Origin of the sequence: Micromonospora sp. NPDC049230 (assembly GCF_040647875.1) — a bacterium.
GTDB lineage: Bacteria > Actinomycetota > Actinomycetes > Mycobacteriales > Micromonosporaceae > Micromonospora.
The window spans coordinates 1-57,144 of the sequence record NZ_JBEZCZ010000015.1 but is presented as its reverse complement, the minus strand read 5'-3'; the positions used below and the strand labels follow the sequence as shown (position 1 = coordinate 57,144).

The window sequence follows — 57,144 nt, the reverse complement described above, 5'->3', positions numbered from 1 at the left end:
CCGGGTCGGCGTGCCATCTTGAGGCCGACGATGCCGAGGATGATCCCGATGATGCCGAGGACCAGCCCCAGCCAGGCGAGGATCGCCGTCAACACACTGAAGAACCCGGCCACTCCGAACACCAGGGCGAAGGTGGCGGCGGCGCTCGTCTTGGCGCGGACGTCCCCCCGATGGCTCCGGGATCCGGCCGGTGCGCCGGCACCCCGGACCGGCTCGCTTGCGGCAGTCATGAGAGTCCCTTCCGTACGCGCGGTGCGCGCACTCGCGCGTGCCGCTTTCCCCCGACGACAGCCCTTACGCCTCCCGTCGCGGACGTGTCGGTGGCCCGCTCTAGGCTGGCTGTCCAGCCAGCGGCTCTAGGCTGTCCGTCCAGCTTGGGAAGGGACCGCCCGATGCCTGCCGACCTCAGCGCGGCCGACGCGCTGGCCCTGCGGATGACAAGCCTCCTGCTGCGCCCGCACCCGAGCACCCGACCCGCCGGCGTCGCCGAGGTGGTCGAGTGGTTCGGCGCGATGCAGGCACAGGATCTGGCCAGCGGCCTGTGGTCACTGGGCGCGCGGCTGCCCGGCCAGGCTCTCCCGGACGTGCGGGCGGCGTTGGAGCGACGCGAGGCGCTGCGCACCTGGCCGATGCGCGGCACCGTGCACCTCGTCCCACCCGCCGACGCCCGCTGGATGCTGGAGCTGACCGGCGTTCGCTCGCTTGCCGGCGCGGCGACCCGCCGGGCGCAGCTCGGGCTGACCGAGGCCGACGCCGACCGGGCGGTCGACGTCCTCGGCGCCGCGTTGGCCGGCGGCGGCCGACTCACCCGGGCGGAGTGCCTGGCGACCCTGCGCGACGCCGGCCTGGGCACCGACGGTCAACGCGGCTACCACCTGCTCTGGTATGCGAGTGTGCGCGGGGTGACCTGTGTGGCACCGAACGTCGGCACCGACCAGACCTTCGCCCTGCTCGACGAGTGGGCGCCCGACGCCCGCAAGCTGGAGCGAGACGAGGCGCTGGCCCTGCTCGCCCACCGCTACGTACGCGGGCACGGGCCGGTCACCGACCGCGAGTTCGCCGGCTGGAGCGGCCTCACCCTGACCGACGCCCGACGCGGGCTGGCCGCCGCGGGCGACGTGCTGAGCCCGGTGCGGGTCGACGGCGAGCCGATGCACATCGACGCGGCGCTGGCCGACGCGCCGCGCACCCCGCTGGACGACGTGGTGGCGCTGCCCGGCTTCGACGAGTATCTGCTGGGCTACCGCGACCGCACACTCATGCTCGACCCGGCGCACCGGGCGGCCGTGGTGCCTGGCAACAACGGCATCTTCCAGGCCACCGTGGTCCGCGCCGGCCGGGTGGTGGGCGTGTGGAAGCGCAAGGTCAGCCGGGCCGCGGTGACCATCACGATCCAGCCGCTGACACCGACGGCGACCGTCGAACGGGCGCGTGTCGAGCAGGCGCTCGAGCGCTACGCCGACTTCCTCGGGCTACCTCCCCGGTTCGACTGGCTGACCTGACCGCCGATCACCGGCGACGGCCTGGCCATGGTCCGACCTGGCCAGCTCTGGCCGGGCTCGGTCCGGTCGGGCCTGGCCTGGGTCCGGCCTGGCCCGGTCGGGCGTCAGCCCTCGGGTGGGCGCGCCGGTCGCCCGTCACCCGATGGTGGGCGTGCCGGTCGCCCGTCACCCGATCGTGGGCGTGCCGTGCTGAGCAGGTCGACGACCCGGGCCACCCGCGGGTCCGTCCGGATCTGCGCCACGGTGGCCGGCAACGGCAACCGCCAGTTCGGGTATTCGTCGACAGTGCCCGGCAGGTTGGGCTGGCGTACCTCGCCCAGCACGTCGTAGAGGGAGACGCCGAGCAGCCGGGCCGGGCTTGCCGCGAGCGCGGCGTGCATCGCCACGACCACCTCGCCGTCGTCGGCCAGCTCGCTCCGCGCCGGGTCGGTCGGCACGGGCAGGGCGGCCTGGTCGGTTGGCACGGCCGGCGCGGCCGGGTCGGTTGGTGCGGCCGGCGCAGCCGGGTCGGGCAGCAGGCTCTCGGCCCGCAACATCGTGAGCAGTCGCTCCCGGTCCGCGACGGCGCGGGCCCGCTCCACCGCCACGTCGGTGTCGAGCAGCTTCAAGTCGTCGCGGACCCGCACGTGCTCGCCGGTCAGGAAGCCCGGTGCGGTCGGCAGGTCGTGGGTGGAGATCGTGGCGAGGGCGTTGCGCGGCCACCGGGCCGGCGGGACGAAGTCACCCTCGCCGTCGCGCGCGAACCACAGCACCGTCGAGCCGAGCATGTTGCGCCCGCGCAGGCCCCGGGTCACCGCGGGTTGGACGGTGCCGAGGTCCTCACCGATCACCACCGCGCCGGCCCGGTGCGCCTCCAGGGCGAGGATGCCGAGCATCGCCTCGGCGTCGTAGCGGACGTAGGTGCCCTCGGCGGCCCCGCCGCCCGGCGGCACCCACCACAACCGCCACAGGCCGGCGACGTGGTCGACCCGCAGGCCGCCCGCGTGCCGCAGGGTCCGGCGCAGCATGTCCCGGTACGCCGCGTACCCGGTGGCGGCGAGCCGGTCCGGGCGCCAGGCGGCGAGCCCCCAGTCCTGGCCGAGCTGGTTGAAGTCGTCGGGTGGGGCGCCGACCCGCACGCCCTGGGCCAGCACGTCGGCGAGCTGCCAGCCGTCCGCGCCGCCCGGGTCGATGCCGACGGCCAGGTCGTGCACGACACCGACCGGCATCCCGGCCGCGCGGGCGGCCGCCGTGACGGCGTCGAGTTGTTCGTCGCACAGGTGTTGCAGCCAGGCGTGGAAGGCCACCCGGTCGGCGAGCTGGCGGCGCTGCTCGGCGACCGCCGGGCCGTCGGGGTGGTGCAGCTCCGTCGGCCAGGCCCGCCAGTCGTTGCCGTGCCGCTCGGCCAGGGCGCACCAGGTGGCGAAGCTCGCCAGCGCCGGGTCCGCGGTGAGGTCGACCGGCTGGGCGTACGGGTGCAGCAACTCCAGGGCGTGCCGTTTGGCCGTCCACACCTCGTCGTAGTCGATCAGGTCACCACGGTCGGGGCGCAGCGCGTCGACCACCGCCCGGGTCGCCGGATCCGCCGCCCGGTACGCGGCGGTGTCGTTGACCCGCAGGTAGAGCGGGTTGACGAAGCGGCGGCTGGCGGGTGAATACGGTGATGCGGCCACCGGGTGCGCGGGCCCGACCGCGTGCAGCGGGTTGAGCAGCACCAGCCCGGCACCTGTGGCACCGGCCCAGTCGGTGAACTCGGCGAGGTCGCCGAGATCGCCCATGCCCCAGGAGCGGTCCGAGGTGAGCGCGTAGAGCTGGAGCATCCAGCCCCAGGTGCGCGGCGGCACGGGCAGCCGGCGAGGCACCACCACCACTGTCACGTCCCGGCCGGCGCAGGCCAGCCGGTGCCAACCCAGCGGCAGGTCCGCCGGCAGCTCACCGTCGACCGCGCGACGTCCACCGTCCTCCAGGGTCACGACCCCGGGGCCGGGCAGTGCCCGGGTGGCGCCGTGGGTCAGCACGACAGTCTCCGGCAGCGCGCTGCGGTCGACCGCACGGGCGGCGGCGAGCGCGTCGGCGATGGCCGCCGGGCTGGTGGCGTCCACGCCGAGCAGGCCGAGCACGCCCACCACGGTCTCCGGTGCGACCTCGACACGGCGCTGCCGCCAGTCCTCATACCAGGTGGACACGCCGTGCACCTTGGCCAGCGCGGTCAGTCGTCGGTCCATTCCGCCCCCCGCCTCACGAAGCGACCCAAACACCTTCCCACGACAAACCCCAACCCGCAGAACACACACCACACCCCGCGCCCGCGCCCGCGCCCGTCGATCTCGCACTTCCTGTCCCGGCAGATGGGAGCATTCCGTCCTATATCGGCGACAGGAAGTGCGAGATCGACGCGATGCGGTGCCGTCAGTCGGCGAGCGCGCCGGCCGCCCGCCCCTCGCGCAGGGTCAGGTTGCGGCCGGTGGCCGGGTCGAACAGGTGGATCTTCTCCAGGTTGAACCAGACCCGGCGCGACTCTCCCTCGGCGACCGGCGACTCCGCGGACAGCCGGGTCACCAGGTTGCCGCCGCCACCGGCGAAGTCGGCGGCACCGGCGTCGGCCGCCAGCTCCTCCAGCTCGGCGGCGGTGGCCTTCTCACCCTCCACCGTGAAGTAGACGTACTTGTCCGAGCCCATCGACTCGACGATGTCGACAGGTGCCTCGAACTCCATGCCCCGGCGACGGGTGTCGTCGTCGACAAGGTCGGCGTCCTCGAAGTGCTCGGGGCGGATGCCGAGGATCAGCTCGCGCGGCGCGTCGGCCGCCTCCAACTCGCGGCGGATCCGGTCGCCGAGCGGCACGTCACCCAACGCGGTGTGCAGCGCGCCGTCCTGCACGGCCGCGTGCAGGAAGTTCATCGACGGAGAACCGATGAAGCCGGCCACGAAGAGGTTGCGCGGGTGGTCGTACAGCTCCTGCGGAGGGCCGACCTGCTGCACCGCGCCCCCGCGCATGATCACCACCCGGTCGCCGAGGGTCATCGCCTCGGTCTGGTCGTGGGTGACGTAGACGGTGGTCGTGCCGAGCTGCTTCTGCAACCGCGACACCACAGTACGCATCTGCACCCGCAGCTTGGCGTCGAGGTTGGACAGCGGCTCGTCCATCAGGAACGCCTTGGGCTGGCGAACGATCGCCCGGCCCATCGCCACCCGCTGGCGCTGCCCGCCGGACAGGTTGGCTGGCTTGCGGTCCAGCAGTGCGGTCAGCTCCAGCACCTTGGCCGCCTCGTCGACCTTGGAGTTGATGGTCTCCTTGTCCAGCTTCGCCAGGCGCAGCGGGAACGCCATGTTCTCCCGCACTGTCATGTTCGGGTAGAGGGCGTACGACTGGAACACCATCGCGATGTCCCGGTCCCGGGGGGCCTTGTCGTTGACCCGTTGGCCACCGATGCGCAGCTCGCCGGAGCTGATGTCCTCCAGGCCGGCGATCATGTTGAGGGTGGTGGACTTGCCGCAGCCCGAGGGGCCGACCAGGATCACGAACTCGCCGTCGGCGATCTCCAGGTCGACGTCCTGCACGGCGACGGTCCCGTCCGGGAAACTCTTGCTCACCTTGTCGAGCACGATGTCAGCCATGACTACCCACCTATCCCTTGACTGCGCCGGAGGTCAGGCCGGACACGATGCGGCGCTGGAAGAAGAGGACGAACAGGACGATCGGTACGGTGATCACCACGGCGGCAGCGCAGATCGCCCCGGTGGGGTCCTCGAACTGCGACGCGCCGGTGAAGAACGACAGCGCCGCCGGCACCGTGCGGGACCGCTCGGTGGAGGTCAGCGAGATGGCGAACAGGAAGTCGTTCCAGCAGAAGATGAACACCAGAATCGCCGTGGTGAACAACCCGGGCGCGGCCAGTGGCGCGATCACCCGGCGGAACGCCTGGGCCTGGGTCGCGCCGTCCATCTTGGCCGCCTTCTCCAGGTCCCACGGGATCTGCTTGAAGAACGCCGACAGCGTGTAGATCGCCAGCGGCAGCGCGAAGGTGATGTACGGAACGATCAGCCCGAGCCAGGTGTCGAAGATGCCGATCGTCCGCTCGATCTCGAACAGCGGCGACACCAGCGACACCTGCGGAAACATCGCGATCAGCAGGGAGACGCCGACCAGCACCTTCTTGCCGGGGAAGTCGAGCCGGCTGATCGCGTACGCGGCCATCGCGCCGAGCACCACGGCGATCAGCGTGGCGATCAGGGCGATGCCGATGGAGTTGGCAAGTGCCCTGACGAACTGGTCGGTGTCGAAGATCGTCTTGTAGTTGTCGAGCGTCCACTCCCGAGGGATGAACTTCCCGTCGGTGAGGGTGGCCGGCGTCTTGAACGACAGCGACGCGATCCACAGCACCGGGACGAGCGCGAAGACGACCACGACGACGTCCAGCAGACCCCAGCGCAGCTTCGCCCGGGTGGTGGTTTCGACAGCCATGTCAGCGCCTCTCCCCGTCGTCGCTGCCGGGGGCAGCGGTGCCGAACAGCTTCACGAAGATGAACGCGATGATCGCCACGCTGATGAAGATCAGCACCGACATCGTCGAGCCGATGCCGAGGTTGAGGCCCCGGATCAGGTTGTTGTAGGCGAGCATCGACACCGATGACGTCTCGTTGCCACCGGCGGTCAGCACGAAGATGTTGTCGAAGACGCGGAACGCGTCGAGGGTGCGGAACAGCAGCGCGACCAGGATCGCCGGCTTCATCACCGGCAGCATCACCTTTGTGAACTTCTGCCAGGCGGTGGCACCGTCGGTGGAGGCCGCCTTGAGCAGGTCCTCCGGCACCAGCGCCAGCCCGGCCATCAGCAGCAGTGCCATGAACGGGGTGGTCTTCCAGATCTCCGCGAGCATGATGATCGCCAGTGAGCTGGCCCGCTCGGTGAGGGGCGCGCCGGCAGTGAACAGGTCGGCCAGGTAGCCGGTGCCGGGCGTCCAGGCGTACCGCCAGGAGAACGCCGCGACCACCGTGACGATCCCGTACGGGATGAGCGCCGAGGTGCGCACGATGCCCCGACCGACGAGCGTGCGGTGCATGATGATCGCCAGACCCATGCCGAGCACCAACTCGACGGCCACGGTGACCACCGTGATCAACGCGGTCACCCCGAACGCGGTCCACCAGAACTCGTTGCTGAGCACTGTGACGTAGTTGTCCAGCCCGATGAACTCACGCTGATCGGGAAAGCGCAGGTCGTAGCGCTGCAACGACAACCAGACCGAATAGATGATCGGGTACGCGGTCACCAGGATCATGACCAGCGCGGCAGGTGCGCAGAGCAGCCAACCCAACCTGCGTTCGGCCTTCTTGTTCGCGCTCAACTGTGGCTTGCGACCGCCCCCGCGTTGGGTGGGCACGGTAGCGGGCGCACGGGTCTCCTCGACGGCGACATCGGCGCCGGTCGGCGTGGCGTTGATGCTCACGGCAGCACCTTCCTTCGCGACTGCGGGGCTCGCAGGCCCGGCTCAGTCCTCGCGCTCACGGCAGCACACCCTTCGACTGGAGGGCGTCGGCGATGGCGCCGCGCAGCTCGTCGGCGGTCTGCTGGGGACGGATCGCCGACGGCGGCGACAGGATCGCCGACATCACTGTGGAGATGCTCTGGTACGCCGGTGTCAGGGGACGGGTCGCCGGCTCCTTCAGCTCTTCCAGGATGGTGTCCTTCATCGGGTACGCCTCGGTCATCTCCGGGTCGTCGAAGACCGCCTCGATGGTGGGTGGCACGCCGTCGTTGATGGCGGAGAACTTCTGGTGCTCGGCGCTGCGGAGGCACCGGGCCGCCTCGAAGGACAGCTCCGGGTGCTCGGAGTAGGAGCTGACCGCCAGGTTGACCCCACCGATGGTGACCTTGCTCGGGGTGCCCTCGTCGATGCCGGGGATCCGGGCCCAGCCGACCTGCTTGGCCAGCTCCGGGTTGGCTTCCTGAAGGGCCGGGTAGACGAACGGCCAGTTCACCTGGAACGCGCCGGAGCCGGACTGGAACTCCAACCGGACCGGGTCCTCGGTGGCGTTGCTGAACGACGGCGAGGTCACGCCCGACGTGGCGAACTTCTTCAGCTGCTCCAGCGCCCGGACCGTGCCGTCGTCCATCACGGCCTTCTTGCCGTCGTCGCTGAGGATCTTTCCGCCGGCGCTCTCGGCCAGGGTGTTGTAGAGGACGACCAGACCTTCGTACTGGGCGCCCATGGTGAGCACCTGGTACGGCTTGCCCTGGTCCTTGAGTTGCTGGGCCGCGCTGATCATCTGGTCCCAGGTGGTCGGCGGCTGCGGCACCAGATCCTTGCGGTACCAGAGCAGTTGGACGTTCGTGTTCTTCGGTGCCGCGTACAGCTTGTCCTCATAGCGGGCGGTGTCCAGCGGCCCGGCGAGGGTGCCCTGCTCGACCTCGGCCTTGTCCTGGCCGGTCCACTCGCGGATCCAGTCGGCGCTGGCGAACTCCTGGGTCCAGGTCACGTCCAGTCCGAGCAGGTCCATTCCGCTGTCCTCGGCGGCCAGCCGGCGCACCATCTGCACCCGCTGGTCGTCGGCCTGCCGGGGCAGCACCTGGTAGGCGATCTCGTAGCGCCCCTGGGCCTTCGCGTTGCAGTCGTCGACGACCTTTTGCAGGTTCTGCTCGGGCGGGTAGTACAGGTTGATCGTCGGTGGGCCGCCATCGTCGTCCGCGCCGCACGCGGCGAGCGGTGCGACAAGCGCCAACGCGGCAGCCGCCGCCCCCAGCCGCACAATTGGCCGGCGTCGGTGTCGAGCCGTTTCGGGGTCCGTCATCGCCCTCCCCCTCTCTTCGGCGGAAAACCGGGGAGGGCATCCGTGCCCCGGCGCACGGCGAGTCCACTCCGAGCCGACGAGCTGCGAAAACGCCGTGGTCCGGATGCTCTGTGCGGCTACTCTGCCCCACCCGCGAAGTCGCGAAACCTGGCTGTCACAGCGGAAGTCCGCGCCACGAGCCGCCGCCGTCACCCCACGCCGCACGCCGGGGCCCCGAACCTGATCCACTCGTCTTCCCGCCCACGCGGGAACCCGCCCGACGGCACGAACAGAGCGACGTCAGCCCCGGGCTCTCGCCCAGGAGAGGAAGCGCTCGGTCATCCTGGCCGGCGGGTGGTCCGGGTGGAGTTGGGTGAGCTGGGCCGTCGCCTCGCTCATGAGGGTACCGAGGTAGATGAGCAGCGCGATCCTGTTGGACCGGTACTCCGACAGCAGGGTGAGCTTGGCCGGCTGGCAGGGCCATTCGCTGCCGCAGCTACGGCAACGCCACAGCGGACGCATGGCGACGTGCGGGACGGGCGGCCGGACCACCATCACCGCCACCGCGTGCTGTGGTGGTGATCTGTCGGGCTCAGCACATCGACCTCCTCGGGGGCGGGAAGGGGCCGCTCCCGCAAGGGGGTGACGGGAGCGGCCCGGGCAGAGCCCGCCGCCGCCATCCCCGGCCACCAGCGAGCCCGCCACTGGTGACAGTTTGCGATGAGCCGACTACGGTCGATACGTGCTCGCGGCATCCGTGCAGGTCAACGGCCCGGTCGAGCAGCCACGAAGGACACGCCGGTTCAGGTTGGGCAGGGATTGGGGATTCGATGGGCAACGTCACCGATTACGTGTTGGAGGAGCTGCGCCTGTTCCGTACGGCGCTCGGGCTCAGTCAGGACGACTTCGGCAGGAGCATCGGCTACTCCGGCTCACACGTCAGCTCGGTGGAGACCGGCGGACGGGCGCCCACGAAGGAGTACACGCGGGCCATCGACACCCACCACCCGACCGCTGGACGCTTCCAACGCATGGTGGAGAAGCTGGGCCGACTCGACGCCGAGCCGGCCTGGCTGCGCGAGTGGATCGAGTTCGAGCGGGAGGCGACCACGCTGCGCTGGTTCGAGTTGGCGTACGTGCCGGGTCTGCTCCAGACCGAGCGGTACGCGCGGGCCACACTGGCCGGTGGCCGGTTCGACGCCGAGGACGTGGACCGGATCGTCGCCGCCCGACTGGAGCGGCAGGCGATCCTGCAACGCCCGCGTCCGCCGCAGCTCATCGCCGTGCTGGACGAGGCGGTGCTGCGTCGGCCGGTGCTCGACCAGCCGGGGCTCATGGTCGAGCAGTGCGAGCACCTGGTGCAGTTGGCGACGGCGGAGCACATCCAGGTGCACATCGTGCCGGTGGATGCGGGGATGTATCTGGGGATGGGCGGACAGTTCATCATCGCCGAGATGCCCGACGGTGAGCGGGTGGCCTATGCGGACAACCAACTGACCGCGCAGATCGTCGACGCACCGACCGAGGTCGCTAAGCTGGCGAAGACGTGGGAGATCGTGCGCAACGAGGCGCTCCCCCGCCGGCAGTCAACCGAGCTGATCAAGGAAGTGGCGAAGTCATGGACATGCTGACCCCTCAGTGGCGGAAGTCGACCCGGTCCGGCGGCAACGGCGGAGCCTGCGTGGAGGTCGCCGACAACCTGCCGAGCGTGGTGCTGGTGCGCGACACCAAGGACCGCGACGGCGGCACCCTGCACGTCGACCCGACGGCCTGGAAGGCGTTCGTCGCGTACGCCAAGCAACACTGAACGTAGGCTCGGTCAACCGAGCCTGGGAATTTGGACGGTTTCCGTTCTGTCCGGACGGAAGCTGTCCAAAATCCACCTGACGCAGCGGCGTTGCGGCTTAAGAATGCTGGGATGACGATCGCGCGCTTCAAGGATCTCTGTCTGGACGCCACCGACGCGCTCGCCCTGGGCGGGTTCTGGGCCCGGGTGCTCGACGGTGAGGTGGCCGACGCCGGCGAGGACGACACCCGGGTGGACCCCCGCTCGGCACGCTCGGACGCCGAGTCGATCTGGGTGAACAAGGTGCCCGAACCGCGGCTGGGCAAGACCCGCGTACACCTGGATCTGCGGTTGGCCGGCGCGGACCCGGCGGCGTTGCTCGCGGCCGGCGCACGGCTGGTCCGGGAGCCGGCCGGCGAGACCACCTGGTGGGTGCTCGTCGACCCGGACGGCAACGAGTTCTGTGCCTTCCCGGCTCGCGAGGGCACCGCGCCGGGCCCGTTCGAGCTGGTCGTCGACTCGGCCGACCCGGTCGCGCAGGCGACCTGGTGGGCCGGTGTGGTCGGCGGCACGGTCGAGGACGAGCCGAACCACGCGTGGGTCACCGGCGCGACAGGGTTCCCCTGGGACTCCTGGGTCTTCGCCGGGGTGCCCGAGCCCAAGACGGTCAAGAACCGGCTGCACTGGGACGTCGACATCGTCGACCCGGAGCCCACGGCGCTGATCGACGCGGGTGCGACGCTGCTGCGGGAGCCCCACGCGCAGGCCCGCTGGTGGGTGCTGGCCGACCCGGAGGGCAACGAGTTCTGCGCCTTTCCGCCGCGCCCCATCGGATGACCGGCCGACTACCGGGCGCGGGCGGCATCGACTAGCGTTTTCGTAACGCCGCAGCCAGCGCGCTCGCCGCCGCCGTCGACACGCCTCCGGCCGACCCCCATGCCTGCCCGATCGGTTGGTAATCGCGGGAACGTCCCACCGCCGCTCCCCCGGTTCGGCAGGATCGTCCCAACGAGGAGGTGCCGTCGTGCAGGACACCCGCGCTCTCGCCCTGACGTTCGAGGTGAGCGGCCTGCCACCGGTCAAGACCGAAGCGTTGTCCATCTTCGCGGCCGGGCATCGGCAGGCGACGAGGGTCCGCGCCCTGCTCCACGCCGCTCTCACGGCGGCTCAGCACACCGGCTGGACGCCGTTGCGCGGGCCGGTCGCCGTGGATCTGGTCCTGCGGTGCCCGCCCGGGCACCGCACGGCCGACGCCAGCACCCTGCTCGGCGGCGTCTGCGCCGTGTTGCAGGACAAGAGGCGGGTGACGTCGATCGGCCTCAGCCACCTCGGGGTGCTGGTGGACGTCGCCCTCTACGACGACGACCGACAGATCCGCCGACTGTCGTACCACGAGGAGCCGGCGGAGGACTTTTCTTACCAGGTACGGGTCGCCGCCGTGCCGGACGGGGTTTGACCGACGACCGCGGTGGGGTATCGCGGACGCCGACGAAGGGAGCACCGATGTCGGAGCCACATGTCACGCTCGATCCACGCGGGCTCGACCCTGTGCAGCAGAAGCTGCGCGGCCCGCTGGAGGAGCAACTGACCTCGGCGCTTCAGGCTGCCACCGACCGGGTCCGCGCCCACTACGGTGGCGAGCCGGTCGAGCAGGTCTGCCAGCGACTGTTGGAGGAGACCCGCTCCGGGTTGCATCCCGACATCGCGGCCGGGTTCAACCCGGACATGGACGAGTTCTGCCGGGTGGCGGTGTCGATCGTCCGCGGCGGGGCCTCCTGAGGGCAGGCCCCTGATCAGTACCGTTCGAGCTGGGCGTACGGGCTGAGCACGATGCGCGGCGAGAGCGCCGGGTCCAGCCAGTTGAGCACGCCGACCAGGTGGTCGTGGGCGAGCGAGACACAGCCGGCCGTGGCGTTGCCGGCGCTGACTCTGAACTCGTGCAGGAAGATGCCGCTGCCCGCGTTGGGGATCGGGGTCGGCACGTTCGGTGGCATGTTGTAAGTGATCACCGCGAAGTGCGTGTACGACGGGATCTCCTGCCACAGCGCCTCGCTGGCCCCACCCGGATTGGTCGCGCTCTGCTGCCGATGCGGGCGGGCAACGCCGCCGAGGCCGGCTGCCAGCGGCCCCGGATCCGCGCGTACGCCTCAAGGGTGGCGTAGCTGGTGGTGTAGCTGGCCGCGCCCACCACGATCACCTGTTGGGTCTGCGGTGGCAGGGTGGTGAACCGGGCGGCCAGGTTGGGGCGCGGCGTGCTCGGCCGGGGACTGCGGCGAGCCGGTGGGGTGGTGCCTCCGGACGGCGGCGGCCGGGTCGCGCCGAGCGCGGGAGCCGTCGACGCGAGCAGGGTCGGCGCCGCCAGACCGGCGGCGGCGCCGAGCAGGAGGGATCTGCGCTTCATCCGGTCATCCTGACAGTCGAGCCGGCCTACGGTCTGTCCCGCGCACCGGGTCCGGTCGATTCGTGGCCGGGTCAGGGCCGGGTCCGCAACTACCCGGCCCTGACCCTCGGCCGTCCGGATGGGAGCGGACAGCTCCGGCACTCAGCTCCACGGTGCCAACCGCCGAACGCCGGCGCTTACGGCGCGTACCCCGCCGAGCCGTGAGCGCCGGCCCAGGCTAGGCCGGTCCGAACCGGGCGGACAAGCCGCGCGGGGCGACCGACGGCGCGACTGACCCCAGGGTAAAAAACAGGCAAGTCGGCGTAACGCGACCATGATCGCTGACGCTGTTCGCTTTCAGTACGCTCAGAAGTGCCGCAGCAGGTCGCGGAACGCGGCGAGGCGCAACACACCGGCGTCGGTGGGGTCCAGTTCGTCGTTCTCCAGGACCCACGTGTTCTCGTTCGGGATGAAGACCGCGTTCAGCCCGGCCGCGCGTGCCGGCAGGATGTCCGACTTCGGGGAGTTGCCGATCATCCAGGCGCGCGACGGGTCGAGACGGTGTTCCCGGATCAACCACCGGTACGTCTCGACATCCTTCTCCGCGACGATGTGCGCGGCCCGGAAGTGGTGCAGCAGCCCGCAGGCGTCCAGCTTGCGCTGCTGGTCCGCCTTGTCCCCCTTGGTGAGCAGCAACAACTCGTGCCGGCCGGCCAGCTCGTCGAGCGCGTCGGCCACCCCGGGCATCAGCTCCACCTGGTGCTCGACCAGGGCGACCGCCAGTCGTTCGATCTCCTGCCGCTCGGAGTCGGTGGCCGGTCGCTCGCGCAGCCGTTCCAGGCACTCCGCCAGACTGCGCAGGAAGACCTTGCTGCCGTAGCCGTGTGCCACGGTGTTGGCCCGCTCGATGTCGTCGAGGATGAGCCGGATCTCCGTGCGGTCCAGTGTGGGATGGTCGAGCCACTCCAGAAAATCGTTGATCACCTGCTCGAAGACGACGTTGTTCTCCCACAACGTGTCGTCCGCATCGAAGATCAACACCTCCGCCTGTCGTCGCGCCGCCCCGCCGTCGGTCATACCGTTCGCCTCCCCGTGCTGTCGCCGTCCGGTCGAAGGGACAGGATAGGCGGGAGATCGACGCCGGGTTTCGGGCTTTTCCGTGAACTGCCTCGGCCCGGCGTTCGTCTTGAGGGCAAATGGGTTCTTGGCCACCGCGAGGTTCGGGACAGCTCATGAGGAGCACGACGTGATCAGGATGAAGTGGGTTGCCGGCGCGGCGCTGCTGGCGTGCACCGGTGCGCTGGTGGCGTGCGGGGCCGACAAGGCACCGACCGCCGGGGCGGGCACGCCGACGCCGTCGGGCGCCGGGGCGGGCACGCCGACGCCCCCGGCGGGGAAGCCGTCACCGACGACCGCGACAGATCCCCTGCTGTCCGGCAAGCGCGAGATCTCGATGCTGCGGGTGCAGGGGTCCGGCGACGCACTGGAGCTCAGCGGCCGGCTTGAGGAGGGCGGCGACACCGGCGGACGCGTCCTGTTCGTTCCGGTGCCGATCGGCGACGACAGGTACGTGATCAAGGCTTTCGGCACGAAGGATGACCACCCGGCCAACGACGACCCGTCCTGCTGGGCGGTGAACGCTCTGGACATCGAGCCCGAGCTGACCATCGACGCCGCCGTCTGCGACGTGGACGACCCGATCCAGCGGTTCACCATCCTCGCCCAGGCCGGCGGCACGTACGCGATCCGCAGTGAGAACCGGTTCCTTCAGCACCTCGCCGGCAACGGTCTGATCCTCAAGGAGTTGGGCAACGCGCCGCTGGGCACTACGTTTCGTTTTGTCGACAAGGGGCCTCACGACCGCGAGCCCCTCAACTGAGCACGCCGCCCGTCACGGCCAGCGCAGCAGCCGTTGGGCGATCAACGCCTCCCGTTCCTCCTGCCCCTCGGGTCGGAGCCGACCGCCCCGGGTGAGCATCACCACGCCGTGCAGCAGGCTCCAACCCACCTCGGCGAGGGTGTCCGGGTCGCGGCCCTCGGCCAGCGGGGTCAGGGCCGCGCGCAGCTCGGCGAAGACCGCCCGCGGCGCGGCCGGAACACCATCGACGCCGAGCGCCAGGTCGGGGGTCAGCGCGAGCATCGCGTCATAGACCTCCGGATTGGTGTACGCGAAGTCGAGGTACGCGCTCGCGACCGCCGGCCAGGCCCCTTCGGGGCTGCCGGCGGCCTCCGCGTGCGCCTCGGCCAGATCGGCGGCCAGATCGGCGAAGGCGCAGACGGCGACGGCGGCGAGGAGCGCCTCAAGATCGGGGAAGTGCCGGTAGAGGTCACCGACGTCGACCTCGGCCCGCTCGGCGAGCCGTCGGGTGCTCACCCCCGCCCAGCCCTCCGTCTCAGCCAACTCCCGCGCGACAGTGACGATGAGGTCACGCCGGTCCTGTTCGGTGGCCTTCTCGGCAGGTCCGGGCACGCAGTCGAGCGTACGGGCGGACACCTGACGTAGTCGCCTGGTGACGGATTGGCGACTGTGTGGGCGTCCTCAGACCAGCAACGCCAACCGGTCGACAAGGGAATCTCGCAGGCGCGGCGGCCAGGGGAACAGCGGCGTCGCCACCTGGAGCTGCGCGTACCCGTGCAGCCCCACCCAGAGGGCCGTCGCGTCGGCGAAGGGATCCGCACTTGTCGAGAGTCCCTTCGCGACGCACTCAACGAGCGTGCGGTGGAAGACGTCGAAGGCTCCCATGCCGAGCACGGCGAGGTCATCCGCCAGCGCCGGGGTGCGATCGCGGGCCTGGCTGGCATCCCAGACCGCCCCGAACATCAGGGCGTACCGGTGAGACTGACGCTCGGCGAAGGTCAGGTAGGCCGCGCTGATCGCCCGCAGCCGCACGGCGGGATCCGCGTCGTCCGGCCGGGTCAGCTCCTGCTCCAGGGCGGCGAACGCGCGCTGGGCGACAACGAGCAGGATCGAGTCCAGGTCGGGGAAGTGGGCATAGATCGACGGTGCCGAGATGCCGGCCTCCCGGGCCACCGCCCGCAACGTCACGCTCTGCGGGTCGCCGCCGTCGAGCAGCTTGCCGGCGGCGCTGATGATCTCCTCGCGCAACTGCGCGCCTTCGCCGCGCTTGTTGCGAGCCCGCGTTCTCGGTGTGGTCACCGCGTAAGCTTACGCCCGTAAGGCCAGCGGAGGCACCGCGGTGCCATTAGGAATATTTCACCCTCAACGTGATGACGACTCGTCACTCCCGCCGCCCGCATGATCGTGCTCGATCCAGGATCGAGTGGCCTCCCAACGCCAGCAACACCACTACAACATGGATCGAGCGCGATCATGCCCAAAGGGGCAGCGGATCGAGGTGCGCGGCCCGTGCACACCCGCAGGGCGGAAGTGCGGGACGGGGTCAGCGGCGCAGGGTGAGGATCAGGTCGGCCACCAGGGCGGTCCAGCCGGTCTGGTGCCAGGCGCCCAGGCCGGCCCCGTTGTCGCCGTGGAAGTACTCGGGGAAGGAAATCAGGTCCCGCCAGTCCGGGTGGGTCTGGAACATCTGAGCCGCACCGTAGATCGGCCGCCGACCCCAGTCGTCCTGGGTGAAGAGCGAGATCAACCGGGCGGAGAGGTCGTCGGCGATCTCGTCGAGTGTGCGCTTCACCCCGGACCGGGTCGGATATTCCACCTGGAGGTCGTCGCCGAAGAACGCCGCGTAGTCACGCAGTGCGCTGATCAGCAGGAAGTTCGTCGGCATCCAGATCGGACCCCGCCAGTTGGAGTTGCCGCCGAACAGGCCGCTCGTCGACTCGGCCGGCTCGTAGCCGACGGAGAACTCCTGGCCGCCGAGGGTGACCGAGAACGGCTTGTCCAGATGTGCGCGGGACAGCGTACGCAGGCCGAAGTCGGACAGGAACTCGTCGGGGTCGAGCATCCGGGCGAGCAGTCGGACCACCTGCTCCGGCCCGACCATGGACAGCAGTCGCTGCTGCCGGCCGTCCGGGCCCAGTCGGCGGGCGCCGATCACCTGGGCGTACTCCGGGCGGTTGGTGAGGAACCAGCGCAACCGCGCGCCCAACTCCGGTAGGCGGTGCAGGGTCTTCGCGGTGAGCCGGGTGGTAGCGGCCAACGGCAGCAGGCCGACGACGGAACGGACCTTCAACGGCACCTTCGTGCCGTCGGCGAGGCGCAGCACATCGTAGAAGAACGCGTCCTCGTCGTCCCACAACCCCTGTTCGTACGCGGCGGCGGCGATGTAGGCGAAGTGCTCGAAGAACTTGGTGGCGGTGTCCACCCAGGTCCTGTCGTGTTCGGCGAGCACGATGGCCATGTCCAGCAGGTTGAGCGCGTACATGCCCATCCAGCCGGTGCCGTCGGACTGCTCCAGCACACCCGCCACCGGCAGCGCCGCCGACCTGTCGAACGGCCCGACGTTGTCCAGCCCGAGGAAGCCGCCCTCGAAGACGTTGTTGCCGCCGGTGTCCTTGCGGTTGACCCACCAGGTGAAGTTGAGCAGCAGCTTGTGCATCACCCGGCCCAGGAACTCGTAGTCCTGACCCCCGTCGATCTCGAACACCTTCAGCGCCGCCCAGGCGTGCACCGGCGGGTTCACGTCGCCGAACGCCCACTCGTACGCCGGGATCTGCCCGTTGGGGTGCAGGTACCACTCGCGCAGCAGGAGCAGCAGTTGGTCCTTGGCGAAGCCCGGATCGACCCGGGCGATGCTGACGCAGTGGAAGGCCAGGTCCCAGGCCGCGTACCAGGGGTATTCCCACGGGTCGGGCATGGAGATGACGTCGAAGCTGGTCATGTGCCACCAGGCGCTGTTGCGCCCGTGCCGTCGCCCGGCCGGCGGTGTCGAGCCCGGGTCGCCGTCGAGCCAGCGTTTGACGTCGAAGTGGTAGAACTGCTTGCCCCACATCAGCCCGGCGATGGCCTGCCGGGCCACCAGCGCCTCGTCCGGGGTGGCGGCCGGTGGAATCACCCCGGCGAAGAAACGGTTCGCCTCGGCCCGCCGCGCCCACACCACTGCCTCGAAGCCCTCGCTGAGGTCGGCCGGGGGTGGCGGCGCGGCGGCCGGCGGCGACGCGGTGCGGGTCAGCCGCAGCCGGATCTGGCGTTGCCCGCCGGCCGGCACGTCGAGCACGTAGTGCAGCGCGCCCTTGGTGCCCTCCCGCGCGGGGTTGACGGTGGCCGCGCCGTTGACCACGTGGTCGTTGATGCCGTCCTTCGGGTACGGCGAGCGGCCGGGCAGACCCCAGAGCCGTTCGGCGTTGGTGTCGTTGTCGCAGAGCAGCGGCACCGGCCCGCCGTCACCCTCCAACAGCAGTTGGCCGAGCACCCGGTGCTCGCCGACGAGTCGGGTGCCCTGGCCGGTCAGCTTCGGGATGCGGTCACCACCGGGCAGGCCCCACGCCCACGTGTTGCGGAACCACAGGGTGGGCAGCACGTGCAGGGTCGCCGCCCGGTCGCCCCGGTTGGCCACGGTGATCACCATGCACAGGTCGGTCGGGGACGCCTTGGCGTAGTCGACGGTCACCGCCCAGTACCTGTCGTCGTCGAAGATGCCGGTGTCGACAAGCTCGTACTCGGTGTCGTCGCGGCCGCGCAACGCGTTCACCGCGACGAGTTCGTCGTACGGGAAGGCGGCCTGCGGGTAGTGGTAACGCCAGCGCATCCAGGAGTGCGTTGGGGTCGAGTCGAGATACCACCAGTATTCTTTCGCGTCCTCGCCGTGGTTGCCGCTGTCGCCGCCGAGGCCGAACATCCGTTCCTTGAGGATCGGGTCCTTGCCGTTCCACAGCGCCAGGGCGAAGGCGAAAGTCTGTCGTTCGTCGCAGACGCCCGCCATCCCGTCTTCGCTCCACCGGTAGGCTCTGGACCGCGCGTGGTCATGCGGGAAGTAGTCCCAGGCCGTACCGTGCTCGCTGTAGTCCTCCCGTACCGTCCCCCACGCCCGTTCGGACAGATAGGGACCCCATGCGCGCCAGTCCTGCTCCCCCGAGTCCGCCTGGGCGAGCCGGAGCCGCTCGGCGTCGGGTGGCGAGGCGTCGGAGGACGATCGGTCAGTGATCACGTGCACATCTTTGACGTCGCCGCGGTACTTGACCACAGCGGCCATTCTCGTCGTGGCGTGTTACACCCCGCCGCCGGTGGAGGAAAGTTGATTGACATGCACTTCGGCCCGCAGGTCTGCGGCGATCTGACCAGCGCGGCCAGCCGGGAGTGGCTGGTGCCGGACGGTCTCGGCGGCTATGCGATGGGCACCGTCGCCGGGTTGCGGACCCGCCGTTACCACGGTCTGCTGGTGGTTCCCGGTGAGACACCGGCGTCTCGTCACGTGGGACTGGTCAGTCTCGATCCGGCGGTCACCCTGCCGTCCGGGGCGCGGGTGCGGCTCGGCGCGCACGAGTGGTCCTCCGGCGACGTGGATCCGCGCGGCTTCGAGCTGCTGGAACGCTTCGACCTGGTCGACGGCCTGCCCCGGTGGCGGTGGCGGATCGGTGCGGTGGTGATCGAGCGGGAGGTGGCCATGCTGCCCGGCCGCTCCTGCGTGGCGGTGGTGCACCGGCTGGTCGCGGGCGGTCCCGTCCGGCTGGAGTTGTCCGCCGCCTGCACCTGGCGCGACGCGCACGGCGAGCGGCGGGCCGACGGCCCGACCCCGCAGGTCGAGTCGGTGGCCGGCGGCGCGGTGGTCGAGGGCGCGTACCGGCTGGCCGGGCCGGGCTGGACGCCGGAGGGGCAGTGGTGGCTGGGCGTGCACCACCGCGAGGAGGCCAACCGGGGCCTGCACCCGGACGAGGATCTCTGGTACGCGGGGCGTTTCGCCGGCGAGTTGACGAGCCCCGGCGACACGGTGTCGGTGCGGGCCTGGGCCGATCCGCTCGACCTGGAGCCACCGCCGGCGGAGGAGATCGTGGCGACAGCCCGGCGACGCAACCGGCAGGTGGTGGCGACGGCGAAGCCGACCGACGACGTGGAGGCCACCCTGGCGCTGGCCGCCGACGCGTTCGTGGTGCGCACCGGCGACGCGGCGGTGGACGTGGTCGCCGGCTACCCCTGGTTCGGGGCCTGGTCCCGGGACACGATGATCTCGTACGAGGGGTTGTTCCTCTGCACCGGTCGGGCCGACCTGGGGAGGTCGCTGCTGCGGTCGTACGCGGCGACGCTGTCCGAGGGGATGCTCGCCAACACGGCCGACACCGGTCGGGTGGAGTACAACACCGTCGACGGCACGTTGTGGTTCCTGCACGCGGTGAGCCGGCACGTCACGGTCACCGGTGACACCGATCTCGGCGACGAGTTGCTGCCCGCGCTGCGTGCGGTGATCGACGCCCACGTGGTCGGCACCCGCTACGGGATCGCCGTCGACCCCGCCGACGGTCTGCTCGGCCAGGGCGCCGCCGGCACCGCGCTGACCTGGATGGATGCTCGGGTGTACGGGGTGCCGGTCACCCCGCGTACCGGGAAGCCGGTCGAGGTCAACGCGTTGTGGATCAACGGGCTGGCCGGGCTCGCGGAGCTGACCGAGCTGGCCGGGCAGGACGCGGACGAGCTGTGGCGACGGCACGGGCAGGCGACCGCCTCGTTCCGGGAGCGCTTTCCGGCGCCGACCGGCTGGCTGCACGACGTGCTGGACGCGCCCGCGCCGGCGTACCCGCTGGGTGGGGCCGCCCTGCACGACGACGACGCGCTGCGTCCCAACCAGTTGCTGGCCTGGTCTCTGCCGTTCGCGCCGCTGGAGCCGGACGAGGCGACGCTGCGCCGCGTCGCGGACGGGTTGCTCACCCCGCTCGGGCCGCGCAGCCTGGCCCCGGATTCGACGGAGTTCGTGGGCCGGCACCGGGGTGGCCCGGCCGAGCGCGACGGGGGCTACCACCAGGGCACCGTGTGGCCGTGGCTGCTCGGCCCGTACGTCGACGCCGCCCGTCGGGGAAAGATGTCAGTCGATGACGCGTTCGTGGGGATTGAGTCACATCTGACCGAATATGGATTAGGCTCGGTAAGCGAGACGGCCGACGGCCTCGCGCCGCACGCCGCGACCGGCTGCCCATTCCAGGCGTGGTCGGTGGCCGAGCTGCTGCGGGTGCGCCGAAAGGGCCAGTAGCGCTTTACACGACCGCAACGGTGGTGTCGCCGCCGGTTATCTCGGTTCCGGCAGGATTGGCCCCGATCCAGACGCGACGGCGACATCAACTTCCGGTGTCGGTCGGCGCGCGCCCGGGGACAACTCAAAGGGGGCCGCATGTCACCCGACGCCCACGTGATCGACATCCACCCCGCCCGGCAGCTGCGGGTGCTGATGCTGTCCTGGGAATATCCGCCGGTGCTCGTCGGCGGCCTCGGCCGCCACGTGCACGCCCTCTCCGTCGCCCTCGCCGCCGCCGGCCACGAGGTCACCGTCGTCACCCGCCACACCGACGGCGCACCCATGGAGGAGTACGCCGACGGCGTCCGCATCCTGCGCGCCCCCGAAGACCCGGTCACCTTCCCCCTCGCCACCAGCTCCCTGCTGGCCTGGACCATGGCCTTCAACCACACCCTCACCCGCACCGCCCTACGCGCCACCCAGGCCGGCGCCTACGACGTCATCCACGCCCACGACTGGCTCGTCGCCCACACCGCCATCTCCCTGGCCGAGCACCTGGACCTGCCCCTGGTCACCACCATGCACGCCACCGAGGCGGGGCGACACCAGGGCTGGCTGCCCGAGGAGATGAACCGCACCATCCACGGCGTCGAGCAGTGGCTCAGCAGCGAGTCCGGCCGGGTGATCGTCTGCTCCGGCTACATGCGTGAGCAGGTGAAGGCCCTGTTCGACGTCCCGGCCACCCAGGTCGACGTGGTGCCCAACGGGGTCGACGGCCGGGCCTGGCGGGCCCGTCCACGCGCTGTCGCATCGGCCCGGGCACGGTTCGCCGGGGACGGCCCGTTGGTGGGGTACGCCGGGCGGCTGGTCTACGAGAAGGGCGTCCAGCACCTGGTGCACGCGGTGCCCCGACTGCGCGAGCGGCACCCGGGGCTGCGTGTGGTGATCGCCGGCGACGGCCCGTACCGCGCCGAGCTGGAGGCCCAGGCCCGCCGGCTGGCGCTGTGCTCGACAGTCCGGTTCACCGGCTTCCTCGACTCCACCCAGCTGCCGGCGATGCTCGGTGCCACCGACGCGACAGTGGTGCCCAGCCTCTACGAGCCGTTCGGCATGGTGGCGTTGGAGGCGGCGGCGGCCGGGGCGCCCCTCGCCGTGGCCCGCACCGGCGGCCTCGCCGAGATCGTGGAGTCCGGCGTGACCGGAGTGACGTTCCCCCACAGCGACCCGGACGCGCTCGCCGGTGCGGTCGGTCAGCTGCTCGACGACGAGATCTTCGCCCGGCGGGTGGCGCGCCGGGCCCGCACCATGGTCGGCGAACAGTACGGGTGGACCACGATCGCCGCCCGCACCGCCGCCAGCTACACCGCTGCCCGTCGGGAGCACGGCCCGCTACAGGCCCGCCGTGCCGCGGCCCGACTGGCTGGTGGACGTGCCCGGTTCGCCATCCCGGAGGGCAATCTGCTGGCGCGCGTGGACCACGCCGCCTGCTGAGCCAAGTCGGACTACCGATAGGTGACTCCCGATCCGCTGGTTAGGGTGTAGCCCGGACGGCGGCGGAGGAGGAGCGTGCGCAGGTGCTGATCGCCGGTCGATACCGGCTGCTCGACCTGGTGGGTCGCGGGGGCATGGGTCGGGTGTGGCTCGCCCGCGACGAGATGCTGCACCGCGAGGTCGCCGTCAAGGAGATCGTGCCGCCCACGTGGCTGGCCGACCACGAGCGCGCCGAGGCGCGCTCGCGCACCCTGCGGGAGGCGCGCGCCGCGGCCCGGCTCAACCACCCCGCAGTGGTCCGGCTCTACGACGTCATCTCGGTCGACGACAACCCGTGGATCGTGATGGAGTACGTCCCGTCCCGCACGCTCCAGGACCTGGTGGACGCCGAGGGGCCACTGGAGCCGTCCCACGCCGCCCGGATCGGCCTGGCCATCCTCGACGCGCTGCACGCCGCGCACACCGCCGGGGTGCTGCACCGCGACATCAAGCCGCAGAACGTGCTCGTGGCGCACGACGGTCGGGTGATGCTCACCGACTTCGGGTTGGCCACCTTCGACGGCGGCGACGGCGTGACGACCCGCCCCGGCATGGTCCTCGGCTCCCCGCAGTACGTGGCCCCGGAGCGGGCCGCCGAGGGTGTGTCCACTGTCGCCGCCGACCTGTGGTCCCTCGGGGCGACACTGCACGCCGCGGTGGAGGGCCGCTCCCCGTACGCCCGCAGCACCGCGATGGCCACCCTGAGCGCACTGGCCGCCGGCCCACCGGACCCGGCTCCGCACGCGGGGTCGCTCGCGCCGGTGCTCGCGGGGCTGCTGCGCCGCGACCCGCGCCACCGCCTCGACCACCACGCGGCCCGCCGGCTGCTGGTCCGGGCCGCGGCCGGCCACCCCGACCCGCTCCCGACATCGCAGTCCGCGTCGCCGCCGGGGTCGTCGCCCGGCCCGTCCTCGGGGTCGCCGCCAGCGTCCGGGTCCGCGTCAGTGTCCCGGTCGTCGCCGGGGTCACCGTCAGCGTCCGGGTCCGCGTCGGTGTCCCGGTCGTCGCCCGGGTTATCCTCGCGGCCAGCATCAGCGTCCGGATCATCGTCGGCGTCGGCGTCCGGAGCGGGGTCGGCGGGTCGACTCGATCCGGCGCCGGGCGACCCGCCCGCCGGGGCCGACGAGCTGGCCGGTCAGGAGCCGACCATCCCGCTTCCCCCGCCCGGTCAGGCCAACGGACCGGGCGATGCGGTTCCGGTGCCCGACGAACCGAAGAGGCGGCGCACGATACGGCGGGGCGCGCTGGTCGCCGTGTCGCTACTCGTGGCCGCGGCCGCCGGCGTCGGCACCGCGCTGGCCGTCACCGCCGACCGGCCCGCCGACACCGTCGCCCGGCCCTCCGACCCACCGCCGTACGCACCGCCGGGCGGCGGCGGCCCGGACGGCCCCGGCCACGACAGACGCCGACCGCCACCGGGCGGGCCCGGCGTGCCCCCGCCACCGTTCGACTGCGTCCGCCCGGATATCGGCGGTGCGCCGGTGCCCGCCCGCGCGCCGGCTCCCGGCGAACGGTTCCGGCCGCCGTCCGGCTGGATCTGGCACGCCGACACCGCCGGCTTCCGGGTCTCCGTGCCGGCGACCTGGTACTACTCGCGTGACGGGGTGACGGCCTGTTTCCAGGACCCGGCGACCGGCCGGGCGTTCAGCGTCGCCGCGGGCGGTGCCGCCGATCCGCTGGTCGGGCTGCGGCAGGTCCGCGACGCGGCGGCCGCAGCCGGGGCACTACCGGAGTACGACGAGATCCGGCTCGCCGCGGGCGACGACGGTGCGGATTGGGAGTGCCGCTGGCGGGCACCGGACGGGCCACTGCTGCACGCCCGACAACTCGTCGTCGGCGCCGCCCCCTGGACACTGGGGTGGATCACCGCCGACGAAGACTGGGCCGCGGCCGACGCCGACTGGGCGGTGGTGCGAAAGAGTTTCCGACCACCCCGCTGACCTGCACCGTACGGCCATGATCCGGACCACCGTCCGGCGTGGATCGAGGCCGCTCAGCGGATGAGAACACCGAGATCGGTGGCTATCGTGTAACCCGGGGTGACCAAGGGGGAGCGACCGTGCATCAGTTGCTGATCGCGGGTCGGTACCGGCTGCTCGACCTGGTCGGCACCGGCGGGATGGGTCGGGTGTGGCTTGCTCGCGACGAGATGCTGCACCGCGACGTCGCGGTGAAGGAGGTCGTGCCGCCGTCCTGGCTGGCCGAGGCCGAACGCGAGGAGTTGCGGCTGCGGACCCTGCGCGAGGCTCGCACCGCTGCCCGGCTCAATCACCCCAACGTGGTGCGCATCTACGACGTGGTGCACGACCGGGAGAGCCCGTGGATCGTGATGGAGTACGTGCCGTCCCGGTCGGTGCAGCAGATCATCAGTGCCGAAGGGCCGCTGAGCCCGCAGCGCACCGCCCGGATCGGGTTGGCGGTGCTCGCCGCGCTGCGGGCCGCGCACGCCGCCGGGGTGCTGCACCGCGACGTGAAACCGCACAACGTGCTGGTCGCCGACGACGGGCGGGTGGTGCTCACCGACTTCGGGCTGGCCACCTTCGACGGTGGCGAGGGTGCGATGACCGGGCCGGGCACGGTGCTCGGTTCGCCGCAGTTCGTCGCGCCGGAACGGGCCCGCGAAGGGGTGTCGGATCCGCGTACGGACCTGTGGTCGCTGGGCGCGACGCTCTACGCGACGGTCGAGGGGCAGTCACCGTACGCCCGCTCGAGTGCCATGGCGACGCTCAGCGCACTGGCCACCGACCCACCGGACCCGATGCGCCGCGCCGGCCCGTTGCGCCCCGCGCTCACCGGCCTGTTGCAACGCGACCCCTGGCGGCGGTTGACCGCCACCGAGGTGGAGCCGTTGTTGCGCGCTGTCGCGGCGGCCCAGGACCAGCCCGTCGCGCCGGTGCGGTCCTCGGCGGTGGCCGCGGTACGCAGCGCGAGCCGGGCCGTCCTGCCCGACCCGGTCGAGCCGCAGGCTGCCCCGCCCGACGAACCGCCGACGCCGACTGGCACGACGGGTAACCGGCCCGGCGGACGGCTTCGTCTGATCGTTCTGGGCGGAGCGACAACCGCCCTCCTCGTCGCCGCGGGTGTGACGTTGACACTTGCCGGCCGCCACGTCGAGCGGACACCACCGTCCGGCTCCGGAGGCGGCACGCCGACCGCCCGGCCGGCCGCGTTCGCCTGCGCGGCACCACCGCCACCGCCGTCGACGGCCACGCCGGTGGCCTCGATGCCGCGCCCGGCCGACGCGCCCTACCGGCTACGCGACGGCTGGACCTGGCACGTCGACCCGACCGGGTTCCGGATCGCCGTACCGGTGGGCTGGACGCGCTGGACGGAGGGAGCGGTGACCTGTTTCCGGGAGCACGACGGCGCGCGGGTGCTCAGTGTCGAGGCGGGGCCCGTGCGGGCCGACCCGCTGGCCTACTGGAAGGCCGAGGAGACGCGACTCACCACCGGCGAGGCGCTGCTGACCGGCTACCGCAGGGTGGACATCTCCGCGATGGACATCTTCGAGGGCGGCGCGGTCTGGGAGTGCGGTTGGGTGAACGCCGCCGGTGACGAGTTGCACAGCTTCCGGTTGCTGGCCAACACCTCGGCCGACCGTTCCTACACCGTCTCGTGGGTGACAAAAGAGTTCGACTGGCAGGTCAACGCGGCATACTTGCCGATGATCCGGCAGAGCTTCAGCCCCGCGACGTGATTTCGTCCGATGTGGACCTTCCGGGTGATGCCCCTGCGACGCCGACGCTGACTACAGTGGCGTAGTTTTGGCGCTCAAGATCCCTGGGGAGGGTGAGCCGAGATGATGGGACCGCAACACGCGCTGTCCGGCGCGGCGGCGTGGTTGGCCGGGTCCTGGGCACTGGACCAGTTCGCCGACTACCACCAGTCGCCGCTCGCGTTGGCGGTGGGCACCGCGGTGTGCGCCGGCGGCGCGCTCTTTCCCGACCTCGACATGTCGGGCAAGGTGACGAAGAACCAGGGTGGGGCAACGGTGGCCCGCACCTTCGGCGTCTTCTCGCTCTTCGCCGCCGAGGTGATGGAGAAGATCTCACTCGGCGTCTACTACGCCACCAAGCTCAGCAGGGACCCGCGCCGCAACAACGGGCACCGGACGCTGACCCACACCCTGCCGTTCACCGTGCTGGTCGGCTGGGGCACCACAGCGCTCTGTGCCGCGTACGGCAAGTGGGCGGTGATCACCATCCTGTTCTTCATGTTCGGCCTCGCCCTGCGCGGGCTGTTCGACGAGTGGGCCGAGCGGGCCGGCTGGGTGATCATCACGCTCGCGTCGGCCGGGGCGGCCTGGTTCACCTTCGCCAACCTTCCGGGTGGGCGCGGCTACCCGCTGATCGGCACCGCCCTGGGGGTGGGCTGCTTCGTGCACATCCTCGGCGACATGATCACCCGAGCCGGTGTGCCGCTCCTCTGGCCGATCCCGATCAAACGACGCATGTGGATGATGATCGGCCTACCGAACCGCATCGCCCTGCGAGTCGGCAGCAAGGCCGAGGTGGTCGGGATGCGCATCGCGCTGACCGTCGTCTCGGCGCTGGCCACCGTCGGCCTGATCGCGCCCTCGGTGCTGAGCCGGTTCGACATCGAGATGTGACAGGTCCGGCGCTCGGTTCACCGCCGGCGGCCGACGATCGGGTGCCGGCGTTCTGGCACGCGCTGGGGCTGCCCGGCCTGGCTGACGTACACGTGCACTTCCTACCGCCACGGCTGATGCGCCGGGTGTGGGCGTACTTCGACGCGCCCGGGCCGTTGGTCGGCACCGAGTGGCCGATCCGGTACCGGTGGAGCGACGCCGACCGGGTCGCACACCTGCTCGCCCGACACCCCCGACTGCCGGCGGTGGTGGCGCACCTCGGAAGTTCGTGCCCTTCCCCCGCGCCGAGTTGCCCCGGCTGCGCGAGTTGGGGTTGGCTGGCAGGGTGCTGCTCGGCAGCGACTTCCCGAACATCCCGCACCCGTACGCCGACCAGCTGACCGGGCTGGCCCGGCTGGACCTCGGCGACGACTGGCTGCGCGCGCTCTGCTGGGACAACGCCGCCAGGCTGTTCGACCTGACCTGACACCCCGCACCGCGGCAAGATCCGCACAACATCGGGGATATTGCTGCCCAAGCCCCGGCGGGTGCGAGGGGATCGCGCGAGTGCGAATTCTCTTCGTCATCGGCTATTGACGTCGCCGTAACAGGTGGCCTAGCGTCTGTCGAACCGCTTCGTCGAAACGTTTCGACGATCATGCGGGAGCGATCCCACGCCTGGCCAGAGGAGGTGCGCGGTGGCCACCATGCATGACGTCGCACGCCTCGCTGGCGTCTCGGTCAGCACCGTCTCGTACGTGCTCACCGGCGCCCGGCCGATCTCGCAGGCCACCCGGGGCAAGGTGCTCGCCGCGATGGCCGAGCTCGACTACCAGCCCAACGCGATGGCCCGTGGCCTGGCCAGCCGCCGCAGCCGGATTCTCGGCCTGCTGATGCCGATGGACGAGCGCGGCCTCGGTGCCACCGAGACCGCCTTCGTCACCGGCGCCGCCGCGGCGGCCAGCGCGGTCGGCTACCACCTGGTGCTCTCGCCGGTCGGTGGTGGCGACCTCGACGACCTGCGTCGGCTGGCCACCCAGCGGATGCTCGACGGTGTCGTGCTGATGGAGGTCCAGCTCGCCGACGAGCGGGTCAGCGTGCTCCAGGAGGCCGGCGTACCGCTGGTCCTGATCGGCCGCACCGGCGACACCAGCGCGCTCTCCTACGTCGACATCGACTTCGACCAGACCGTCCGGGAGGCCGTCGCGCACCTTGTCGGTCTCGGGCACCGGCGGATCGTCTACGTCAACCACTCGGCCGCGACGGTGGCCAGCGGTTACGGGCCTGCGCTGCGTACCCGGGACGCCTTTGTCGCGGCCATGACCGGGCACGGCCTCGACCCGCTGATGATCACGGCCGAGGACAGCGCCGCAGGCGGTCGCGCGGCCCTGGCCGCCGCGTTCGCGCAGGCCCCGGAGCTGACCGCCGTGCTGGCCATGAACGAGACCGCGATCTTCGGCATCCTCGGCGAGCTGACCGGCCGTGGGTTGTCGGTGCCCGAGGACGTCTCCGTCGTCTCGATGGTCACCTCGACGCAGGTGGCCGAGTTGGCGACCCCGGCGCTGACCGCGATGACGTCACCCGGGTCGGCGCTGGGTCGGATCGCGATCGAGGCGCTGGTGCGCCACCTGGACGGCCCCGGCGATCAACGCCACCAGCAGTTGCTGCCCTGCGCGTTGGAGATCCGGGGATCGACAGCCGCACCTCGAAGCCGCCACCTGATGGGGGCTGACCAGTAAGAACGGCCCGCCGCCGCGCTGCAACGCGACGACGGGCCCCGTGCAGTACCGCGAGATACTCAACGAGGAGGATTGTAATGCAGCGATTCCGCCGGCTCGTCGCCGCGATCGCCCTGGCGGCGACCGCGACGACCACCGTGGCCGCCTGCGGCGGTGGCGACAACGGGGACGACAGCGACGCCAAGGTTCTCAAGCTCTGGCACTACGAGAGCGAGAACAGCGCCATGGGGGTCGGCTGGAACCGGGCCATCGAGATCTTCAAGAACGAGCACCCGGGCGTCGAGGTGCGCTTCGAGCGCAAGGCGTTCGAGCAGATCCAGCAGAACGCCGGCATGATCATCAACTCGTCCGAGGGCCCGGACATCATGGAGTACAACAAGGGCAACGCGACCGCCGGCCTGCTCTCCACCCAGGGCCTGCTCTCCGACCTGAGCGCCGAGGCCGACAAGCGCGGTTGGGCCGGCAAGCTCAGCCCCAGCCTCCAGACCACCGCCCGCTACAGCGACAAGGGTGTGATGGGCTCGGGCAAGTGGTTCGGCGTGCCGAACTACGGCGAGTACGTCACGGTCTATTACAACAAGGACCTGTTCCAGCGCAACGGCGTCAAGGTGCCGACCAGCATGGCCGAGATGACCGCCGCGATGGACACCTTCGTCGGCAAGGGCGTCACCCCGCTGGGCATGGCCGGCGCCGAGTACCCGGCCGGGCAGCTCTTCTACCAGCTCGCCCTGTCCAAGGGCGACAGGCAGTTCGTCGACAACTACCAGCTCTACAAGAACCCCGTCGACTTCAAGGCCGACCCCCTCAAGTACGGCGCGGACACCTTCGCCGAGTGGGTGCGCAAGGGCTACGTCGCGAAGAACTCGGCAAGCCTCAAGGCCGAGGACATGGGCACCGCGTTCATCGCCGGCAAGACCCCGATGATCGTCTCGGGTAGCTGGTGGTACGGCCGGTTCAAGACCGAGATGAAGGCCAACTGGGACACCTTCCTCTTCCCCGGCAACACCCTCAACGCCGGCTCGTCGGGCAACCTCTGGGTCGTCCCGGAGAACAGCAAGGCCAAGAGCCTGGCGTACGACTTCATCGACATCACCCTGCGTCCGGAGATCCAGGACCTGATCGGCAACAACGGTGGTGTCCCGGTCGCCGCCGACGCGTCGAAGATCAGCGACCCGAAGGACCGCAAGCTGATCGAGGACTTCAACACTGTCAGCAAGTCCGACGGGCTCGCCTTCTACCCGGACTGGCCGGTCCCCGGCTACTACGACGTGCTGGTCTCCGGCTTCCAGGGCCTGATCAACGGCTCCAAGTCCCCCGACCAGGTCCTCGACGCGATCGCCAAGCCGTACGCCGACGGCGTCAAGGAGATCACCAGCAAGTGACGCGGCGAGCGGCGGGCGCGACCGGCACGACCGGCGTGCCCGCCCGCCCCGCCGGGAAGGATCTTCCATGGCAGTCTCCGAGACCGTCGCCGCCACAAGGGCGGCCGCGACGCCCACCCCGCCCGCGCCCAGCCGCAGACGCCGCGGCCGCGACGCGGCCTACTGGCTCTACCTGCTCCCCGGGGCGGTGCTCTTCCTCCTGGTGATCGGCGCACCCCTGGTCGGCACCCTCTACCTGTCGTTGACCAAGTGGTCCGGCATCGGCGACCCCAGGTGGGTCGGCCTGGACAACTACCAGCAGTTGATGCAGGACGACGTGTTCTGGGCGTCGTTCCGCAACACCGTCTGGATGATCGTCGCGATGGTGGTGGTGCCCACACTGCTCGGGCTGTTGCTCGCCGCGGTGCTCTTCGACGTCATCGGCCGGCGGTTCAAGCCCCGCACCGCCGCCGCGCTGCGGGCCGCGTTCTACCTCCCGCAGGTGCTGCCCGTCGTGGTGGCGGGCATCGTCTGGGGCTGGATCCTGCGCCCCGACGGCGCGTTCAACAGCCTGCTCGACGCGATCGGTCTGGGCGCGCTGCGTCACGACTGGCTCGGTGACCCGGGCACCGCCCTGCCGGCAGTGATGGCCGTGATGATCTGGGTGCAGATCGGCTACCCCGTTGTCGTCTTCATGGCGGCGTTGCAGCGGGTCGATCCCGAGCTGTACGAGGCGGCCGAGGTCGACGGCGCGAACTGGGTCCACCGGTTCCGGGCGATCACCCTCCCACAGATCCGGCCGGAGACCTTCGTGGTGGCCCTGACCTGCACCATCGCCGCGTTGAAGGTGTTCGGGCCAATCTTCGCCCTGACCCGGGGCGGCCCGGACAATGCCACGAACGTGCCGAGCTACTTCGCCTACTACACGTTCTTCAAGAAGTTGCAGGTCGGCTACGGCTCCGCGATCTCCACGGTGCTGACCCTGATCATCGTTCTGGTGGCCGTGGTCTTCATCTGGATGCAGGCGCGCAGCGAGCGCCGGGACCGGGGGATCTGAAATGGCCGTCATCACTCCGGCGCCCGTTCGGGTGCCCACACGAGATCGGCACCACCGCGGCGTCAGCCGCTGGATCGTGCTCACAGTGGTCGTCCTCGGCGCGCTGGTCATGCTCGTGCCGTTCGCGTTCATGCTGCTCAACGCGTTCAAGTCGCCCGGTGACTACTCCTCGGGTGGCCCGTTGAGCTGGCCGAGCGAGTTCTACACCAAGGGTCTGCGGACGTACTGGACCGCTGTGAACTTCCCGCTCAAGCTCTGGAACTCGGCGCTCATCGCCGGCTCCGTGGCAGTGCTCGGCGTCGCCGTGTCACTGCTCAACGCGTACGCCCTGGGCATCGGCCGGGTCCGTGGCAGGCTCTGGATCGTCGGGTTGTTCCTGCTGGCCAACATGCTGCCGCAGGAGGCACTGATCTACCCGCTGTACTACGTGGCGAAGCAGATCGGCCTCTACAACACCCAGCTTTCGGTGATCATCATCTTCACCGTGATCCAGAGCGCGTTCGGCACCTACCTGCTGGCCTCGGTCATGGGGACGTTCCCACGCTCGCTGCTGGAGGCCGCCGCGCTGGACGGCGCCGGCAAGTGGACGGTGCTGTGGCGGGTGGTCTTCCCCAACCTGCGGCCCACCCTCGCGGTGCTGCTCATCTTCTTCTTCATCTGGACGTGGAACGAGTTCCTCATCCCGCTGGTCATGCTGATCGACAACCAGACGCAGACCATCCCGGTCGCGCTCGCGTCGTTGCAGGGTGACCGGCTGATGGACGCTCCGACCACCAACGCCGGCGCCCTGATCAGCCTGGTGCCGGCGATCCTCTTCTTCCTCATCTTCCAGCGCACCCTGGCGCGCGGCATCACGGCAGGAGCCGAGAAGTGAAGTTCACCGACGGGTACTGGCAACTGCGCCCCGGTGTCAGCGTCCTGCGTCCCGGCGTGGTGGAGTCGGTCGAGCCGGACGACCGCGGTTTCACCGTCTTCGCGCCGACCGCCCCGATCACCGGTCGCGGCGACACCCTGAACCGTGCGCTGGTCACCGTCCGGTTCTTCTCCCCCGCCCCCGGCGTCATCGGGGTGACCATCGCCCACCACACCGGCGGGCTGCCCCGCGAGCCGCACTTCGGGCTGAGCACCGACGAGACGCACCCGGTCACCGTCGACGTCACCGGGATCAGCGCGACGCTGACGACCGGTGAGCTGACCGCGCGGGTCGCGCTCGTCGACGGGTGGCGGGTCGAGTTCCTGCACGGCGACCGGCTGGTCACCGCGTCCACCGGGCGCAGCATCGGCGTCGTCACCGACGCCGAGGGCCGCCGGTACGTGCACGAGCGGCTCGCGCTGGGTGTCGGCGAGACGGTGTACGGGTTGGGCGAGCGCTTCGGCCCGTTCGTCAAGAACGGGCAGACCGTCGACATCTGGAACGCCGACGGTGGCACCGCCAGCGAGCAGGCGTACAAGAACGTGCCGTTCTACCTCAGCAGCGCCGGCTACGGGGTGTTCGTCGACCACCCGGAGCACGTGTCGTTCGAGGTCGGCTCCGAGGTCGTCGCGCAGAACCAGTTCAGCGTCGAGGGGCAGTCGCTCACGTACCACGTCATCGACGGCCCCGACCCGAAGGACGTGCTGCGCCGCTACACCGCCCTCACCGGCCGGCCGGCCCGGATCCCCGCCTGGTCGTACGGGCTGTGGTTGTCCACCTCGTTCACCACCTCGTACGACGAGAAGACGGTGACCGAGTTCGTCGACGGGATGGCCGAGCGCGGGCTGCCGCTGTCGGTGTTCCACTTCGACTGTTTCTGGATGCGCCAGTTCCACTGGGTCGACTTCGTCTGGGATCCGGCGACCTTCGGAGACCCGGAGGGGATGCTGCGCCGGCTGCACGAGCGGGACCTGAAGGTGTGCGTCTGGATCAACCCGTACATCGCGCAGCGTTCGTACCTGTTCGAGGAGGGCCGCGAGGCCGGCTACCTGGTCCGCAACCCGGACGGGTCGGTCTGGCAGTGGGACAAGTGGCAGGCCGGCATGGCGCTCGTCGACTTCACCAACCCGGATGCGGTGCGCTGGTTCACCGGCAAGCTCAAGGCCCTGCTGGACATGGGCGTCGACTGCTTCAAGACCGACTTCGGTGAGCGCATCCCGACCGACGTGGTGTGGCACGACGGCTCGGACCCGCAGCGGATGCACAACTACTACTCCTACCTCTACAACAAGGCGGTCTTCGAGCTGTTGGAGGCCGAGCGCGGCAAGGGCGAGGCGGTGCTGTTCGCCCGCTCGGCCACCGCTGGGGGGCAGCAGTTCCCTGTGCACTGGGGCGGCGACTGCGAGTCGACGTTCGTCGCGATGGCCGAGTCGCTGCGCGGCGGCCTGTCCCTGGCCGCGTCCGGCTTCGGCTACTGGAGCCACGACATCGGCGGCTTCGAGGGCACCCCCGATCCGGCGGTGTTCAAACGGTGGGTCGCCTTCGGGCTGCTCTCCTCGCACTCCCGGCTGCACGGCTCCGGCTCGTACCGGGTGCCGTGGGCGTTCGACGACGAGGCCGTCGACGTGCTGCGGCACTTCACCCGGCTCAAACTCGGCCTGATGCCGTACCTCGCGGCCGCCGCCCAGGAGGCACACCGCGACGGTACGCCGGTGATGCGCCCGATGTTCCTGGAGTTCCCGGACGACCCGGCCACGGCACACCTGGACCGCCAGTACATGCTCGGCCCGGACGTGCTTGTCGCGCCGGTGTTCAGCGCCGACGGCGACGTCACCTACTACGTGCCCGCCGGCACCTGGACGCACCTGCTCAGCGGCGCGCAGGTCACCGGCCCGGCGTGGGTCACCGAGAAGCACGCGTTCGACAGCCTGCCGGTGCTGGCCCGGCCCGGCGCGGTCATCCCGTTCGGTTCCCGCACCGACCGACCGGACTACGAGTGGGCCGACGATGTACGGCTGCGGCTGTACGCACCGGCCGAGGGGCAGCGGACCCGGGTCCGGGTACCGTCACCCGGGGACGGGCCGGGCGCCGAGTTCGACGTGCGCTACGAGGGCGGGGCGGCCAGTGCGGAACTGGTCGCCGGTCACTCGACGGGCTACAGCTGCGAGATCCAGGGGACGGAACGATGACGCGACACCACTTCCCGGAGAGCTTCGTCTGGGGGTCCGCGACGGCGGCGTACCAGATCGAGGGTGCCGCCACCGAGGACGGCCGCGGACCGTCCATCTGGGACACCTACAGCCACACGCCCGGTCGGACGCTCAACGGCGACACCGGCGACGTGGCCGCCGACCACTACCACCGGTGGGCCGACGACCTGGGGCACATCGCCGACCTCGGGCTGAGCGCGTACCGGTTCTCCATCGCCTGGCCGCGGGTGCAGCCGGGCGGCTCGGGCCGCTTCAACCAGGCCGGCGTCGACTTCTACTCGCGGCTTGTCGACGGTCTGCTGGAGCGGGGCATCCGTCCGGTGGCGACGATGTACCACTGGGACCTGCCGCAGGAGTTGGAGGACGCCGGCGGCTGGGCGGCACGGGAGACCGCGCTGCGTTTCCAGGAGTACGCGGCCGGCATCGTCGGTGCGCTGGGCGACCGGGTGCACACCTGGACGACGCTCAACGAGCCGTGGTGCTCGGCGTACCTGGGCTACGCCTCCGGCGTGCACGCCCCGGGTCGGACCGAGCCGGCGGCGGCGCTGGCCGCGGTGCACCACCTCAACCTCGCGCACGGGCTGGCCGGTCGGGTGGTCCGGGAGCTGGCGCCGGCCGCCGAGTTGTCGGTGACGCTCAACCTGCACGTCATCCGGGGTGCCTCCGACTCGGCAGCCGACACCGACGCGGTGCGGCGGATCGACGCCCTGGCCAACCGGGCGTTCCTCGGGCCGATGCTGGACGGCGAATACCCGGCCGATCTGCTGGCCGACACCGCATCGGTCACCGACTGGTCGTTCGTCCGTGCGGGCGACGAGAAGCTGATCGCGGTGCCGCTGGACGTGCTGGGGGTCAACTACTACTCCAGCACCCTGGTCCGGGCCTGGGACGGGGTGTCGGCCCGCTCCGACGCCGACGGGCACGGTGCGTCGGCGTCGACGCCGTGGGTCGCCGCCGACAACGTCGACTTCCTGCCGCAGCCGGGCCCGTACACGGCGATGGGGTGGAACATCGACCCGCCGGCCCTGACCGAGTTGCTGCTGCGCCTGCACCGGGAGTACCCCAGCCAGCCGATGATGATCACCGAGAACGGCGCGGCCTTCGACGACGTGGTGTCGGCCGACGGCCGGATCCACGACGACCGGCGGATCGACTACCTGCGCCGGCACATCGGCGCGATGGCCGACGCCCGCGCGCAGGGTGCCGACGTCCGTGGCTACTTCGTCTGGTCCCTGCTGGACAACTTCGAGTGGGGCTACGGCTACGACCGCCGCTTCGGGATCATCCGCGTCGACTACGACACCCAGGTCCGCACCTGGAAGGACAGCGCGCACTGGTACCAGCGCCTCGCCGCCACCGGCGAGCTGGACTCGGCGCAGGACTGAGGTCTGCCACGCCCGCTCCGATCACCACCGGTCGGGCGGCCATGCCCTGACGAGCGTGATGCCGGTGAGTCATCTTGATGACTCACCGGCATCACACGTTCTGGGATGCGCGACGCGACGCCTCCCGCGGCCGCGCGCTGACATTTGTCCAAGACGGACGACCAGCGGCCGGTGCATGTCGTTCCCGTGAGCGAGTACGACGTTGCCCAGTCACGGGGAATGCACGTGGTCCACGACGGTCCGCCCGGCCGGCAAGCAGGGGGACACCCACCACTGCCTCTCAGGTGCCTGACCCGGCGATGGTGGGCCCAGGACCGTGTCCTGGGCCCACCATCACCGGTCTCAGTTCTCGTTACGTCGCAGTCTCAGCCGGGCCAGCAGTAGCAGGGCCACACCGAGGCCGATTCCGGCGCTCCCTATCCCCAGCATCGGCCAGGTCGAGGTGCCGGTGACCGGCAACGGGTGCTTGGTCGGGTAGCCCGTCGGGCTCACCGGCGGCTGGGTCGTCGGTGCGGAGGTCGGCCCGGTAGGCGTCGGCGTCGGCAGGGTCGGTGTCGGTGTCGGCCCCGTCGGTGTCGGTGTCGGCCCCGTCGGTGTCGGTGTCGGCCCCGTCGGTGTCGGCGTAGGCGTCGACGTTGTCGGTGTCGGGGTCGGGGTCGGTGTCGACGCTGTTGGCGTCGGCGTCGGTTGGGAGCAGTTCAACAGCGTCGAGAACGGGAAGTCGTGGATCTCCCCGCCGTCGTGCGTCAGGGTCCGGCTGATGACGCTTCCCTCGATGTTGCCGTTCGTCGCGGCATTCAGGGCGGCGTTGGGCGCGTAGATCGTGCCCTCCAGCGTCGCGCTGTCGTCGGTGAGGGTGATCGAGGTGGCGGTCGGGAGGTTGAACAGGATGTATCTGGCCTGGTCTCCACCGATCCCGGCGAAGTTCGGCACCCGCCAGACGAACGCGTCGCCGACGTCGCTGGTGTCCACGTTGACCAGCAGTGGCGTGTCGGGGGTGGGCTGGTCGGCGAAGGTGAGCACCGAGATGTTGGCAAGGTCGCTGGCCGACAGATTGAGCACGTTCGTGACGCCCGGGGCGAGGTTGACCACCGCGTTGCTGCCCGGCGGAACGGGCCGGGGCAACGGGGCGCCCTCCGGGGTGGTCAGCACGACGTTCTGCTGACAGGTGGCCAGGCTGGTGGCGGTCGCGCGGAAACCCTCGAACGCGCTGCCGAAATCCAGCGGCGAGGAGGGGCCGACACTCGCCACGGGTTGCCGGGTCACGAGCTCGACCCGGGGTGTTGCCTCGTAGTCGTCCGTCGGCAGGACCCGGGTGTTGACCAGGGCGCCGTTGTTGTCGGTGTCGCGGACGAAGGCGCCGGTCAGGTCGCCGACCTTCACGTAGCCGCTTCCCAACACCTGCAACCGTGACCCGGGGACACTGGCGGCGAAGTCGACCCGGCCGCCCACCAGCAGGGCCGTCGGATTACTGTCCGGCGGCACCACGAAAGACCCGGCGCTGCTCCCGGCGACCTGATAGTTGCCGAAGCTGAGGTTGCCCCCGACCGCGATGGTCCCCTCGTTCTCGGCACCGATCAGCCGCGTGTCTCCGGCGGTCATGACCAGGAAGCCCTGCGTGCCGGCCACCGGATCGACGGCTAGCCGGGGCTGGGCCTCGGAGGTGGTCGCCAGCATCGCCAGCAGGACGGCGGTCGCCCCTCCCACCAGGGGCAGAAGCAGGCGTCGAGTGCCCACCCCGGTCTTCGCTCTCATCTGCACTGTCTCCGCAAAGGTCACGAACCGGTAACGAGCCCCCTCGCGGCAAGGGACGCGCGGCTCGCAGAATCACCCAAAAGGTGATCTAACGCCTAAACCACCTGCATCAACAGCTCGGCCGGAGTCACCGGAGAGGATTGGCCCCGATCACGGATTGGGCAGGTCGGCGCAGAGCCTGCTCGGGAAGGCCGGCTCGGTGGTGCGGACGCGTCCGCAGCCGGCCCCCGTCGAGTTGGCGATCATCTTCCAGCCGCCCTGGCCGGCCCAGCGCAAAAAGTAGCGGCGCACGGTGACCGACGAGTCGCAGCCCGGCCGCGCCTCGACACCGCACGGCACCGGATCGAACGGCACCGTCATGACCAACCAGGTGCCGTCGCAGCCCTCGACGGATCCGGTGGAGTGCCGGGACACGTCCATGCCGCGGACCACGACGTCGACCCACGCCTGGTCACAGTGGTCCTTCGGCATCGGGTCGCACCCGAACGTCGGGTCGCAGCGGTGGTACGCCGCGCCGTCGACCTTCCACGGCTCCTGGTTGAGCACGACGCTGCGGCCGGCGATCGGCCCCGGCACCGTCAACGTCACCTCGCCCGGTGTGTGGGTGGGGCAGGCCCCGACCACCGCGGACAGGCGCGATTCCTGCACCACGTCGGCGTAGATGCGGTTGTTCTCCTCGACGAGGTTGGTGATCTGCGGGTTCCGGGAGCAACCGTCCGCGTCACCCAGCAGCGCCACGCTCAGCACCAGCGAGCGCGGGTCCGTGCCGACCCGCACGGCCGTGATGTCAGCCTGGTAGGTGCTCCAACCGGTGTCCGTGGTCGGGCCGTCCCGCACCGGCGCCGCGCCCGGCGTGGCGCAGCTGACGAGCGCGGCCAGACACAGCAGGGCGGTGGCGAGTCGACGCATGGCGACGATTATCGCCGCTGGGTGTCCCGGCACATCGGCACTGATACTCAGGCCACCTCAGACCCCGACGCGCTGCGGCGGGACGGTCAGGCCGTAGAGCGCCATCAGCTCCGGGGTGTCGACACGGCTGCCGTCGGCCACCGAGTCGCAGGCGATGTCGACGATCTGGTCCTTGTGCGCCAGCAGGTACGGTCGGGCGCCCACGTCGGCGCTGGCCAGGGTGGCGATCCCGGGCCAGTGCCGGCGGCCGAACAGCATCGGGTAGCCGCGCAGACCGTCGTAGGTGGCGCAGACCAACACATCGGGGTACGGCAGTGCGGCCACCCGCCGGACCGCGACGGCGGTCAGCCCCGGCATGTCGACCGGGACCACCACCACCGCCTCGATCCCCTCGTCGTCCAGGGCGGCCAGGCCGGCCCGGATGGACGAGCCGACCCCGGTGCCCCACGCCTTGTTGATGACGACTGTGGCCCGGCCCAGGTCTGCGGTTTCCCGGACCTGCTCGGCGGCGGCACCCAACACGACCACGATGCGTTCGCAGCCCGCCTCGGTCATCGTATCGATCATCTGGTTGACCAGCGGCTTCTCACCCTGGTGCAACAGGGCCTCGGGACCGCCGATCCGACGTCCCCCGCCCGCGGCGATGATCATTCCTGCGATCCCGTTCAGCTGCGCCCCCTCCAGCGTGGGACCGACCGTGACCGATCCGCCCCTCCTACGGACACTGCAACGAGGACGGCCAGCCGGGAGTAGCGGGGCGAAAAGGAGAAATAGCACAACCGTTACACGCCCGGCATCTCCCAGCACTGGCGCACCGAGCACCCGACGGCCCGCGGCGCCCCGACGGTCAGGCCGCGTCGGCGTAGCAATCCACGATGGACAGGTCGAGCGGAAACCGGACCGGTGTGGCACCGAAGAGCAGCGCGGAGGCCCGCTCGCCACACCGGGTGACGGCCTCGGCGACAGCATCCGCCTGCGTGGCGGGCGCGTGCACGACCACCTCGTCGTGCTGGAAGAAGACCAACTCGGCGTCGGTGCCGGCCAACTCCGTGCGCAGCGTGGCAAGCAACGTGGAGGCCCACTCGGCGGCGGTGGCCTGGATGACGAAGTTACGTGTGAAACGACCCCTCGACCGCGCGGCCCGCGCCCGGGGACCCTGCGGATCGGCCGCCGCGTCCGGATCGGAGGGCACGTCGTCCGGATCACCGAACCCCACCGAACCGGGCGGGCACGTCCGCCCCAGCCACGACCGCACCAGCCCACCCGCCTCGCCGGCGCGCGCCGCCGCCTCCACGAAGGCGAACGCCGTCGGGTAACTGCGCTTGAGCACCGCCAACGCGGGCACCGCCGCGCCGCCGGTCTGCCCGTACATCGCGCCGAGCAGCGCCACCTTGGCCTTGGCCCGGTCGCCGCCGAACGAGTCGCGGGCCAGCGCGGCGTAGAGGTCGCCGGCCCCGCCCGCCGCCGCCAGCCGGGCGTCCCCGGACACCGCGGCCAGCACCCGTGGCTCCAACTGGCCGGCGTCGGCGACCACCAACCGCCAGCCCGGATCGGCCACCACCGCCCGGCGGATCACCTTCGGGATCTGCAACGCGCCACCGCCCCGGGTCGCCCAGCGGCCGGAGACGACCCCGGCGGGCACGTACTCCGGTCGGAACCGCCCGTCGCGCACCCACTGTTCGAGCCAGGACCAGCCGTGCGCCGTCCAGATCCGGTAGAGCTCCTTGTATTCCAGCAGCAGCGGCACCGCCGGATGGTCGACCCCACGCAGCACCCAGGCCCGGGTGTTGGGCAGCTCCACCCCGACCCGGGCGAACGCCTTCAGCAGCTCCGCCGGGGAGTCGGCGTGCAGGCGGCGTACGCCGAACGCGTCGGCCATCAGTGCGGCCAGCTCGGCGAGTCGGCGTGGCGGGCCACCGACCGGGGACGCCTCACCGAGCAGCTCGTGCAGGATCTCGTCGTGCACGTCGGCACGCCACGGCAAACCGGCGGCACCCATCTCCACAGCGATCAGCGCGCCAGCCGACTCGGCGGCCACCAGCAACCGGAACCGGCCCGGGTGCTCGGTCGCGGCGATGCGGGCGAGTTGGTCGGCGTACACCTGGGTCAGTGCGTCGATGCCCGGCCCCGACGGGCCGGGCAGCGTGTCGAAGAGCGCGCCCTGGCCGTGCCCGGGAGGCGCGGCGGCGCGCGGCGGTGGGTCGGGCGGCACCGGCGCACCGCTCAGGCGGGCCCAGGCCGCGGCCAGCGCGCGCGGCTCGCCCCAGCGGCCCGCCTGCCCGAGCAGCAACGCCTCGGTCAACTCAACGTCGTGGCACCTGTCGACCCGGACACCGGCACGCAGCAGCGGCGGGTAGACGGAGGCGGCGGCGGACCAGACCCAACGCGGATGCTCGGCGGCCTCGCGGGCGGCGACCGCGGCGACCAGGTCGACGACGGTCTCGGCCGGACCGGCCGGGCGGCCGGCGGCGTCGAGCGGGCGGAGCACTCCCCCACCTCGCTCGTCGGACACCACCGCCACCAGCACGAACGTGATTCTGCCTCTCCCGTGCGACAGAACCGGAGGCGGACCTCACCGGCGTCGGTTCCCTCCGGTGTCGGGGACGGTCGGTAGCGTGGTCGGGTGCCCCCACAGATTCCGCATTCCGATCCCGGCACTCCCGACACCCGGGGTCCGATGCGATACCTGTGGTGGCTGGTCCGCTGCCAACCCTGGCGGGTGCTGCGCGGCAGCCTGATCGGCACGGCCTGGATGGTCGGGCTCTCCGCCCGGCCCTACCTGATCTACCGCGCCGTCGACGACGGGCTGCGCACCGGAGACACGCGCGCCCTGGTGTTCTGGGTCGCGGCGATCGTCGTCGCCGGGGTGGCCCTGTCCTACCTCGGCATCATGCGGCACCGCACGATGACCTTCATCCGGGAGGACGCCAAGGCCCGCTCGGCGGAGGTGCTGCTGCGCCACCTGTCCCGCATCGGCGCGGTGCTGCCGCGCCGGGTCGGCGCGGGTGAGGTGTCCACCATCGGCGGCTCCGACATCGACTGGACCGCGCAGGTGCTGACGCTGACCGGGCCGGGCGTCGGAGCGGTCGTCGCGTACGCGATCATCGCCGTGGTGCTCTGGTCGATCTCCCCGCTGCTGGCGCTCTGCGTGCTGGTGGGAGTGCCGGCGGTCGGCCTGGTCGTCGGGCCCCTGCTGCGCCGCCTGGAACGGGTCGAGTCGGTCTACCGCCGGCAGCAGGGCGCGCTCACCGCCCGCTCCGGCGACATCGTGGCGGGGCTGCGGGTGCTCGCCGGGGTGGGCGGCCGGGACCTGTTCGCCCGGCGGTACGCGGCCAGGTCCCAGGATCTGCGCGCGGAGGGCTACCGGGTCGGCGCGGTCTACAGCTGGATCGACGCGGCCACAGTCGCCATCCCCGGGTTGTTCCTGGCGGCGGTGGTGTGGTTGACGGCTCGGATGGCGGTGACCGGCGCCGTCACGATCGGCGAACTGGTGGCCGTCTACGGCTACGTGGCGACCCTGATCGTGCCGGTGTGGTTCCTGCTGGAGGGCAGTCACCAGTTGATCCGGGGGCGGGTCGCCGCCCGGCGGATCGCCGACCTGCTCAACGTGGCCTCGGACGAGGTCGGTGGCCCGGGTCGCCGGTGGTCGGGCGCGGTGCCCGACGCACGCCGGCCGGGTGCCCTGGCCGCACCGGCCGGACCCGCCGACCTGCACGACCCCCAGAGCGGCCTGACCGTGCCCGCCGGCCGGCTGACCGGGGTGGCCGCCGACGACCCGGCCGTGGCCGTGGCGCTGGCCGACCGGCTCGGCCGGTACGTGGTCAGCGACACCACCTGGGGCGGTGTGCCGTTGACAGCGGTCGCCCTGGACGAGGTCCGTTCCCGGATCCTGGTCGCCGACCACGACTCGTACCTCTTCGCCGGGACACTGCGCGACGTGCTGCGCCCCGGGGCCGACGACGACCGGATCCGGGCGGCTCTGCGGACCGCCTCGGCGGACGACATCGTCGACGCCCTGCCCGCCGGGCTGGACACCCCGATGGACGCGCGCGCCCGGACACTCTCCGGCGGTCAGCGCCAACGGGTCCGCCTGGCCCGGGCTCTCCTCGCCGAGCCGGAGGTGCTGATCCTCGTCGACCCGACCTCGGCGGTGGACGCGCACACCGAGGCACGGATCGCCGAACGGTTGCGTGCCGCGCGGGCCGGGCGGACGACCGTCGTGATCGCCACGTCGCCGCTGCTGCTCGGCCGGGCCGACGTTGTCGCGTTCCTGAGCGCCGGCCGGATCACCGCCACCGGCAGCCACGCCGACCTGCTCGACGCCGACGCCGACTACCGGCACCTGGTGGCCCGGGGCAGCGCCGATCTCGACAGGCCCACCGACACCGAGGAGGTCTTCCGGTGAACCAGCTGCCGGTGGCCGACCGCCGCACCGTCCGTCGCGCCCTGCGCGACATGATCGGTCGGCATCGCCGGGCGGTCGGTGTCGTGCTGGCGCTGCACTGCGCCGCCGCGGTCGCCGGCCTCGCCCCGCCGTGGCTGCTGGGCACCATCGTCGACCGGGTCACCGCCGGCGCCGGCGTGGCCACAGTGGACCGGCTGGCGCTGGCCATCACCGGCTGCGTCCTGGTCAGCGCGCTGCTCTCCCGCTACGCCCAGTACGCCGGCCACCGCTTCGGTGAGCGGGCCGTCGCCGAGCTGCGCGAGGAGTTCGTCTCCCGCACCCTCGGCCTGCCGGTGTCGGTCGTCGAGCGCGCCGGCTCCGGCGACCTGGCCACCCGCAGCTCGGTCGACGTGGCGACGGTCGGGACCACCGTGCGCAACGTGGTGCCCACCATCGTCATCGCGTCCGTGCAGTTGACGTTGCTGTTCGGGGCGATCTTCCTGCTGCATCCGCTGCTCGGCCTGGCGGCGTTGGCCGGGCTCCCGTCGATCGTGGCGACCACCAGGTGGTACCTGCGGCGGGCCAGTCCCGCGTACCTCGCCGAGGGCGCGGCGGCGGCCGAGTTGACCGAGACGCTCACCACCACCGCCGAGGGCGCCCGCACTGTGGAGGCGCTGCGGCTGACCGACGACCGGGTCCGGCACGGCACCGGCCGGATCACCCGGCTGTGGCAGGCCCGACGGGCGACACTGGCGCTGCGTACCGTGTACTTCTCGGTCGTCGAGGCCAGCTATCCGCTGCCGATCGCACTGGTCCTGCTCGTCGGCGGCTACCTGCTCTCCCGGCAGGTGGTCTCGCTCGGCGCTGTGGTCGCCGCCGCGCTCTACCTGCAACAGGCGATCGACCCGATGGACCGGCTGTTGCAGTGGACCGAGCAGGCGCAGCGCGGCTTCGCGTCGTACGCCCGGGTGCTCGGCGTCGGCATGGTCCCGCCGGAGGAGCCCGGTCGGGCGGCCACCTCGCGGGGCGAGCGGGTCGTCGTCCGCGGGGCGCGGTTCTCCTACTCCGGTGGGCCGGACGTGCTGCACGGCATCGACCTGGAGGTGCAGCCGGGTGAGCGGCTGGCCGTCGTGGGTCCGTCGGGTGCCGGCAAGTCCACACTGGCCCGGCTGCTGGCCGGGATCGACGCGCCACGCCACGGCGTGGTCAGCATCGGTGGCTGCCCGGTCACCGACCTCGACCCCGCCGAACGTCGGCGACGGATCGCCCTGGTCACGCAGGAGCACCACGTCTTCATGGGCTCGGTGCGCGACAACCTCTCCTTCGCCGCGCCGGACGCGTCGGACGAGCAGATGCGCGCCGCGCTTGGCACAGTGGGCGCCGACTGGTGTGCCGACCTGCCCGACGGTCTGGACACTCAGCTCGGCGACGGGGCCCGGCAGCTCGGCGCGGCCGAGGCACAGCAGCTCGCACTGGCCCGGCTGGTGCTCGCCGACCCGCACACGCTGATCCTCGACGAGGCGACCGCCGCGCTCGACCCGAGCACCGCCCGTCGCACCGAGCGGGCGCTGGCCGCCGTGCTGGTCGGGCGGACGGTCATCGCGATCGCGCACCGGCTCAACACCGCGCACGACGCCGACCGGGTCGCCGTGCTGGCCGACGGCCGGATCACCGAGATCGGCAGCCACGACGACCTGGTGGCCGCCGACGGGGCGTACGCCGCGCTGTGGCACTCCTGGCACAGCCAGGCCGACGAGCGCCAGAGGTGACCGGCTACTTGACGGCGCCGGAGGTGAGGCCGGCCTGGATCTGGCGTTGGAAGACCGCGTACACGATGATCATCGGGAGGATGGCGATGGTCAGCGCGGCGAACAACCCGGACCAGTCCGCCTCGTAGCCGGCGTTGACCGAGATGTCGGCGATGCCCTGGGTGAGCACCCACTTGTCCTTGGCGTTGGAGAGCAGCACCAACGGGAGCTGGTACTGCGCCCACTGACCGATGATGTTGAAGATCGCGACGCTGATCAGGCCCGGCTTCGCCATCGGCATCATCACCTGGAAGAACAGCCGGCTGTGCCCGCAGCCGTCGATCATCCCCGCCTCGGCCACCGACGACGGCAGCGTCTTGAAGAACGCGGCCAGGAAGAACACCGTGAACGGCAACGAGTACGCGGTGTAGACAAGCACCACGCCGGTGTGGGTGTCCAGCAGACCCAGGTTCTTCACCACGAAGAAGAGCGGCACCAGCGCCAGGAAGACCGGGAAGGCCAACCCGGAGACGAAGAGAAAGTAGATCGCCCGGTTGCCCCAGAACCTGTAGCGGGCCAGCACGTACGCGGCCATCGAGCCGAGCAGCATGGTGAGGAACGTGCTGCACGACACCACGATCACGCTGTTGAGGAAGTACCGCCCGACGTGCGCCTTGGTCCAGGCCCGCCCGAAGTTCTCCCAGCGCAGCTCGGCCGGGAGCGTCCACGGGCTGCTGAAGATCTCGCTGGTGTTCTTGAACGCGGCCAGGAAGGTCCAGAGGATCGGCACGATCACGATCACCGCCCACACGGCGAGCGCGACGTGCCCCAGGCCGGCGAAGAACCGTACCTCCGAGCGGGGGCCCTTGTGCCCCGGCCCGGCGGGGGCGGACGGGTCACCGGTCTTCGGCGGTAGCGCCGCCGGGGTCGGCGGCAGCGTCGACTGCGGATTCATCAGTACTCCACGCTTTCCCGCTTGGTGAGCCGCAGCGTCAGCGCCGCGAACGTGAGGGTGAGGAAGAACAGCGCCACGCCCATCGCCGAGGCGTAGCCGTACTTCGAGTAGACGAACGCGTTGCGGTAGATCTCCATGGCCAGCACGGTGGTGGCGCCGTCCGGGCCGCCGCTGTCCACCGAGAGCACCGCCACGATGGCGAACGCGTCGAACGCCGCGATCCCGAGGTACACCCAGGCCACCTGGAGGGTGTCCCAGAGCAGCGGCAGGGTGACCCGGAAGAACAGGGTCACCTTCGTCGCCCCGTCCATCTCGGCGGCCTCGTAGATCTCACCGGGGATGGAGGCCATTCCGGCCGAGAAGAGCACCACGTAGAAGCCGACCGCCTGCCAGACCAGCACCGCGATGATCGACCAGAGGGCCAGGTTCGGCTTGACCAGGAAGAGGATCGGTTCGATGCCGAACTTCATCAGCACGCCGTTGATCAGGCCGGACTCGTTCGGCCGGTACACCGTCTGGAACAGCACCGCGATGATGGCCACCGCCAGGACCTGGGGGAAGAAGAACACCACCCGGTAGAACTTCGCCCCCCAGACCCCCTGGCGTTGCCCGCCGCTGCTCTTGCCGCCCACGTTGAGCAGGAAGGCGAAGAACAGCGCGATGGCAATGGTGATCAGCGGCAGGGCAAGCAGCAGTACGCCGTGGTGCTGGACCGCCTTCCAGAAGGCGCCGTCGTCGAGCAACCTCCGGTAGTTGTCGAAGCCCACCCACTGCGGGGCAGAAAGCCCCCGCCAGTTGGTCATCGAGATCTGGAACGCCTGCGCGTACGGCCAGATCACGAATGTCACGTACAGCGCGACCGGGGCGAACAGGAACCCGATCACGAATGGATACTTGCCGTGCCGCATGACCCTAGCTCCGATCGATCAGCGCTTGAACTTGGTGACGGAGCTGTCCTTCTTGATGGCGTCGGCGCGCTTCTGGATCCGCTCCACGAAGGCGTCCGTCTTGATCCGGCCGAACATCAGCTCGTTGGTGGCGGTACGCGCCTCCATGTCGAGCTCCTTGTACCAGTTGTCGAAGAGCATGTTGAACACGTCGTTGCCGGCTGCCTTCAGGGCTGCCTGCGCGCTGGCCACACCCGGCGGGAACTGGAAGCCCTCGCTGCCGGCCGGCACGACGGTGGCCGCACCGACGGTCTCGGTGAAGCCCCGGGCACCGGCCTTCGAGAGCATCTGGCGCATGTACTCCAGGCCGCCACGCGGGTTCTTGCTCTTGGACGAGACGAAGTATCCCTCGCCACCGGCCGCCCGGATAGCGGTCGCCGGCAGCTTGTCCGACGCGGTCAGGCTGGGCACCGGCATGAGCTGGTACATGAACCCGGCCGGCGTGTCCTTCTTCTGCTCGTTCTCCAGCCAGTCACCGGACGGGTAGAAGGCGACCTTGCCCTGGTTCTGCCGCAGCTGCACGTCGGTGTGCTTGAGCCCCTCGAAGCTCTTGTCCGAGTACTTCGCGCCGATCTCCGCCCATGCCTCCGCGGCCTGCTTGACAGCGTCCTGCTTCCAGGCACCGTCCTCCAGGTTGTCGATGTTCTTCAGGACGTCCGCGCCGCCGATCTTCGCGGCCTGGGTGAGGATCACGTTCCACTGGTAGTAGGCCGCGTTCGCCCCGGCGTAGCCGTACGGGGTGATGCCCTTGGCCTTGATCTGCTCGCAGAGCGCCTTGAACTGGTCGAAGGTGGTAGGCGCGGTCCAGCCGTTGTCCTTGAAGAGCTTGCCCGAGTACCAGATGCCGTAGACGGTCGACACGTAGTACAGGACGAACGGCTTGCGCTGCCCGTCGGCGGTACTGAACATGCCCTGCTCGACGATGCCCGGGATGACGGTGTCGCGGACCTTCTTGCTTGGGTCGTCGACCGACGGCGCGTCCCACAGCTCGGTGAGATCCTGCAACTGGCCGTCGTTGACGAGCGCACCGAAGTCGAGGAACTTCTCGCCCGAGTTGTTCACGAACTCCGGCGGGTTACCCGAGGCGAACCGCGGCTGGAGCACGGTGGAGACGGCCTGGGTGGCCTGGTGCTTGACCTCCGCCTTGGGGAACGCCTTCTTGTACAGCGGCTCGTGCACGTCGGTGGCGTACTTCTCGCCGTAACCACCGTTGAAGATGACCACCTCGATCGCGGCGTCCTCCTTGACGCCGAGCGGGTTCTTCTCGCTCTTGGTGCCACCGGCGACCTGCTCGTTCTCCTTGTCGCCGCCGCTCGTCGCGCAGGCGCTGAGCAGGCCGATGGCCGGAGTGGCGAGCACGCCCACGGCGGCGGCGCGACGCAGCACCGTGCGACGGTCGAGCGCGGCCGGGTGTTCGGGGGTAATCGACATCGTCGTCTCTCCTTGGGGAATTCGGGTCAGGCGGTACGCCGGAGACGCCCGGCGTACCGCGACTCGAGGGCGATGTTGTGCTCGTCCCCGCCGGGGACGTTGGCGGAGAGGTAGATAGGGGGCACCTCTCCGGCCTGGTGGAACCGTCGTACGACCTCCGCGGTCAGGAGCTGCGCCAGCAGCGCCGTGGTGACCGAGGAGACCGCACAGACCGCGCCGCCGCCCTCGAGCGGCAGCAGTGCATCGCCGTACGGCGCGCCGTTGTCCAGCACGACGTCGGCGAGGTCGGCGAGCCGCTGACCGGACGGGTGCCGGGGAACGACCCGTGCCGTGTGCTCGACCGAGGTGACCGCGATCAACGGATGACCGCGCTCGGTGACCAGCGCCGCCAGCTCGACCACCGAGCCGTTGATGCCGGACTGGGACGCCACCACGAACACGTCGCGCGGCTGGGGCGCCGCGAGCGCGTAGATCTGGTGGGCTATGGAGGGGTCGCGTTCCAGCTTCGGGTCGGCGAGCACGTCACGCGGGGCGTCACCGTGCAGCACCAGGTCCCGTACCGAGAGCCGGTTGGTGGGGACCAACCCGCCGGCCCGGGCCACCAGCTCGGCGGCGAACGCCTCGGAGTGCCCGGCGCCGAACGCCTGGAGCACCCCACCGTCGCGCAGGCTGTCGGCGATCAGGTCGGCGGCCCGGGTGATTCCGTCGGCCTCCGAGTCGAGCAGTCGGTCGAGTACCGGGCGGACGGCGTCCGCGTACCCCTGGGCGCTGATCATGACACGACCCCTTTCGCGGCCTTGTGCCCGTCGACGGCCTGCGCGGTGCGCCGGAAGGCCGCGTGGGCGCGGTCGTGCGTACGTTGGGCGACGGCGATGTAGAGCAGGTCGAGCACCACCAACTGGGGGTGTCGGGCGGAGAGCGCGTCCGGCCGGAAGGTGGTCGCCTGGCTGGCCGTGAGCAGCACGATGTCGGCCAGCTCGGCCAGCGGTGAGCGCGGGAAACCGGTGAGCGCGAGCGTTGTCGCGCCCCGGCTGCCCGCCTCGGCGAGCATCTCGATCGTCTCCCGGGTCTGACCGGTGTGCGAGATGCCGAGCGCCACGTCCCCGGCGCGCAGCAACGCGGCGCTGGCCAGCCCCTCGTGCACGTCGTTCCACGCCCACGCGGCCACGCCGATGCGGTGCAGGCTGAACTGCATCTCCTCGCCGACGAGCGCGCTGCCGCTGGCGCCGAAGATGTTCACCCGGCTGGCCCCGGCGATCGCCACGGCCGCGCGCTCCACCTCGCCGAGGTCGAGCAGGGTGGCGGTGTCGTGCATGGCCCGGGTGTCGGCGGCCATGATCTGGTCGAGCACCCGGGCGAGCGGGTCGCTCGGCTGGATCTCGCGTCCGATGTCGACGGTCCAACCGGCAGAGCGGGCCCGACCGGTCTCGGAGGCGATGCCCAGCCGCAGGTCGGCGTACCCCTCGAAGCCCATCGCCCGGCAGAAGCGGGTGATGGTCGCCGGTGAGGTGCCGCTGCGCTCGGCCAACTCGACGATTGTGGATCGGGCAGCGGCCTCCGGGTCGCTCAGCACGTGCTCGGCGACCCGCCGCAGGGCGCCGGTCAGCTCGCTGAGCCCGTTGCGGACCCGGGCCAGCACCCCGTCGGAGGCGGCGCTCCTTCGATCGATCGCGTCGGCGTCGACCACCGCGGTCCCCGCGGCGGCGTCCACCTCGTGATCAACCATGTGTCGGCTCACCTTTCCGAAAAGCTTGTTAACTGTTAGTGGTAAAAGTTCTTACTGAACGGCCCTCCGTGTCAAGACTGTGGGCGAAGTTTTCAAACTGTTACCTGGCGCACAGCCCTCCGCACCCGCCGAAACTTGCCCTCAAACACGCCGCCCACCAGCATGAACAGACCCGATCGCCGGACCAACCAAGGAGGCCCCGTGCCGAATCCCGACACCCTCGTGATCGGTCTCGATGTCGGCGGCACGTCCACCCGGGCGACCGCCCTGACCCTCACCGGGCACCGTGTCGGCACCGGCCGCGCCGGCGGTGGCAACCCCACGAGTCACGGCGCCGAACGCGCCGCCGCCGAACTGTCAATCGCGCTCCGCGAGGCGCTCGCCGATCTCGACCCGGCACGGGTGGTCGCCGGCACCATCGGGCTCGCCGGAGCCGGCCGACTGCTCGCCGACCCCGCCGGCCGGGCCGCCTTCGACCGGGCCTGGCACGACGCCGGCCTACGCTGCCCGTACGCGGTGCACGGAGACGCCCTGGTCGCCTACGCCTCCGGCAGCGCCGCACCAGACGGCACGGTGCTCATCGCCGGCACCGGCGCGATCACCGCACAGGTCCACGACCTGCGACTCGACCGGATCGCCGACGGTCACGGCTGGCTCCTCGGCGACACCGGCTCGGGCTTCTGGCTCGGTCGCGAGGCGGTACGTCTCCTACTCGCCGACCTGGACATCGGACGCCCGCCCGGGGCACTGGCCACGGCCGTGCTCACCAACCTGGTGGGCACCGCCGAGATCGCCGCCCGCCCCCGAGACACAGTGGACGCCGTCATCCAGACCGTGACCCGACGAGCACCCGTCGAACTGGCCCAACTCGCGCCACTCGTCGTCACCGCCGCCGGCCAGGGCGAGCCCGTCGCCCTCACCCTGATCGGCGAGGCCGCGACCCACCTCGCCGAGAGCGTGGGCCGGATCCGCCCCGCCGAAGCGACGACACCCGTCGTACTCGGCGGCGGACTACTCACCGCCGACACCCCGCTGGCCACCGCCGTCCGGGCCGAGGTCGCCCGGCAGTGGCCGGACGCGCCAGTGCGTACCGCCGGCGACGGTGCCGCCGCCGCGGCCTGGCTCGCCGCCCGCGACCTGCCCGAGGTCACCGACCCGGCGGCCCTGCACGCCCGCCTGTTCCCCACCACCTGACCGCCGACGCGCCCCGCGCGCGGCCATGATCGCACTCGATCCAGGTTGTCGCGCCCTCCGGCCGCGACGACGGGACTATTTCCTGGATTTGGCGCGATCACCGGTGCGCGGCGTCAGAACCGAGCACGATCGCGGCAAGGGCATCACGCCGACGGCGGCGTACACTTGCTTGAGCAAGCAACCTTGGATCGGTTCGACGAGAGGGTTAGCCGTTCCGCGTCCATCGACATCACGGCCACAACCGGAGGTACTGACATGAATCGCCTCAACGGGCGTGCTGCACTGGTCACCGGCTCGACGAGCGGAATTGGGCGCGGCGTGGCGGAGGCGATGGCCCGCGAGGGCGCCATCGTCGTCGTGACCGGACTTGGCTCGGAGCAGGGTGCTCGGATCGTCGACGGCATCGTCGCGGAGGGCGGCATCGCCCACTTCGTCGAGGCAGACCTCTCTGCGGGCGGCTCCGAGGTCCGCCGCCTCGCACAGGAGGCGACGGACCGGGCGGGTCGGCCGATCGACATCCTGGTCAACAACGCGGCCTTTCTCGTGCCGCCGCACCCCATGACGGAGTCGAGCGAGGAACAGATCGACCAGGTGCTGGAGGTCAACATCAAGGCCCCGTACCTCCTGACGGCGGCCCTGGTGCCCGGCATGGTGGAGCACGGCGGCGGCTCGGTGATCAACATCGGCTCGATCGGCGGCGTGGACGGCATCACGTTCACTTCGCTGTACGGCGCCAGCAAGGCGGCCCTGCACTCACTGACGAGGTCGTGGGCGGCGGAGTTGGCCGCTGACGGTGTGCGGGTGAACACCGTCGCCCCCGGACCCACCATCACGGAGAGCAACGAAGACCTCCGCCCCATCCTGGAGAAGCTCGCCGAGGGCAACCCGGACAGGCGTACGGGGACCGCGCAGGACACCGCCGCGGCGGTGATCTTCCTCGCCAGTGCGGAGGCGTCACACATCCACGGCGTACTCCTCCCCGTGGACGGCGGGGCCCTCGCGATCTGAGGACAGGCCGGCTCGGCGCGTCGGTGCCGAGCCGGCCCGCCCGGCGCACGGCACGCGTTCATTGTCGGACACGATCTGCGGATCACGCTCCCACCGGACCGCAGGCCCCGCGCCGCGTCCGGTGGGTCCGCTCAGCCGGCGGCCGGCAGCGCCACGCGACGCCTGGCCGCGCCGCTGGCGGTCGCCGCGTGCAGCGCCACCGCCAGCACCGCGAAAGCCACCCAGCCGGCCGTCAGGGCGGCGGCCGTCGAGGTGTCCTGCCAGACGTGGTACGCCGCCAGGAAGCCGACGAGTGCCAGGCTGTTGCGGGCGAAGTGCCGGGTGAACGTCACCAGGTCGCGGCGGCTTTCGATGGCCACCAGCACCCCGGCGTACGGGAAGGTCACCACCATCGCCCGCAGCAGCTCGCCGAGCAGCCCGGTGAGCGTCGCACCCAGCAGGATCACCAGCAGCTTGACCGGCGCCGGCAGCCGGGTTCGCGGCCCCGACTCCCCCACCGGCGGCCCAGCCGACGACGGCGGCCCAGCTCCCACCGGCGGCCCGGTCGACGACGGCGCTGTCGGTGTGGGGTGTTGTCGGCGCAGCAGCAGCATCGCCACCGTCCAGAGCAGCACGGTGCCGACCAGCGCGGGCCAGAAGGGCACCGGTACGGCGAGCAGGCCCGCGCTGAACGCCACGTACCCGATGATCCCGGCGGCGTCGGCGATCAGAATCGGCCAGCGCCACCGATGATGCGTGACCGCCACGACGACGAAGAACAGGTTGAGGCCGAGCACCCCGAGCAGTTGCGCGCCCTGCACCCGGTGCCCGGTGCCGACCAGGGCCAGCGTCATCGGCAGCGGGAGACTGTAGACCAGCGCACGCATCCGCACCGACCGGATCAGGCTGACCGCCCAGACCACAGCGGTCACCAGCAGTACTGCTTGCACGGTCATCGGTGGCCAGCCCTCCCGTCGCGGTCGGTCGACGTCGTCGTCAGTCGAGGAAGGTCGCCGCCTCGACGCAGACCTCGAAGACGTCGGTCAGCCGGGCCAGGTCACCGGCGTTCACTGAGAACTGGTTCTCGGTGATCTCGCCGTGTGCGCTCATCCGACCCTCCCAGCACGCCGTGCCGTCCCACAGGGTCAGGTTGACGTGCCGGGAGGCGTCAACCACGCCCCACGGCAGCAGACCCACCCGCACCCCGGCCTGCTGTTGGGCCCGCACCAACGCGGTCAGTTCGTCGGTCAGGCCGGCGTGCAGGAACACCCGGGTGATCCGTACGCCCCGGGCCAACGCCTCGGTGTTCGCCGCCCAGTAGTGCCGGCCGATCTCGCCACGCCACCAGCTCAGCTCGCCGCTGGCCCTCGGCATCACGTTTGTCACAGCGTCCAGTCGCCGTACGCACTCGCGGGTGCCGCCGAGCAGGTCCTGGCAGTCGCCGCCGGGTCGGATGATCCGCCCGACGCGCAGCTGGTCGGTGTCAGCCCGGAACCGCTCGAAGCGCCGCCGGGCCTCGTCGGCGACCCGGGTGCCGGGATGCCGCTCGACCGCCTCCCGGGTGCCGGTGACCACCTCCGGCACCGCGTGCACCAGCCAGTGCGGCCCCTCCAGCAGGGTGCGCAGGTGGAAGCGGCGCTCGGCGCGGGCCAGCGAGTCGACAAGCAGCGAGATGGTGGTGCCCATCAGCCCGGCGAGCAGGGACTCCACCCCGGTCGCCGCGTTGGTCAGGTCCAACGTCACGGAGAGCGAGATCGAGATCAGGATGCCGACGAGCGCGACCGGGTCGGTGTGCGCCAGCAGCCGGACGAAGCCACCCGCGGCGGCGATCCGGCCGGCGCGGGGTCGGCGGAGCAGATCGGACATCGACGTACCTCCCGGGCACCGGCTGAGGCCAGCGTACGACGGGACGACAACAGTTCCCCGGTACGATCCTGCGGTGCCCGAGCTGCCCGTACCGCTGCCCGTGGGTGCGCCGGGCGACCCGGCGGCCGGCGTCGCCCGGTGGGTCGGCGCGGACCCGATCCGCGGCCTGGTCGCGCGTTTCGGCGGCGCCTGGCCCGACGGTGAGCTAACCGAGGTGCTGCGGTTTCTCGACGAGTTCTCGGCGAGGCACTGGGATTTCCGGGGCGGCCGGGAACGGCCCGAGGCCCGGGAGCCGGACCTCGACCCCGACACCGCCGAGCTGGTGCTCGCCGCGGCGGCCGCGCTCGGCCTGGTCCGGCCGCTGCTGCCGACCCGACCGACGTACGCCCACCTGGTTGTCCTCGGCGGTCTCGGGCACGCCTGCGTGCGCCGGGTCGCCTACGCCGCACACCTGCTGCGCGCCGGTCTGCGGGTGACCGGCGAGGTCGCCGTGCTGGGTAGTTTCCGGCCGCTGTCGGACTGGGAGCGGCGCACGCTGACCGGCGCTGGCCTGCCCGCCGACGACACCGAGGTGGACGTGCTGGACTCGGCGGTCCGACGGGTGTTCGGGGTGACCGCCCCGGCGGAGCGGGCCGGCGTCGACGCCGGTCACCCGCACCACTCCTGGTCGTCGCGGACCTACCGGCCGGCGGGCCTGCCACCGGTACGGGTGCTGGCCGCGCCGTCGGGCGAGCCGGATCGGCGGCGCGCCCACACCGCCGACACCCAGCGGTTCTGGGCCGAGCACGCGCGGCTCGCCCCGGGCGACGAGGTCCTGATGGTCACCGCGCCGATCTACGTGCCGTTCCAGCACTGCGACGCGCTGCGTACCCTGGCCCTGCCGTACGGATGTGGCATCGACACGGTCGGCGTGGACCCGGCGCTGGCCGACCTGGCGGTGCTACCAGAACAGACGCTCACGCCGGGGCGCTACCTCCAGGAGATCCGCTCGGCGATCCGCTCGATGCGCGCCCTGCACTCCCGGCTGCCCGCACGCTGACCGCCCGCGACGCCCACCGAGCCGGCGGTGTCGGCACAGTCGGGCTCAGCCTGCGGTCTCGGCGACGGCCTGGGCGAACACCTCGGAGCGGTGCTCGAAGTTGCGGAACCGGCCGTAGCTCGGTGCGGCCGGGGACAGCAGCACCACCCCGCCGGCCGGGGTCAGCTCGCGGGACAACCGGACCGCGTCCACCAGGTCGTCGACCAGTTCGGTACGCACCTTCGGCAGGCCGGCAAGCACCTCGACGATGCGCGGCCCGCTGTCCGGAATGCCGATCACGGTCAGCTCCCGCTCGGCCAGATGCTCGGCCAGCGGGCTGTAGTCCAGACCCCGGTCGTTGCCCCCGACGATCACCGTCAACGGCCGTCCGTCGTACGCGTCGATGGCATGCATGGCCGCGTACGGGCTGGTGGCCAGGGTGTCGTCGACGAAGGTCAACCCGGACGGGTCGGCGATCTCGGTGAGCCGGTGGGCCAGCCCCTGGAACTCGGCGACCGCGACGGCGAGGTGGTCCTTGCCCGCCACCACGTCGATGCCGAGCGCGTCGAGCACGGCGAGCGCGACGCACAGGTTGCTCTCGTTGTGCCGTCCCACCAGCGGCAGCACGGCACGCGGAAAGAGCGGCTGGTCACCGAGATGGAACCACTGCGTACCGTCGATGCCGGCCGCGACGTGGCTGCTGTCGGGCTGCCCGGCGCGCACGGCCGGCAACTCCCCCAGCTCGGCGGCGAGCCGGGGGTCGCCACCGTTGACCACGATCGTCTGCGGGTCGTGAGCCAGCAGGTTGAGCTTGTCCCGGTAGTACTCCCGCTCCCCGCCGTGCGCGTCCAGGTGCTCGGGGAAGAGCGCGGTGACCACCGCCACCCGGGGCGAGTCGGTGAGGTCGCTGCACTGGTAACTGGACAGCTCCAGCACGTACAGCTCCGCATCCGGCAGGTCGAGGGTCGGCACCCCGATGTTGCCGCCGAAGACGTTCGGGCGGCCCATCGCGGTGAGCAGGTGGCTGATCAGGCTGGAGGTGGTGCTCTTGCCCTTGCTGCCGGTGACCCCGACAGTGCGCGCGGCGTGGTCGGCCATCCACAGCGCGGTGCCCTGGGTGACGGGCACGCCGCGTCGGCGCAGCTCGACAAGCCAGGGGTGGGTCTGCGGCACGCCGGGCGAGCGGACCACCACGTCGGCGGCGGCCAGCCGAGCGAAGCCCGCCTCACCGGTGACCAGCGGGGCCGCCTCGGCCAGCGGGCCGTCCCAGGGCAGCGACAGGAAGTTGGCGCTGTCGTCGACGGCGACCAGCTCGGCGGGGCCGTGCGCGGCGATCGCCGTCACAGCGGCCCGGCCCTCCCGGCCGGTGCCCCAGACGGCGACGGTACGTCCGCGCAGGTCAGAAAGGCGCACTGGGCTCTCCTCGGGGGTCGCGGCGGCGGCAGGGCGGGCCCGGTCCGGACACGGCCGGACGAACCAGGGCCTAGTATGGCGTGTGCCCAACGAGCAGCTCCGGCGGATGGACGCCTTCACCTTCCCGTCCTACTCGATCGACTTCGCCACCGGCGAGGTGTTGTTCGACTACGCCCTGACCGGCCCGGCCGGTGAGCAGCGGTTCACCGAGGTGATCACCCTCCCGCTGCCGGCGGAGCCGCCCTCGGACGAGACGGTGGCGACCCTCGGCCGGGTGCTGGAGGTGCTGCACCTGGTCGCCGGGGTCAGTTACTACAAGGCCGCCGCGCCGCCCCGGCTCGTGCTGCCGGCGCCGCTGGGCGCGGCCACCGTCGACTACGTCACGGCCGTCTACACCAGGGGCCTCGCGGAGTACGCGTACCGCAATCAGCTGCCGCACGTGTTGCAGCTGCGTCCGGAGGTGCCGGCCGGCTCGCCGGAGCCACCCCGGGTGTACGACGACTCGGAGCGTCGCCCGCTCTCGGCGGTCGGCGGCGGTAAGGACTCGATCGTCAGCCTGGAGGCGCTGCGCCGCGCCGAGCTGGACCCGGTGCCGTTCTCGGTCAACCCGAACCACGTGATCGTCTCGGTGAACGAGGCGTCCGGGCTGATCCCGCTGGCCGCCCGCCGGCGGATCGACCCGGTGCTGTTCGACCTGAACGCGGCCGGCGCGCTGAACGGGCACATCCCGGTCACCGCGATCAACTCGCTGATCGCGGTGGCCACCGCGGTCCTGCACGGGCTCGGCCCGGTGGTGATGTCCAACGAGCGCTCGGCGTCCGACCCGAACCTGGTCTGGAACGGTCACGAGATCAACCACCAGTGGTCCAAGGGCGTCGAGGCGGAGGGGCTGCTGCGGGCGTCGCTGGCCGAGCACGCCGGCCTGACCGACCCGTACTTCTCGCTGCTGCGTTCGCTGTCCGAGCTGCACATCGCCCGGCTGTTCGCCGAGTTCACCCGCTACGACGACGTGGTGACCAGCTGCAATGCCGCCTTCAAGCTGCGCGACGCGAGTGAGCGCTGGTGCCGCGACTGCCCGAAGTGCCGGTTCGTGTTCCTGGCCATGGCACCCTTCATGCCGCGTGAGCGGGTGGTGGGCATCTTCGGCGGCGACCTGCTCGCCGACGAGTCGCAGATCCCCGGCTACCGCGAGCTGCTGGGCGTGGACGGGCACAAACCGTTCGAGTGCGTGGGCGAGGTCGAGGAGTCGGTGGTGGCCCTCGGCCTGCTCGCCGAACAGGCCCAGTGGCGCGACGCCCCGGTGATCCGCGCCCTGGTCGAAGCCGTCCCGGAGACAGCCTGGTCGGCGGTGGCGAACTCGGACGTCTTCACCCCAGGCGGCCCCAACCACATCCCCCCCACCTACGCCAAGGCCCTAACCCCCCTCCTCTAACTCCCACCCCCGCCCCCACCCCGCGCCCGCCCGCGCCCCACCCCCGCCCCCGCCGCGTTGATCATGAGGTTATTGCCACCCCGGCCGGCGTGTCGTGGCAATA

At 71.2% G+C, this 57,144-nt stretch carries 49 protein-coding genes and 1 pseudogene (1 of these 50 only partly in view); 25 read left to right on the top strand and 25 right to left on the bottom strand.

Going from position 1 to position 57,144, the window contains the following annotated elements:
* Positions 1-230: the 5' portion of a hypothetical protein gene (locus tag AB0A95_RS15460; protein ID WP_357074476.1), read on the bottom strand. The gene continues 163 nt to the left of window position 1, outside the view; only the first 230 of its 393 coding nucleotides appear in the window; its start codon is at positions 228-230; its stop codon lies beyond the left edge, outside the window.
* A gap of 162 nt (positions 231-392) precedes the next feature.
* On the opposite strand from AB0A95_RS15460, the gene AB0A95_RS15455 reads away from it, so the two are divergent.
* On the top strand, positions 393-1,502 hold the full coding sequence (locus AB0A95_RS15455) for a winged helix DNA-binding domain-containing protein (RefSeq protein ID WP_357556377.1): 1,110 nt from the start codon (positions 393-395) through the stop codon (positions 1,500-1,502).
* A 104-nt stretch (positions 1,503-1,606) separates the two neighbouring features.
* On the opposite strand, the gene malQ is transcribed toward AB0A95_RS15455, so the two are convergent.
* The 6 genes from malQ to AB0A95_RS15425 all read right to left on the bottom strand — a co-directional run bounded on the left by malQ (position 1,607) and on the right by AB0A95_RS15425 (position 8,807).
* Positions 1,607-3,706, bottom strand: coding sequence for a 4-alpha-glucanotransferase (gene malQ, locus AB0A95_RS15450; protein ID WP_357556376.1), 2,100 nt, complete (start codon positions 3,704-3,706; stop codon positions 1,607-1,609).
* A 184-nt stretch (positions 3,707-3,890) separates the two neighbouring features.
* Positions 3,891-5,099 (bottom strand): sn-glycerol-3-phosphate ABC transporter ATP-binding protein UgpC, encoded by a 1,209-nt coding sequence (ugpC, locus tag AB0A95_RS15445; RefSeq protein WP_357556375.1) that lies wholly within the window; start codon positions 5,097-5,099, stop codon positions 3,891-3,893.
* 10 nt (positions 5,100-5,109) lie between these two features.
* Positions 5,110-5,946, bottom strand: coding sequence for a carbohydrate ABC transporter permease (locus AB0A95_RS15440; protein ID WP_357556374.1), 837 nt, complete (start codon positions 5,944-5,946; stop codon positions 5,110-5,112).
* Between the two features lies 1 nt (position 5,947).
* Positions 5,948-6,931, bottom strand: coding sequence for a sugar ABC transporter permease (locus tag AB0A95_RS15435; protein ID WP_357556373.1), 984 nt, complete (start codon positions 6,929-6,931; stop codon positions 5,948-5,950).
* 55 nt (positions 6,932-6,986) lie between these two features.
* The gene (locus AB0A95_RS15430) at positions 6,987-8,273 is read right to left on the bottom strand and encodes an ABC transporter substrate-binding protein (protein ID WP_357556372.1); all 1,287 of its coding nucleotides are present in this window, start codon (positions 8,271-8,273) and stop codon (positions 6,987-6,989) included.
* A gap of 279 nt (positions 8,274-8,552) precedes the next feature.
* Complete coding sequence (locus AB0A95_RS15425; RefSeq protein WP_357556424.1) at positions 8,553-8,807, bottom strand: flavin reductase; 255 nt, start codon at positions 8,805-8,807, stop codon at positions 8,553-8,555.
* A 275-nt stretch (positions 8,808-9,082) separates the two neighbouring features.
* Here AB0A95_RS15425 and AB0A95_RS15420 point away from each other — a divergent pair, with 275 nt between their 5' ends.
* The 5 genes from AB0A95_RS15420 to AB0A95_RS15400 all read left to right on the top strand — a co-directional run bounded on the left by AB0A95_RS15420 (position 9,083) and on the right by AB0A95_RS15400 (position 11,817).
* On the top strand, positions 9,083-9,883 hold the full coding sequence (locus AB0A95_RS15420; RefSeq protein WP_357556371.1) for a helix-turn-helix transcriptional regulator: 801 nt from the start codon (positions 9,083-9,085) through the stop codon (positions 9,881-9,883).
* Positions 9,877-10,059: a DUF397 domain-containing protein gene (locus tag AB0A95_RS15415; protein WP_091405267.1), complete on the top strand. Its 183-nt coding sequence runs from the start codon at positions 9,877-9,879 to the stop codon at positions 10,057-10,059. The genes AB0A95_RS15420 and AB0A95_RS15415 overlap by 7 nt, the downstream gene beginning before the upstream one ends.
* Positions 10,060-10,170: 111 nt before the next feature.
* Positions 10,171-10,875: a VOC family protein gene (locus tag AB0A95_RS15410; protein WP_357556370.1), complete on the top strand. Its 705-nt coding sequence runs from the start codon at positions 10,171-10,173 to the stop codon at positions 10,873-10,875.
* A gap of 187 nt (positions 10,876-11,062) precedes the next feature.
* Positions 11,063-11,494, top strand: coding sequence for a hypothetical protein (locus AB0A95_RS15405; protein WP_357556369.1), 432 nt, complete (start codon positions 11,063-11,065; stop codon positions 11,492-11,494).
* Positions 11,495-11,541: 47 nt separating this feature from the next.
* Positions 11,542-11,817 carry a hypothetical protein gene (locus AB0A95_RS15400; RefSeq protein ID WP_357074436.1) on the top strand — a complete coding sequence of 92 codons (276 nt, stop codon included), beginning with the start codon at positions 11,542-11,544 and terminating at the stop codon, positions 11,815-11,817.
* 14 nt (positions 11,818-11,831) lie between these two features.
* Here AB0A95_RS15400 and AB0A95_RS15395 read toward each other — a convergent pair whose 3' ends face one another.
* The 3 genes from AB0A95_RS15395 to AB0A95_RS15385 all read right to left on the bottom strand — a co-directional run bounded on the left by AB0A95_RS15395 (position 11,832) and on the right by AB0A95_RS15385 (position 13,495).
* Complete coding sequence (locus AB0A95_RS15395) at positions 11,832-12,047, bottom strand: hypothetical protein (RefSeq protein WP_357556368.1); 216 nt, start codon at positions 12,045-12,047, stop codon at positions 11,832-11,834.
* Complete coding sequence (locus AB0A95_RS15390; protein ID WP_357556367.1) at positions 12,044-12,439, bottom strand: hypothetical protein; 396 nt, start codon at positions 12,437-12,439, stop codon at positions 12,044-12,046. Before AB0A95_RS15390 ends, AB0A95_RS15395 begins: the two co-directional genes overlap by 4 nt.
* Before the next feature lie 345 nt (positions 12,440-12,784).
* On the bottom strand, positions 12,785-13,495 hold the full coding sequence (locus AB0A95_RS15385; RefSeq protein ID WP_357556366.1) for an HAD family hydrolase: 711 nt from the start codon (positions 13,493-13,495) through the stop codon (positions 12,785-12,787).
* A 169-nt stretch (positions 13,496-13,664) separates the two neighbouring features.
* Between AB0A95_RS15385 and AB0A95_RS15380 the strand changes: the two genes are divergently transcribed.
* A complete protein-coding gene (locus AB0A95_RS15380; protein ID WP_357556365.1) occupies positions 13,665-14,297 on the top strand; it encodes a hypothetical protein in 633 nt (210 codons plus the stop codon).
* Positions 14,298-14,309: 12 nt separating this feature from the next.
* Here AB0A95_RS15380 and AB0A95_RS15375 read toward each other — a convergent pair whose 3' ends face one another.
* The 3 genes from AB0A95_RS15375 to AB0A95_RS15365 form a co-directional block, all read right to left on the bottom strand.
* A complete protein-coding gene (locus tag AB0A95_RS15375; protein ID WP_357556364.1) occupies positions 14,310-14,888 on the bottom strand; it encodes a TetR/AcrR family transcriptional regulator in 579 nt (192 codons plus the stop codon).
* A 69-nt stretch (positions 14,889-14,957) separates the two neighbouring features.
* Positions 14,958-15,575 carry a TetR/AcrR family transcriptional regulator gene (locus AB0A95_RS15370; RefSeq protein ID WP_357556363.1) on the bottom strand — a complete coding sequence of 206 codons (618 nt, stop codon included), beginning with the start codon at positions 15,573-15,575 and terminating at the stop codon, positions 14,958-14,960.
* Positions 15,576-15,819: 244 nt separating this feature from the next.
* Entirely contained in the window at positions 15,820-18,525 is a 2,706-nt protein-coding gene (locus tag AB0A95_RS15365; protein ID WP_357556362.1) for a glucosidase, read from the bottom strand.
* A 42-nt stretch (positions 18,526-18,567) separates the two neighbouring features.
* Here AB0A95_RS15365 and AB0A95_RS15360 point away from each other — a divergent pair, with 42 nt between their 5' ends.
* The 12 genes and pseudogenes from AB0A95_RS15360 (at position 18,568) to AB0A95_RS15305 (ending at position 35,276) form a co-directional block, all read left to right on the top strand.
* Positions 18,568-20,511 carry an amylo-alpha-1,6-glucosidase gene (locus AB0A95_RS15360; protein ID WP_357556361.1) on the top strand — a complete coding sequence of 648 codons (1,944 nt, stop codon included), beginning with the start codon at positions 18,568-18,570 and terminating at the stop codon, positions 20,509-20,511.
* A gap of 138 nt (positions 20,512-20,649) precedes the next feature.
* Positions 20,650-21,984 carry a glycosyltransferase family 4 protein gene (locus tag AB0A95_RS15355; protein ID WP_357556360.1) on the top strand — a complete coding sequence of 445 codons (1,335 nt, stop codon included), beginning with the start codon at positions 20,650-20,652 and terminating at the stop codon, positions 21,982-21,984.
* 83 nt (positions 21,985-22,067) lie between these two features.
* Positions 22,068-23,963, top strand: a complete 1,896-nt coding sequence (locus AB0A95_RS15350) for a serine/threonine-protein kinase (protein WP_357556359.1) — start codon at positions 22,068-22,070, stop codon at positions 23,961-23,963.
* A gap of 119 nt (positions 23,964-24,082) precedes the next feature.
* On the top strand, positions 24,083-25,720 hold the full coding sequence (locus AB0A95_RS15345) for a protein kinase (protein WP_357556358.1): 1,638 nt from the start codon (positions 24,083-24,085) through the stop codon (positions 25,718-25,720).
* A gap of 102 nt (positions 25,721-25,822) precedes the next feature.
* The gene (locus AB0A95_RS15340; RefSeq protein WP_357556357.1) at positions 25,823-26,632 is read left to right on the top strand and encodes a metal-dependent hydrolase; all 810 of its coding nucleotides are present in this window, start codon (positions 25,823-25,825) and stop codon (positions 26,630-26,632) included.
* A pseudogene (locus tag AB0A95_RS15335) lies at positions 26,629-27,098 on the top strand (amidohydrolase family protein). The gene AB0A95_RS15340 and the pseudogene AB0A95_RS15335 overlap by 4 nt, the downstream one beginning before the upstream one ends.
* Positions 27,099-27,318: 220 nt before the next feature.
* Complete coding sequence (locus tag AB0A95_RS15330; protein ID WP_357556423.1) at positions 27,319-28,350, top strand: LacI family DNA-binding transcriptional regulator; 1,032 nt, start codon at positions 27,319-27,321, stop codon at positions 28,348-28,350.
* A gap of 77 nt (positions 28,351-28,427) precedes the next feature.
* A complete protein-coding gene (locus AB0A95_RS15325; protein ID WP_357556356.1) occupies positions 28,428-29,732 on the top strand; it encodes an extracellular solute-binding protein in 1,305 nt (434 codons plus the stop codon).
* Between the two features lie 67 nt (positions 29,733-29,799).
* The gene (locus AB0A95_RS15320; protein ID WP_357556355.1) at positions 29,800-30,768 is read left to right on the top strand and encodes a sugar ABC transporter permease; all 969 of its coding nucleotides are present in this window, start codon (positions 29,800-29,802) and stop codon (positions 30,766-30,768) included.
* Between the two features lies 1 nt (position 30,769).
* Positions 30,770-31,642: a carbohydrate ABC transporter permease gene (locus AB0A95_RS15315; protein ID WP_357556354.1), complete on the top strand. Its 873-nt coding sequence runs from the start codon at positions 30,770-30,772 to the stop codon at positions 31,640-31,642.
* Entirely contained in the window at positions 31,639-33,870 is a 2,232-nt protein-coding gene (yicI, locus tag AB0A95_RS15310; RefSeq protein WP_357556353.1) for an alpha-xylosidase, read from the top strand. The genes AB0A95_RS15315 and yicI overlap by 4 nt, the downstream gene beginning before the upstream one ends.
* Entirely contained in the window at positions 33,867-35,276 is a 1,410-nt protein-coding gene (locus tag AB0A95_RS15305; RefSeq protein ID WP_357556352.1) for a GH1 family beta-glucosidase, read from the top strand. Before yicI ends, AB0A95_RS15305 begins: the two co-directional genes overlap by 4 nt.
* Positions 35,277-35,618: 342 nt before the next feature.
* On the opposite strand, the gene AB0A95_RS15300 is transcribed toward AB0A95_RS15305, so the two are convergent.
* The 4 genes from AB0A95_RS15300 to AB0A95_RS15285 form a co-directional block, all read right to left on the bottom strand.
* Positions 35,619-36,953, bottom strand: coding sequence for a choice-of-anchor A family protein (locus AB0A95_RS15300; RefSeq protein ID WP_357556422.1), 1,335 nt, complete (start codon positions 36,951-36,953; stop codon positions 35,619-35,621).
* A 228-nt stretch (positions 36,954-37,181) separates the two neighbouring features.
* Complete coding sequence (locus tag AB0A95_RS15295; RefSeq protein ID WP_357556351.1) at positions 37,182-37,940, bottom strand: hypothetical protein; 759 nt, start codon at positions 37,938-37,940, stop codon at positions 37,182-37,184.
* Positions 37,941-37,997: 57 nt separating this feature from the next.
* Complete coding sequence (locus AB0A95_RS15290; RefSeq protein WP_357078107.1) at positions 37,998-38,591, bottom strand: nucleotidyltransferase family protein; 594 nt, start codon at positions 38,589-38,591, stop codon at positions 37,998-38,000.
* A gap of 196 nt (positions 38,592-38,787) precedes the next feature.
* Positions 38,788-40,497 (bottom strand): bifunctional 3'-5' exonuclease/DNA polymerase, encoded by a 1,710-nt coding sequence (locus tag AB0A95_RS15285; RefSeq protein ID WP_357556421.1) that lies wholly within the window; start codon positions 40,495-40,497, stop codon positions 38,788-38,790.
* A 120-nt stretch (positions 40,498-40,617) separates the two neighbouring features.
* Between AB0A95_RS15285 and AB0A95_RS15280 the strand changes: the two genes are divergently transcribed.
* Together AB0A95_RS15280 and AB0A95_RS15275 are read left to right on the top strand one after the other, a co-directional pair.
* Entirely contained in the window at positions 40,618-42,345 is a 1,728-nt protein-coding gene (locus AB0A95_RS15280; protein ID WP_357556350.1) for an ABC transporter ATP-binding protein, read from the top strand.
* A 50-nt stretch (positions 42,346-42,395) separates the two neighbouring features.
* Positions 42,396-44,093: an ABC transporter ATP-binding protein gene (locus AB0A95_RS15275; protein ID WP_357556420.1), complete on the top strand. Its 1,698-nt coding sequence runs from the start codon at positions 42,396-42,398 to the stop codon at positions 44,091-44,093.
* A 4-nt stretch (positions 44,094-44,097) separates the two neighbouring features.
* Here the strand turns inward: AB0A95_RS15275 and AB0A95_RS15270 are convergent, their stop codons facing one another.
* From AB0A95_RS15270 to AB0A95_RS15250, 5 genes are read right to left on the bottom strand one after another with little or no spacing between them, the layout of a single operon-like run.
* Positions 44,098-45,027, bottom strand: a complete 930-nt coding sequence (locus tag AB0A95_RS15270; protein WP_357556349.1) for a carbohydrate ABC transporter permease — start codon at positions 45,025-45,027, stop codon at positions 44,098-44,100.
* Positions 45,027-45,935, bottom strand: coding sequence for a sugar ABC transporter permease (locus tag AB0A95_RS15265; RefSeq protein WP_357556348.1), 909 nt, complete (start codon positions 45,933-45,935; stop codon positions 45,027-45,029). The genes AB0A95_RS15270 and AB0A95_RS15265 overlap by 1 nt, the downstream gene beginning before the upstream one ends.
* 18 nt (positions 45,936-45,953) lie before the next feature.
* Positions 45,954-47,405 (bottom strand): N-acetylglucosamine/diacetylchitobiose ABC transporter substrate-binding protein, encoded by a 1,452-nt coding sequence (gene ngcE, locus AB0A95_RS15260; protein WP_357556347.1) that lies wholly within the window; start codon positions 47,403-47,405, stop codon positions 45,954-45,956.
* 26 nt (positions 47,406-47,431) lie between these two features.
* Complete coding sequence (locus AB0A95_RS15255; protein ID WP_357078084.1) at positions 47,432-48,181, bottom strand: SIS domain-containing protein; 750 nt, start codon at positions 48,179-48,181, stop codon at positions 47,432-47,434.
* Positions 48,178-49,131, bottom strand: a complete 954-nt coding sequence (locus tag AB0A95_RS15250; protein WP_357556346.1) for a MurR/RpiR family transcriptional regulator — start codon at positions 49,129-49,131, stop codon at positions 48,178-48,180. The genes AB0A95_RS15255 and AB0A95_RS15250 overlap by 4 nt, the downstream gene beginning before the upstream one ends.
* A gap of 201 nt (positions 49,132-49,332) precedes the next feature.
* Between AB0A95_RS15250 and AB0A95_RS15245 the strand changes: the two genes are divergently transcribed.
* A complete protein-coding gene (locus AB0A95_RS15245) occupies positions 49,333-50,325 on the top strand; it encodes a BadF/BadG/BcrA/BcrD ATPase family protein (protein WP_357556345.1) in 993 nt (330 codons plus the stop codon).
* A 255-nt stretch (positions 50,326-50,580) separates the two neighbouring features.
* The gene (locus AB0A95_RS15240) at positions 50,581-51,333 is read left to right on the top strand and encodes an SDR family oxidoreductase (RefSeq protein WP_357556344.1); all 753 of its coding nucleotides are present in this window, start codon (positions 50,581-50,583) and stop codon (positions 51,331-51,333) included.
* Between the two features lie 131 nt (positions 51,334-51,464).
* On the opposite strand, the gene AB0A95_RS15235 is transcribed toward AB0A95_RS15240, so the two are convergent.
* Together AB0A95_RS15235 and AB0A95_RS15230 are read right to left on the bottom strand one after the other, a co-directional pair.
* On the bottom strand, positions 51,465-52,268 hold the full coding sequence (locus AB0A95_RS15235) for a hypothetical protein (RefSeq protein ID WP_357556343.1): 804 nt from the start codon (positions 52,266-52,268) through the stop codon (positions 51,465-51,467).
* Positions 52,269-52,308: 40 nt separating this feature from the next.
* Entirely contained in the window at positions 52,309-53,178 is an 870-nt protein-coding gene (locus AB0A95_RS15230) for a hypothetical protein (protein WP_357556342.1), read from the bottom strand.
* Between the two features lie 73 nt (positions 53,179-53,251).
* Between AB0A95_RS15230 and AB0A95_RS15225 the strand changes: the two genes are divergently transcribed.
* Complete coding sequence (locus AB0A95_RS15225; protein ID WP_357556341.1) at positions 53,252-54,217, top strand: hypothetical protein; 966 nt, start codon at positions 53,252-53,254, stop codon at positions 54,215-54,217.
* A 45-nt stretch (positions 54,218-54,262) separates the two neighbouring features.
* On the opposite strand, the gene murD is transcribed toward AB0A95_RS15225, so the two are convergent.
* On the bottom strand, positions 54,263-55,609 hold the full coding sequence (gene murD / locus AB0A95_RS15220) for a UDP-N-acetylmuramoyl-L-alanine--D-glutamate ligase (protein ID WP_357556340.1): 1,347 nt from the start codon (positions 55,607-55,609) through the stop codon (positions 54,263-54,265).
* 82 nt (positions 55,610-55,691) lie between these two features.
* Between murD and AB0A95_RS15215 the strand changes: the two genes are divergently transcribed.
* The gene (locus tag AB0A95_RS15215; protein ID WP_357556339.1) at positions 55,692-57,041 is read left to right on the top strand and encodes a hypothetical protein; all 1,350 of its coding nucleotides are present in this window, start codon (positions 55,692-55,694) and stop codon (positions 57,039-57,041) included.
* The last annotated feature ends 103 nt before the right edge of the window (positions 57,042-57,144 follow it).

Bases quoted from the DNA above. Each gene is read 5' to 3' on its own strand.
- AB0A95_RS15290 (WP_357078107.1), bottom strand. From the start codon at position 38,591: ATGATCATCGCCGCGGGCGGGGGACGTCGGATCGGCGGTCCCGAGGCC.
- AB0A95_RS15270 (WP_357556349.1), bottom strand. From the start codon at position 45,027: ATGAATCCGCAGTCGACGCTGCCGCCGACCCCGGCGGCGCTACCGCCG.
- AB0A95_RS15340 (WP_357556357.1), top strand. From the start codon at position 25,823: ATGATGGGACCGCAACACGCGCTGTCCGGCGCGGCGGCGTGGTTGGCC.
- AB0A95_RS15230 (WP_357556342.1), bottom strand. From the start codon at position 53,178: ATGTCCGATCTGCTCCGCCGACCCCGCGCCGGCCGGATCGCCGCCGCG.
- AB0A95_RS15240 (WP_357556344.1), top strand. From the start codon at position 50,581: ATGAATCGCCTCAACGGGCGTGCTGCACTGGTCACCGGCTCGACGAGC.
- ugpC (WP_357556375.1), bottom strand. From the start codon at position 5,099: ATGGCTGACATCGTGCTCGACAAGGTGAGCAAGAGTTTCCCGGACGGG.
- AB0A95_RS15235 (WP_357556343.1), bottom strand. From the start codon at position 52,268: ATGACCGTGCAAGCAGTACTGCTGGTGACCGCTGTGGTCTGGGCGGTC.
- AB0A95_RS15390 (WP_357556367.1), bottom strand. From the start codon at position 12,439: ATGAAGCGCAGATCCCTCCTGCTCGGCGCCGCCGCCGGTCTGGCGGCG.
- AB0A95_RS15300 (WP_357556422.1), bottom strand. From the start codon at position 36,953: ATGCTGGCGACCACCTCCGAGGCCCAGCCCCGGCTAGCCGTCGATCCG.
- malQ (WP_357556376.1), bottom strand. From the start codon at position 3,706: ATGGACCGACGACTGACCGCGCTGGCCAAGGTGCACGGCGTGTCCACC.
- ngcE (WP_357556347.1), bottom strand. From the start codon at position 47,405: ATGTCGATTACCCCCGAACACCCGGCCGCGCTCGACCGTCGCACGGTG.
- AB0A95_RS15440 (WP_357556374.1), bottom strand. From the start codon at position 5,946: ATGGCTGTCGAAACCACCACCCGGGCGAAGCTGCGCTGGGGTCTGCTG.
- AB0A95_RS15275 (WP_357556420.1), top strand. From the start codon at position 42,396: ATGATCGGTCGGCATCGCCGGGCGGTCGGTGTCGTGCTGGCGCTGCAC.
- AB0A95_RS15265 (WP_357556348.1), bottom strand. From the start codon at position 45,935: ATGCGGCACGGCAAGTATCCATTCGTGATCGGGTTCCTGTTCGCCCCG.
- AB0A95_RS15280 (WP_357556350.1), top strand. From the start codon at position 40,618: ATGCGATACCTGTGGTGGCTGGTCCGCTGCCAACCCTGGCGGGTGCTG.
- AB0A95_RS15255 (WP_357078084.1), bottom strand. From the start codon at position 48,181: ATGATCAGCGCCCAGGGGTACGCGGACGCCGTCCGCCCGGTACTCGAC.
- AB0A95_RS15305 (WP_357556352.1), top strand. From the start codon at position 33,867: ATGACGCGACACCACTTCCCGGAGAGCTTCGTCTGGGGGTCCGCGACG.
- AB0A95_RS15295 (WP_357556351.1), bottom strand. From the start codon at position 37,940: ATGCGTCGACTCGCCACCGCCCTGCTGTGTCTGGCCGCGCTCGTCAGC.
- AB0A95_RS15430 (WP_357556372.1), bottom strand. From the start codon at position 8,273: ATGACGGACCCCGAAACGGCTCGACACCGACGCCGGCCAATTGTGCGG.
- AB0A95_RS15410 (WP_357556370.1), top strand. From the start codon at position 10,171: ATGACGATCGCGCGCTTCAAGGATCTCTGTCTGGACGCCACCGACGCG.
- AB0A95_RS15325 (WP_357556356.1), top strand. From the start codon at position 28,428: ATGCAGCGATTCCGCCGGCTCGTCGCCGCGATCGCCCTGGCGGCGACC.
- AB0A95_RS15420 (WP_357556371.1), top strand. From the start codon at position 9,083: ATGGGCAACGTCACCGATTACGTGTTGGAGGAGCTGCGCCTGTTCCGT.
- AB0A95_RS15250 (WP_357556346.1), bottom strand. From the start codon at position 49,131: ATGGTTGATCACGAGGTGGACGCCGCCGCGGGGACCGCGGTGGTCGAC.
- AB0A95_RS15330 (WP_357556423.1), top strand. From the start codon at position 27,319: ATGCATGACGTCGCACGCCTCGCTGGCGTCTCGGTCAGCACCGTCTCG.
- AB0A95_RS15455 (WP_357556377.1), top strand. From the start codon at position 393: ATGCCTGCCGACCTCAGCGCGGCCGACGCGCTGGCCCTGCGGATGACA.
- AB0A95_RS15385 (WP_357556366.1), bottom strand. From the start codon at position 13,495: ATGACCGACGGCGGGGCGGCGCGACGACAGGCGGAGGTGTTGATCTTC.
- AB0A95_RS15320 (WP_357556355.1), top strand. From the start codon at position 29,800: ATGGCAGTCTCCGAGACCGTCGCCGCCACAAGGGCGGCCGCGACGCCC.
- AB0A95_RS15315 (WP_357556354.1), top strand. From the start codon at position 30,770: ATGGCCGTCATCACTCCGGCGCCCGTTCGGGTGCCCACACGAGATCGG.
- AB0A95_RS15415 (WP_091405267.1), top strand. From the start codon at position 9,877: ATGCTGACCCCTCAGTGGCGGAAGTCGACCCGGTCCGGCGGCAACGGC.
- AB0A95_RS15425 (WP_357556424.1), bottom strand. From the start codon at position 8,807: ATGGTGGTCCGGCCGCCCGTCCCGCACGTCGCCATGCGTCCGCTGTGG.
- AB0A95_RS15365 (WP_357556362.1), bottom strand. From the start codon at position 18,525: ATGGCCGCTGTGGTCAAGTACCGCGGCGACGTCAAAGATGTGCACGTG.
- AB0A95_RS15355 (WP_357556360.1), top strand. From the start codon at position 20,650: ATGTCACCCGACGCCCACGTGATCGACATCCACCCCGCCCGGCAGCTG.
- AB0A95_RS15400 (WP_357074436.1), top strand. From the start codon at position 11,542: ATGTCGGAGCCACATGTCACGCTCGATCCACGCGGGCTCGACCCTGTG.